We start from the raw sequence: 56,884 nt of genomic DNA on the forward strand, positions 1-56,884 counted from the left end.
GTTTATCAGGAATGGCGGGGTGGGGCTTGGGAGGCATCTGAGAGGTTTTCTGACAGGTGTTGCAGCTTGAAAAAGGGGGCTGATATATGAGTTCCCATTTATGTTTTATGGAAAAACACCTTCTCTGCTTGCGACAGGCCCGGTGATCGATTCGAATAGCCAGCTCGAAACACTCCCCTGTCAGGACGACCTGAATGCCCGGCAACACGCTTGAAAAGAGGCTCCATAACGAGCTCCGGCTGTTCGTCACACCGCTATGCGGAGGCCTCGTCTATGCCGCCGTGAAAGTGATGGTCTACGGCTTCAGCGATGCAGTGCTGTTCTCCGGCTTTCTTTTTGGCTGCATTCTCTCTGCCGTGTTGGGCATTCCCTTTCTGCTCCTGGGCGACCGCCGTTGCCCAGAGTCTCGGTTGCGGCATGTGCTGAGCGGGTTGATTCAAAGCCTGATGGTCAGCCTTTCCTACCGGGGACCGCTCTGGCAACTGCTGTTGATATCAGTTGTCGGCGGTGTCGCATTGGGCGGGTTGTATACCCTGGCCCTCGGCACCATAGAAAAAATCCCTGCCTCAAACCAGGACGGTGCAGCACGTGGCTGGGGGACGATTGTTGCCATCCCGTTGTCGGGAGGGCTGGCATTGGGCACTGTCGCCGTCATTGCGACTATCAGTCAGTCGAGTGGTCTGCTGAGTATCGTCTCGATGTTCTTCATGCTGTTCCTCATCGGCGGGCTTATCAGCATGCTGGTCAGTTGGCCGATGCTCTGGCTGGTGGAGCGCTTTCTCACCACCCGCCTGCGGTACCTGATCGGCGGCGTGATGAGCAGTTTTTTTGTCTGGCTGCTGTCTGTCGCACCGGTTCTTTTGGCAAAGCCGCAAGCCCTTCTGAAAGGCGCGGAACTGTCACCTCGCGGGTTCTGGCCGGGGCTGATCGTCTATCTCGTCATCGGTCTGGTTGCCGGTGCGGTGTATACGGTGATCATCGGTTTCCTGGATCGCCGCCGCAGGAGGAATGATTCACGCCGCAAGCCGGCATCCTACTGATCGCTGTCAATGTAGGAGCGGTGCGCGATACTACCGGTCCAATAAGTCAGCAACTGAAAGGGGACTAACTGATTTGGGACAGGTGTGTCCTATTGTCGATCCCCAATTATCGTAATTATGGAGGTGTTTCTGTATGGAGGATAATGTGTTCGCTCGTGGCTATGCGCAAGAATCTTACGAGCGATTGATTTTACAGAAACACACTATTTTTTTTGACGGGTTGTGGGAGTTTGAGGGGCGATATTATGTGTTGATTGGGGAGCGGAGTAAAGATATGCCAGATCAGGAGTTTGCTGGTTTGGTTTCTTGGTTTGATGAGTCGTGCAGGATTATCGGAACACCAGTGAAGATTGTAAAAAAACTTCCTGATGGTTCTGTATCTGTTCCGGAAAGGACAGTCTCTCAGCTTTCTCAACATCATGGAGTACCGTTCACCGCGCCTGAGTTTAATGGTCTTCTTAAGACTATATTGTCAAAGGGGTTTCCACGATTTGGAGTGTGTTGTGAAAATGGAGGAGTGAAATTTGTTGTTGAATCGGCCTTGACCTCGGACCAACTCGCAGAGGTTGATATCGCACTAGCAAATCTCGGATTAGACGTAGAAGCTGAAGTTGTTGTCGATGCGATAAGTTGTAACGAGGAAGCTGTCGATGTTGCCTTTGCAAAAGGGACAAAAAAAGCGCCTCCGGAAATAGTGCGCTTGGCTTTTGAAGAGGATGAGGATTTTTGGGTAGATAATAAATTCTCTCTTTTTGCTGAGGGGAATATAGATCGACATTATTTTTTGAGTTCTTCACCTTCTGCAGAAGAGAGCTGTTGTCTGGTGAATTGTACGGCTGTAGTTCCAGGAAATTTAAGAGGGTACTTAACACTTTATAAAATGGTATGGATTGTTATGCCATTGGCGGAGCTGTCTGAGGCTGCATTTAAAGGGTTTAATGCGAGTGAGAACGAGCTATTGGAGCTGGCCGCTAGAGGACGGATAGGTTTTGTATTGCCCGGGGGGCTTCCATTCTATCCGGTCGGATTTCTTGCTGAGCTTTTGGCTGTCGCGCCAAGGTCAATAATTTTTTCTAAACGATTAGCTGCAGCTTCTGTTGCAGAGTCAAGGCGACGTAATCCATTAATTTTTCCAAGTTTGAATAATGTCGAAAGGCGCACTGTTTTAGATCTGCTGTCTACTTCTGAATTTGGCGGAACAAACGAGTTGGCGCAAATGTTTGTTCAGCATTTTTCTGAAGTGTGGCCATCGCTGGAGTATAGCTTTAGTGAACTTGGTGCAATGGCTATGATGAGGAATGGATTAAGTAAAGTAGCTACAGGTGTCGCGGAGAAGTACCATGCAGTCAAACTTCCACCGGTCATGCAAATGTCGATGGCGTCAGTAGAGTGGGCGGCTGCATTGGGAGCCGTATACAGTCCAATTAAGTCTCCCGGTTTTGATGAGGGGCCGCTTGCTGAGTTTTGTGGAAGTATTATCACAGGTGTAAAACAAGATAGTATTGTCAAACCTGTAGGTGATATGGGGACCTTGGTAGAAGGACTCCTATGTTTGGATAATAATGCACCAATACTTGAAGTGTCAGATGTTTTTGACGGTTCCGATATGCCGGCCTTGCAAAGGTTGGTCCAGGAAAAGTTGGTCTCTGGAATGGACGTTTCAGAATATATTGCCGCGTTGAATGATAAGGTTAAAAGGTTTGAGCGGAATCAAGAAAAGGTTCGTAGATTAGATCTTGTGGGAATGGCAGGTGGATTTGCAGCTGTCGCTTCTGCTAGCGGTATAGCCAGCTATGTGCCTATAACTGCATGGATTCTTCAGAAAGTTTTCATGCAGTCTGATTCGTTTGTGCATGGGCCAGTATTGGATTGGATAAGAGCCAAAGCATATATGACAACTCAAGATGTGGTTTTAGTGAGTCGTTTGCGTAAAAAGAATTGAGTGAGTTTGAAATGTATTGTTAAAGGGGACAGGTTTTTTTGATTTTAGTCAAAGCCTTCGTCCCCGTTTTTCAGTTTAATTTGGCATTTTTTGTTTTTTGCCGTTGGTGAAAATATAAGTATCCGGCACCCATTCAAATTTCATTTTTGCAGTATCGGAAGCAGCCAGCTTCTTGTCGGCAGCCTGAAATTGGTTGTAGTCCATTGTGCCGCTATAGATGTATGTTTTACCTGGATCAATCTGGGTGTCGTTAGTGAGGCCAATTCTTTTTATCGGGTCGCCGAACATGTCGCTGAGTACAACTGTTCCCTTTACACCAGATAGGGCTTCGGTTGTATTGTTGTGTAGCGCGATTTCAATGGCGAAATATTCGCTGTATTGCTTGTTTTTATAGTCGACAGGATTCAATTTCAGTTTGAGAAGAGACGCTGTAAGCGTTCCGTTCATTTCTTTCAGTGCCACAAGTTGCTGCTGTTTTATTTGCTCTGCCAAGGCTTTTTGTTTTTCCGCTTCGGCAGCTTTGGCTTCTATCCAGGTCTGTTGCGTTTTCAGGGCATCACCCAATGTGGAGTCTGTGACAACTTTGTTGCCGCCGAATGTGCTGGCTACCACTTGTCGAGTTGCATAGCCGACAAACAATTTTTTATCGTTTTCATCCAGTTTGCCAACAGCGTCCATTAGTCCTTTATCTTCTGACCATTTGCTGATGTCGGCAGGTAGCTTGGCTTGCTTGGGGTCAGAGCAAGCTGCAAGTAGCGCGCATGCAAGAAGAATTGCGATGGTTTTTCCCTTCATATATCAGTCCTTAAGTTAACTATGTTGTGGTTCGATTGTGTGTTTCTGCTTGCGAGGCTAGTTGAAGAAATACTTGATGATGCAGTTGTCCTTAGCGTTTGTTTTATTCTTGGCTAGTGTTTTTATAGCGGTTTTCTATTTCTGTCCAGATATATGCGTACCTACTCATCAGCCACTTCACCAGAAAAGCATTGGTTTTCCCTTTGAGCCAGCTATTCTTTTTTTTCTCTAACATTTTTTCAATATCACCTTCCAGTTCCTCCCTGTTAAAGCAGAGCCAGATAGTGGGAAGCGTACTTTCAAGGTTTGAGTGGCAAACAGGAGCAACCTCTTCGAATAGGATGCGTTTTACTTCATCTCGATCAAATTCTCTTGTCCGCCGTGCAATCGCGGCATAGTCAACTTCGTTATCAACAAAAGCGTCGGACAAAGCCCAGCGCACATCCGCTCTTTGCTGCTTTGTCATAGAACTTCCCATTTGGAAAATTCCTCCAGTTCTTCATCAAAGGTGTCGGCTACTGCGCTACCAGCAATTCCTCCCACAATACTTCCCGCAAGAACGATAGCCACCGCGCAAGCAAGGGCACCAGGGCCGCAGAATGCGGAGACACCCAAGCCTGCCAGTCCACCGCCAGCGGCGCCGCCGCCGATGATGATGCCTTGTCGGGCCGTTTCCTTGACTTTGTTGTCTGCGTTCATGATTTCATATACGGCGAAAGTCGCAGTGACCAATAGGCCGACCTTTCCCATTATTCTTAATTTTTGAGTTCCCTTGCTTACTGGTGCGTTATCACGGCCCGCTGAGTCCAGAATCTCGTAATAGACTTTGCTCTTTTGTTCTGGCGTCAGTTTGTTGTATTCGACGTTTGCCGTTTTTAATGCGTATTTGTCCAGCGTATCTTGCAATGTCGGAGGAAGTCTTTTCTTCCGCTCAGCGAAAGCCACACCCTGTGCCGAGGTGAATTTTCGATGCTCGACCAGGATTCTATTTCGCATCTCTTGGCAAAATGCTGCTCCTTCTTGGGCACTCAGCCTTCCTGCAGCGACTTCGGCTTTTGTTTCCACTGACATGCGCTTGATGTTGCTCATGTAGTTACTGCGTACTTTTGCATCTGATATGGCATCTAAAGAAAATCTTGTGGCGGCTCCCTCCATACCCGCAATCGCCATATCCAAAGGCGAATTTTCAAGCTCGTGAGCTTTCTGGACAACGTAGCTTCCCGTTACGAGCAGTGGCTCAGTCATGAACAATCCTTATTTCAATGATGCATTGAATAGCGTGTCGAAAATTGAGCCAGTTGGTGGTTCTTCTTGAGAGCCGAACTCTAGCTTTTGGCAGACTTTTCCACGGATGTTGAGAAATTTCACAGTGTTGGTGATATCAAAATTTCCGGATTGGGTAGAACCATCTTCGAAGTGAGCAACGCAGCTCATGCCTAGGTAAGACTCAGAACCGGGGATGGTGAAGCTGATCCATCCAGGATGAATGATCATCGGCGTCGGCGGCGTAAACGGCGCAGGCGTATGTGAGTCACCAATAATCACCGTTCCCGATCCTCCGATCACGACGTCTCCATGTGAACCGACTGTGCCAACCAGCGCGGCATTCTTGCCGTTGATGAATACAGTGCTGGATACGGCGGAGGCCAGTGCGCTGCCGCAGGTGCAGATGTCGTCTTTTCGGGCGGCGGCGAGTCCGTCGAAGAATACGTCGGGGGATCCGGAGGCAATGGCTTTGGGGCCGTGTCCGGGAATGGGGCAACTGGTGGGATCGGTGATGCGTGCAGCGGGCTTTGCCATGTTTGACTCCCTGTCAACGGATTAGCACCGACTGTATCAGAGTTGCTTGGGTGGTTGCCTGACAGCGACGTGCCCGGTGTTGGTCGTTCATCTAAACAGCAAAATTTGAGTGTGTTTAAACGAAGCTCTCTGACACTACTTCGGCCCTACACAACCTTGCGCCACCCCCTACACCTAAGACAGAATCCGCCGGCTTGTGCCTCTAGCACGGGGGTTCTATCGTTCCTGGGTCACTGAAAAACAGTGATCGGGTTTGGTAGCCCGGATTCCGTCAGAAGCACAAGACTACTGTCTTGCGGAGGCTTTCAGAGCCTTCGTTTTATGGTGGTCATGCGCAGGGCATCTTCGGATGCGCCGGGGTTCCTGACGGCCGGTCTACCAACCTGCGTATGGCCTCCACCCTAGTTTGGTAGCGAAGGTGGCGGCTCCTAACCTCTTATCCGTCGGGAGTTACTCCATGTTCAAACCAACACCCAACCCACCAGAAACCGATCCAGTCTCCCCCTACAAATTCCCCGATTCACGAACCCTGAACGAAGCCGCCGAGCGCGCCCTCGATCACTACCTCACCCCGCAGCAGCGGATCATGGGCAGTCACACCAAACACGATCCGATGTACTTCGCCAACCCGGCCTACGACACCGAATCCCTGCTCGCCAACGCCAGCGAATCCTTGGGATCAGCCTCCGAAATGCTCAACAACTTCGCCGGCACCCTGGAACCCGCCCACCGCAAAACCGCCATCGGCATTGCGCAGTTGGTGATGTTGGGATCTTTGGCGGTGAATCAGGCGTTGGATAACATCGAGCCGAAGTAGTCGGTTACAACCCTCTGCGGCTCGGGCGCAGGGGGTTTTTAGTCTGCAACCTTGCGCCACTGCGCAGGCGTTTGACCCACATGACTTTTAAACAGCCGCACAAAGAAACTCACGTTCTCATACCCCACCTCATAGGCAATCGCCTTGACCGACAGGCCGCTGGTCAGCAGCAGTTTCTTCGCTTTGTCGATCCGCACTCTTTGTAGATAAACGTTGGGTGAAAGACCGGTCGCCAGTTGGAACCGGCGCTTGAGCGTGCGTTCGGTCAACCCGGCTTCGCGGCCCATGGCGGCTATGGTGATTGCTTCTGCGTGGTGCGTTTCGATCCAGTCCTGAACCTTGAATATCGCGGCGTCCTGATGATTGCGGTGCCCCGGCAGGATCGGGCTCAGGCGTTCGGGGGCTGCGACCAGCAGGTGAGTGGCGCAGAGTTGGGCGAAGTGGTCGCCGCGATCCTGGGCGAGCATTTCCAGCAAGGCATCGAAGCCGCCGCCGAGGGTGCCGGTGCTCCAGATGCCCTCTGAATGCAGGAAGGATTGATGGGCGATGAAATCGTGGTCGGGATAGCGTTGCTTCAACTGGCGGGTGAACGCCCAGTGCGTGGCGATGAGCCTGTGTTCAAGCAGCCCGGCTGCGGCGACGTAGCAAACGCCGGTGGTCATCGCCAGGACGCGTGCGCCTTGTCGTTTGCGTTCTGTCAGCCATTTCAGGGTCTCAGGGGCAGGCTCAAAGCCTTGCGCGAGGCGGATGCCTTCAATCGGTGGAATCACGATCAGGTCGCAGTTTTTCGCATCGGCCAGTACGCCGTCCGGTCGGATCAGATGCCCACTCGCTGCGCTGACATCGGCGCCATCCACGCTCAACACTTGAATGCTGTAGCTTTGGCCCACGCCAAGGTGTTGTTCGAGCAGGGCGACGATCCGGAAAAAGTCGGTCGCCGAAAACACGCCCATGCCCCAGCAACCGTCATACGCCAGAATCACAACGTTGATCATTCATCCTCCGTGGCCCGATCAGGCTATTGAATAGCCCTTTAGAACATCGAAAGGGAGCCACTGCAAGGATACGATCACCGGCACATCGCGCAGTCTTGTGAGGAGCTTGTCCATGCAGCACGTTTCCACCCGGCAACACTGGATCGATACACCCCAAGGGCGGCTGTTTGCCCAGAGCTGGGACGCCGAAGCAACGCACGCTGTGCCGATCATCCTGCTCCACGACTCGCTTGGTTGTGTGACGTTATGGCGCGATTTTCCCGAGCGTCTGGCGCAGGCAACCGGGCGACAGGTGATTGCCTATGATCGTTTGGGATTCGGGCGTTCGGCCGCTTATCCGGGGTTGTTACCGCCGAGTTTTGTCGAGGACGAGGCGAAGGGCAGCTTTCAAACTGTCTGCGAATATTTTGATGTGAACCGGTTTGTCGTGCTGGGCCACAGCGTCGGTGGGGGCATGGCAATTGGATGCGCGGCGGCGTTTGCGCAGCGCTGCCAAGGCGTTGTCACCATAGCGGCGCAAGCGTTCGTCGAGACGGCGACGCGGGACGGGATTCGTGAGGCCGAGCGTCAGTTTGCCTTGCCCGATCAAATGCAGCGGTTACAGAAATATCACGGCGACAAGGCCGATTGGGTACTGCGTGCGTGGGTCGATAACTGGTGTTCGGAGGCTTTCGGCGACTGGAATCTGGACGCTCAGTTGCGTCAGGTTCGCTGCCCGGTGCTGACGTTGCACGGCGAGCGGGACGAGTACGGATCAATCGGTCAACCGCAACGCATCGCGGCGCAGATCAGTACTGAAGTCAGTGTGCAGATTCTCCCGGATTGCGGCCATGTTCCGCATCGTGAATACCCCGATGCGGTGCTCGCGAGTATCGGCGATTTTCTGAAGCGTTTGTGAAGCTGAACCGGCGCTGTCGAACCCTGAAATTTCATCTTCCCACCACCCGCACCGGCCTACGATCCATCCACAAGATCCCGATCCCACGCGAGCGCCACACACCATGAACAATCCACTCAAAGCGCTGTTGATCGTCGCCACCATCTCGGTTCTAAGCGCCTGCTCCGGTTCCGGTGGCTTGACCACCACCAGTTGTTTCTCCAGCGACTGTCAGTCGCCGGAGGCGCGGAACATGAATACGTTGAAGTTCGGCGGGAGCAATATCGGTAACAGTTTCAACCAGTACAGCTCCGGCCTGATGCATGACGACTGAGGGTCACTGGGCCGCGGGTACGGCGATCCATTCGCTCAGGACTTTCTGGTATTTGCCGGTGACTTTGCTCAGGTGCAGCCACTGGTCGACGTAGAGTTTCCAGCTGATGTCGTCGCGCGGCAGCAGGTAGGCTTTTTCGCCGTATTGCATGAACTGGCTCGGGTTGACGGCGCACAGGCCGGGTTTGAGTTTCTGTTGGTAGAGGGCTTCGGACGCGTCGGTGATCATCACGTCGGCCTTGTTGTCGAGCAGTTGCTCGAAGATGGTCACGTTGTCGTGCAACGCCAGTTGCGCCTTGGGCAGGAAGGCGTGGACGAAGGCTTCGTTGGTGCCGCCGGCCGGTTCGACCAGGCGCACGTTCGGCTGGTTGATCTGGTCGATGGTCTGGTATTTGGACTGGTCGGCGCAGCGCACCAGCGGGATCTTGCCGTCGACGTCGAGGGTGTTGCTGAAGAAGGCTTTTTTCTGGCGTTCCAGGGTCACCGAAATACCGCCGACGCCGATGTCGCATTTGCCGGCCTGCATGTCCGGCATCAGGGTTTTCCAGGTGGTCTGTACCCATTCGACCTTGACGCCGAGGCTGTCGGCCAGGGATTGCGCCATGGCGATGTCGATGCCTTCGAACCCGCCGTCCGGGCGTTTGAAGGTGTAGGGCTTGTAGTCGCCGGTGGTGCAGACGCGCAACTGGCCCTGTTGCTGAATGGTGTCGAGGTGCGAGGCCGGTTCTTGTGCCTGTGCGGTGCCGGCCATGGCCAGCAGGCCGCAGAAGATCATCGTGCTTTTTCGAATTGTCATGGAGATCGGGCTTGTGCAGTGGAGGTGCTGGCCAGTGTAGTGAATGCGTTTGCCGGGTGTCATCCCGGCTCCGGGCTCAACGTGCCCAGCCACGCCACCAATCCCACGATCATCAGCGCAATAACCAGCTCCAATGCCACGCTGCGGCGCAAGGCGTTTGCTGCCACTTGATGCTGCCCGGCTCGCAACGATTGCTCGAGCAACGGCCCGAGGTGGAAGCGGTTCAACGCGGCCAGCACCAGCATGCCGCAGAACAACACAACCTTGATCGCCAGCAGAATCCCATAGGTGCCAAGCAGGATTTCGCCCAGTGCCGGGCCGACGATGAACAGGTAATTCGCGACGCCGGTCACCGACAGGATCAGCACAATCGCGGCGCCGACGCTTTCGAAGCGTTTGACGGAATCCGCCAGCGAACGAATGCGCGCCTCGCTGAGCAATGCATCGAGCCGCGCCATCAAGATCAACGCGAGCATGGCGCCCAGCCACGCCCCCGCCGCGAGCAGGTGCAGGATGTCGCTGAGCAGATGCCACGCGTTATCCATCGCGCCGTGTCCGCTCCAGGCCAGGGAGGCGAGGGCGATGGCGCCGGCCATCGACGCCAGCCACAATCCGGGCCAGATCATCACGGCGATCAGCGCAATCATCCGCAGCGTCCACGCCAGCCCGACGTCGGTTTCCAGCACCATCATTTGCAGGTGCGGCCACAGCGCCGCGAATTCCGTTTCGCCACTCATGGCGCGGGTCATCAGCACCAGTCCCGCTACTGAGAGCAGTGCCCCGATCAACGCCATCCCGCGCAGCATCGGTCGAAACCGCAGCACCGCGTCAACGCTGTACAGCCCGAACAACGCCAGCCCGAACAACATCAGCAAATCCACATACAACGCCAGACGCAGGAGGATGTTGATCAGTTCAGCCATCGCTCACTTCACTTTGAACGTGACGTTGCCGGTGATCGGGTGCGTGTCCGACGATACCGCGCGCCATTCGACCTTGTAGGTGCCGGCCGGCAAGGGCGAGAGCGGGGTGACGAGCATGGTTTTCGGGTCGCTGCCGGCGCTGACTTTGGCCTTCATCGGCATGGGCGAGTGGGCCATGCCGGGCATTTCGGCCATCACCAGTTTGGCGCCGGAGAACTGAGTCAGCAGATCCTCCGAAAAACGCAGTTCGATCTTGCCGGGTGCCGCGCCGTCGGCACCTTCGGCCGGGGTCGACGACAGCAGTTTCGGATGGGCCTGGGCCAGGGTGCTCAGGAGCAAACCGCTGGCGAGGACGAGGGAGATTTTCAATGTGCGCATGCAAGACCTCGGTATTGTTTTTTGATGGGATTCAGAACCACAGCCGCACGCCGAGGACGAGTCGCGCTTCGCTGCGATCCTCGCCTTCTTCCCGGGCGTAATCGGCGGTGTTGCCGTAAGAGCGATTCCAGGTCACGCCGATGTAGGGCGCGAACTCGCGGCGGATTTCGTAGCGCAACCGCAACCCGACTTCTGTGTTCGACAGGCCCGAGCCGATCCCGCGTTGCGGGTCGTTTTTGCCGTAGACGTTGAGTTCGACGGTGGGCTGCAGGATCAGGCGGTTGGTCAACAGGATGTCGTAGTCGCCTTCGAGCCGCATCGCGCTCTGGCCGTTTTCGCCGAGAAACGCCGTGGCTTCGGCTTCGAAGTTGTACAGCGCCATGCCCTGCAGACCGAACGCGGCCCAGGTTTGTGGGGCGCCGGGTTTGAAGTCCTGGCGCACGCCGCTGACCACGTCCCACCACGGCGAAATCGCGTGGCCCCACAGGGCCTGGATCTCTGCGTCTTCGGTCTTGCCGTTGCTGCGTTCGCCCTCGGAGCGCAGCCACAGCCGATCGATGTCGCCGCCGATCCAGCCGGACAAATCCCAGGCCAGGGTGCTGGCGTCGTCGGCGTCCTGCCATTCGAGTTTGTCGGCGAGGAAGTAAGTGTTGATGGCGCTGTCGTGAACCTGGTGTCCGGCGTGGCTGGTGAACACGGCGGCGCGGTCGGCGTCGGTCAGCGCCGGGATCGGCGTGCGGCTTTCGGTCGGCGCGGCGGGCTGCATCATGCCGTCGTCCATGCTTTGCATATCACCCATTTGACTGTGATCCATGCCTTGCATGTCAGCCATCCGGCTGTGATCCATGCCCTGCATGTCGCTGGCGGCGAAGGTCTGGGACATCGACAGGAGTGACAAGGAAAACGCGGCGAATCGAGTCATGGTCGGCGTCCTCATTCTTCCACCCGCACTTCGCGGAACATGCCCATTTCCATGTGGTACAGGAGATGGCAGTGATAGGCCCAACGGCCGAGCGCATCGGCGGTGACGCGGTAAGTGCGGCGGGTGCCGGGCGGCATGTCGATGGTGTGTTTGCGCACCTTGAAGTCGCCATTTTCGTCCTCCAGATCGCTCCACATACCGTGCAGGTGAATGGGGTGGGTCATCATGGTGTCGTTGACCAAAATCAGGCGGATGCGCTCGCCGTATTTCAGACGCAGCGGCTCGGCGTCGGAGAATTTGATGCCGTTGAACGACCAGGCGAATTTCTCCATGTGGCCGGTGAGGTGCAACTCGATGGTGCGGCCCGGGTCGCGGCCGTCCGGGTCTTCGAACGTGCTGCGCAGGTCGGCGTAGGTCAGTACGCGGCGGCCGTTGTTGCGCAGGCCGAGGCCGGGGTCGTCGAGTTTCGGGGCGGTGGTCATGGCTTGCATGTCCACCAGCGGATTGTCCTTTTCGCTGTCGGGGTGCGACTGCATCGGGCCCATGTTCATGCCGGCGTGGTCCATGCCACTCATATCGCTCATGTCCATCGAGCCATGGTCCATGCCGCCCATGCCCATGTCGTCCATGGTCACCAGCGGGCGTGGGTCCGGTGCCGGCACCGGGGCCGACAAGCCGGCGCGGGCGGCGAGGGTTCCTCGGGCGTAGCCGGTACGGTCCATGGCCTGGGCGAACAGGGTGTAGGCCTCGGCGGCGGGCTCGACGATCACGTCATAGGTTTCCGCCACGGCGATGCGCAGCTCATCGACGCTGACCGGCTTGACGTGCAGGCCGTCGGCGGCGACCACGGTCATTTTCAAGCCGGGGATGCGCACGTCGAAGTAGCTCATGGCCGAGCCGTTGATCAGCCGCAGACGCAGCTTTTCACCGGGCCGGAACAGTCCCGTCCAGTTGTCATCGGGTGCGTGGCCATTCATCAGAAAGGTGTACGTGGCGCCGCTGACATCGGCGATGTCGGTGGGATTCATCTTCATCTGGGCCCACATCGTGCGATCGGCGACGGTGGCGCCCCAGCCTTTTTCGCTGACGTCATGGATGAAATCGCCGACTGTGCGCTTGTGGAAGTTGTAGTAATCGGACTGCTTTTTCAGGGTCTTCATCAGGCTGGCCGGGTCTTCGTCGGTCCAGTCGCTGAGCATCACCACGTAGTCGCGGTCGTACTGGAACGGCTCCGGCTCGCGGGCATCGATCACCAGCGGGCCGTAGACGCCGGCCTGTTCCTGCAACCCGGAGTGGCTGTGATACCAGTAGGTGCCGTGCTGGCGGACCTTGAATTGGTAGACGTACACGCCGCCCGGCTCGATGCCCTTGAAACTCAGGCCCGGCACGCCGTCCATGTTGGCCGGCAGCAGAATGCCGTGCCAGTGGATCGAGGTGTCGACCTTGAGTCGGTTGCGCACTCGCAACGTCACGGTGTCGCCTTCGCGCCAGCGCATTAGCGGGCCGGGCAGACTGCCGTTGATGGTCATGGCGGTGCGGGGCTGGCCAGTGAAGTTGACCGGGGTTTCGCCGATGAACAGCTCGAAGTCGGTGCCGCTCAATTCGTTCACTTGGCCGGGGCTGTTCAAGGCCCAGACCGGCGTGCGCCACAGGCCGAGGCCGCCGAGCAGACCGCTGGCGGCAAGGCCTTTGACGAAGGTACGTCTTGACGTGGTGGAAGGCATGCGCTGGAAGTCCCCGTTTGACCAATGACGAGGAGGCTAACCAGTGGCAGCTTTCAGCTGGCTGAGGGGCGGATTACAGTTTTGTCAGGTTCGGCCTACAGACCGAGCCCTTCCTGGACTACCAACAGCAGGTTGTTTTCCGTCAACGCAATCGCATCCAGTTGTTGCCCGGTCTCGATGGTCTGCAACCACCAGTGGCTTTCGCCGTGTTCGTCGACGGTGCGCAGCAGCGATGTTTCTTTGCCCGGCAAGTTGATCTGTACGCGCCCCGAGCCGTCTTCGGTGAAGCGGGCGATGGGGTCGAATGTCAGGCTGTGATGGTTGGCTTCGATGACCAATTGGTCGATGGCGTAGTCGTGGGTCTCGCCATCCGGTGAACTTTCGCAAACATGGGTAGGATTTCGCCGAATCTTCAGTCCGACTTCGGTGACCGGTTGCAACCAGCCCTCGATGCGGTGATACAAGGCGTAGACCTGAGCCGGCCAGCAATCGATCTCAAGTTCAGCGCAGGTGATTTCGTCAGCATGGGTGTGCCGGGTTTGTTTGAGTTTCGCGGCGAGTTCGTCTGCTTTACTCATGTCGGTTCCCTGTGGTGAATGCAACAGCATGGTAGTCCTTTCAAAGTAATGCAGGTTTTGCCCTGCGTCATGCGCTTGCAACACGGGCATGACTCAATCAGCGTCTGGCCAAATGACGGTCAGACCACAGAAACCACGGACGCACGCGTCCCAAGGAACGGGAACATGAAAAAGCTTTTTACAATTATGGCGCTGATTGCGCTGACGGTCGGTAGCATCGGCCTGAGTTCGGCGCGCCAGTCACACGCCAACAAGGCACCGACGGAGTCGGTGGCGGGGGTGTTCGATTACTACCTGCTGACGCTGTCCTGGTCGCCGACCTTTTGCCTGACCCATAAGGACGACCCGCAATGCACCGGCAAGGGCTACGGTTTTGTCCTGCACGGCCTGTGGCCGCAATACGCCAAGGGCGGCTGGCCGGAATCCTGCCCGCCGCTGACCAACCTGTCGGCCGCCGAGACGGCCAAAGGCCTGACGCTGTTCCCGACCAAGAAACTGCTCGATCACGAATGGAGCAAGCACGGCACCTGCAGCGGCCTCGGCGCTATGGGCTATCTGGACGAAGCGGACAAAGCCGTGGCCGCGGTGAACATCCCGGAAGAGTTGCAACCGTTCAGTAGCTCTTATTACTTCGAAGCGCAGGAAATTGCCGACCTGTTCCGCAAGAGCAATCCGGGCATCCCGTCAGACGGTATCGCCGTGATCTGCAACGGCCCGGAACTCTCGGAAGTGCGCGTGTGCATGGGCAAGGACCTGCAATTCGGCGCCTGCGGCAAGGGCGTGAAAACCCAATGCCGGGCGGGGGATATTCGAGTACCGCCATCGCGTTGACCGATCATAAAAACAGGCGCCTGAAAAGGCGCCTGTTTTTTTGCGATCAACCTCAAGCAAATCCCCCCGCATCCACACCCAATTCCCCCCGCAAAAACTCCACCAGCCCCCGCTGCAATCCACTCAACACCCCCTCGCGGCTGACCAGTGCCAGCTCCGTCGGCGGCAGCGGCGGCAAGTCCGTGCATACCCGATGCTCCGGCAACACTGCCGACGCCGGTAGCACCGAAACCCCAAGCCCTGAGGCCACCGCCGCTTGAATACCGGTCAGGCTGTGGCTGCCGAAGGCCACACGCCAGGGGCGTTGCGCCACGTCGAGCAGGCGAATCGCCCGTTGTCGGTAAAGGCAGCCTTGAGGAAACAGCGCCAGAGGCAACACGCCGCTGGATGAGTCGAACGCCGCGCCCTTGACCCACACCAGTCGTTCCGGCCAGGTCGCCCAGGCGGGGCCGCTGTCGGGTTCACGTTTGATCAGGGCGATGTCGATTTCGCCGCTGTCGAGGCGTTGGCGCAGGTCGAGGCTCATGCCGCTGACGGTTTCCAGCCGCGCTTGCGGGTGGCTGCGGGTGAATCCGGCGAGGATCAGCGCCATGCGCCGGGCGTCGAAGTCTTCCGGCATGCCGATGCGCAGGATTTCCAGGTCCAGATCGCTGGCCAGGGCTTCGCTGGCCTCGGCGGACAAGGCCAGCAGGCGACGGGCATAGTAGATCAGCAGTTCGCCGTGCTCGGTGACGCTGACGTTCAGCCCGGTGCGATCACGCAACAGCAGGGCGTGGCCGACCAGTTCTTCGAGTTTGCGCACCTGTTGGCTGACCGTGGATTGAGTGCGATGCACGCGTTCGGCGGCGCGGGTGAAGCTGCCTTCATCGACCACGCAGACGAAAGTTTTCAGCAGTTCCAGATCCAGCATGGCGGCGCTCTCGATATTTGTTTGGCAACTGACGGTTGGCTATTTATTTAATTTCACACTATCACCCCGAGTTCATAAGCTGAAGCCCTCACTTGCAGAGGAATGCCCCCATGACATTGATCCACACGCCGCGCCCGCAATGGCTGACCTTCGATTGCTACGGCACCTTGATTCAATGGGACGAAGGCCTGCGCGCCGTGGCCGAGCGGATCCTGAGCGAAAAGGGTGAACACGGGGTCGACGCCGGGCGCCTGATCGAGGTCTACGACCGCCACGAACATCGCCTGGAACAGACGCCGCCGCACCGCTCGTTTCGTGAGCTGAGCACCCTCGGCCTGCAATTGGCCCTGGAGGAACTGGGCCTGGCGAGTGCCAGCGAAGACAGCCAACGCCTGGCCACCGCGATCCCGCAGATGCCGCCGTTTCCCGAAGTCGTCGAGACCCTCGCGCAGCTCAAGGCCAAGGGTTTCAAGCTGTGCATCGTCTCCAATACCGATGACGACATCATCGCCGGCAACGTCGCTCAACTGGGTGGCCACATCGACCGGGTGATCACCGCGCAACAGGCCGGCGCCTACAAACCGGCGCCCCGGCTGTTCGACTACGCTCATGAGCAACTGGGCGTCAGCCGCGATCAGGTGGTGCACATCTGCGCCAGCCCGATGCTCGATCACACGGCGGCTCGCGACATGCATTTTCGCTGCGTCTGGATCGACCGTGGCACCGGTCGTCAGTTGCTGCCGGACTATCGGCCCGACGCAATCCTCAACACGCTGGACGAAGTCCTTCCGTTGTTCTCATCCCTTGGCTGGTCATAAAGGAATTTCGCCATGGCCCATACCCTGACCGGCAGCGCCCGAGCTACGCGTTGCGCCCCGTTGAACCTCGACAGCGAAGCCATCATCACCGCTCGCCACGAACTGGCGGCGTGCTTTCAACTGGCGGCGCTGCATGGGTTGGAAGAGGGGATCTGCAATCACTTTTCGGCGATGTTGCCGGGGCACGCTGACCTGTTTCTGGTCAATCCTTACGGCTATGCATTTTCCGAAGTCACGGCGCACAACCTGCTGGTCTGCGACTTCGATGGCAACGTGGTGGACGGCGCGGGCCAACCGGAGGCCACTGCTTTCTATATTCATGCGCGGCTGCACCAGCGGCTGCCTCGGGTGAAGGTCGCGTTCCACACCCACATGCCGAACGCGACGGCGTTGTGCCTGCTGGAGGGGCCGCCGCTGTTGTGGCTGAGTCAAACCGCGCTGAAATTTTACGGGCGCACGGCGGTGGACGAGCATTACAACGGGCTGGCGCTGGACGCGCGTGAGGGCGACCGGATTGCCGGGGTCATGGGTGAGGCCGACATTCTGTTTCTCAAGAACCACGGGGTGATTGTCGCGGCGCCGACCATCGCCGAAGCCTGGGACGATCTGTATTACCTGGAGCGTGCCGCGCAGGTGCAACTGCTGGCGATGGCCACGCAACGGGAGCTCAAACCGGTGCCGCACGCGGTTGCGCAACGGGCGTACGAGCAGATGCGCGAGGGCGATCCGGAAAGTGCGCGGGCGCATCTGCACAGTGCGATGCGGCGGTTGTCGAGCCGGGAGTGAAGGCGAGGGAAACGGGCAGGCAAAAATAATTCGCGTCGCAGGTCATCCAATTGCCTTGCGCGCCGATAGCAACAGGGTCGGGATTGTCTCGGTGGCACTTGGTTGCCCCGCACAACCCGGTGGGCTACGCTCACAAAAAACAAGGGTTCGGGCCTTTGCCCCTGTCGTACCTGCCCAGGACACGCTTTTGCCTATCCCCATTCATGATCCGCACCAGGCCCCTGGCGGCACACTCAAGCGTTTGCCCCTGCGCAAGGCGGCGGTGTTGTTCATCGTTGCCGTGTGTCTGTGCCTGTTCGGTTTGCTGTACTTGCAGATCGAACAGTCGCGGCGCCAGGATCTGGCGAACGCGCAGATGTCTTCGGCCAACCTGACCCGGGCCATGGCGCAGCAGGCCGAGGACACCTTTCTGGCGGCGGATCTGGTGATGACCAGTCTGGTCGACTGGATTCAGGAAGACGGTTATGGCGCGGCGCAAAAGACTCGTTTGCAGAAAACCCTCGCGCGGCGGGTACAGCAACTCGAGCAGTTGCACGGCATGTTCCTGTTCGACCGCGAAGGGCAGTGGGTGATTACCTCGTTCCCGAATCTGCCGCGTGGCAATGGCGTGGCCGATCGCGAGTACTTCAAGTTTCACCAGCAGAACGTGTCGTCCGTTGCGCATATCGGCCCGGCGATCCGCAGCCGCGAGAACGGCGAGTGGATCATCCCGATTTCGAAACGGATCAACGACCGCGCCGGCAATTTCCAGGGCGTGCTGCTGGCCGGGATCAAGATGTCGTACTTCGACAAGTTCTTCAAAAGCTTCAGCCTGGACGATAACGGCACCATGTTCCTCGGCCTGACCGACGGCACCTTGCTCGCCCGCCGGCCGTTCGACGAGTCCCTGATCGGCACCTCGCTGGCCAAGGGCGAGATCTATCAGACGCTGCTGCCCAATGCCTCCGCCGGCACCGCGATGATCGACTCGGTGGTTGACGGCGTGACGCGCCTTTACGGTTACCGGCAGCTGGAAAGTTATCCGCTGGTGGTGGCCGCCTCTTCGTCGCGGGACACGATTCTTCAGGGCTGGCATGACCGGGCGTTCCAGTCCAGCGTGATCGTGGCGCTGGTGATGCTCGGCGTGGGGCTGTTCGGCTGGGTGTTCATTCATCAAGTGCGCGATGGCGAGCGGATCGAGAAAAATCTGCGCAAGGCCCAGCGGGCGCTGGAGCAGATCGCCACCCACGACAGTTTGACCGGGCTGGCCAACCGGCGCCTGTTCGAGCGTTCTCTGGATGTGGAGTTTGCCCGGGGCGCGCGGCAGTCGAGCCCGGTGAGCCTGATCATGCTCGATATCGATTTCTTCAAAAGCTACAACGATGCCTACGGCCACGTGGCCGGCGACCACTGCCTGACGCAGGTCGCGCAGGTGGTGAAAAACTGCTGCCAGCGCAAATCCGACCTGGCGGTACGCTATGGCGGCGAGGAGTTCGCGGTGTTGCTGCCGGACACCGACATCAACGGCGCACTGGCGATCGCCGGGCAGATCCGCCGCAGTGTCATGGACAAGCACATCACCCACAGCGGTTCGCCCACCGGTTATCTCACGGTGAGCCTGGGCTGCTATTCCTTCATTCCGCTGGGCAACGACAGCCCGGAACTGTTCATCCAGCGCGCGGATGCGGCGCTGTATCAGGCCAAGAACGCCGGCCGCAATCGCGCGGCCGTGTTGTCGATGGACGTCGGCGTCGGCGAGTTACTGCGCTCGGATCGCTGACAAAAAAACAATCGGGTTCAGCCACAGGCCATGGCACTTACCACGGCCTGCTCTTGTTCGTTCAGCTGCCGGTGCCACCGCCAGCTCCACCCGTACCGCCGCCGGCCGAACCGGTCCCGCCGCCAGCCCCTGAGCCTGAACCGCTGGCGCCGCCGTTGGTGCCGGTGCCTTGGCCCATGCCATCGGAAGTGCTGCCGCCCGAAGGCGCGCCCGGGGTGCTGTTCGGTGGCTGGGTCGAGCCGCTGGTGGCGCCGGATTTGGTGCCGGTGGCATCGGCGCCGTCGTTTGCAGCAAAGCTTGCGGTGGAGGCGGCCAGCGTGGCGGCCAGCAGGATTGAGGTCAATGTGCGCGTCATCATGGTGTGTCTCCAGTCAGGGGATCTACCTGATATTGGTCTGACGCGCACAAGGCTTGGTGCCGGCCGGATGACGAGCGGTCAGAAGTCCACGGTCGCCGAAACCTTCAGCGTCCGCGGCGTGCCCTGGGTCAGGTAACCGCCGTTGGCCGAAGCCCAATAGGCTTCATTGGCGACGTTCTCCAGATTGGCCCGCAGGGTGATCTGCTTTTCATCCAGTTTGAAGGCGTAGCGCGAGCCGAGGTCGAAGCGGTTCCACGCCGGAATGCTCTGGGTGTTGGCCGCGTTCAGGTACTGGCCGCCGGTGCGCAACATCCGCGCGCTGAGGGCCGCGCCTTCGAGCCCCGGAATGTCCCAGTCGGCACCGAGGTTGAACTGGAAGCGCGGCACCCCGACGGCGCGGTTGCCGTCATTCACGCCGTTGCTGCTGCCTTCCAGTTCAGTCTTCATCACGGTCGCGCCGCTGAGCAGGCGCAGGCCATCGAGCGGTTCGCCGTAGATGTTGAGTTCCACGCCTTTGTTGGTCTGCTGGCCGTCGACCCGGAAGATCCCGTCCTGGGTGTAGCTCGACGGTTGCTCGATGCGATAGACGCCGAGGTTGGCGCCGTAGCTGCCCATGTCCACGCGCACGCCGGCTTCGATCTGTTTGCTGCGCACCGGGGCGAAGGTTTCGTCGCGGTTGATTGCCGTGGTCGGCGGCGTCGGGCCCTTGGCCAGGCCTTCGATGCGGTTGGCGTAGAACGACACGTGTTCCCACGGCTTGATCACCAGGCCGTAGACCGGAGTGGTGATCGATTCTTCATAGCTGGAGGTGCGGGCGCCGGTGGCGGTGCTCCAGCCGTCGACTTTCAGTGCCTGGCGGCGCACGCCGAGGGTCAGCAGGATACGGTCATCGACGAAACCGAGGGTGTCGGAAATCGCCTCGCTGCGCAGGATGTTCTTGCCAGTGATGCGCGGGTCGTTGATGTAGCTGGCAAACGAGGTCGGCGTCGGGCGCGGTTTGTCGGTGACGTTGTACAGGTTGGTGCTGTAGCGCCCGGCCGCGCCGATGGTTTCGAACGCCGAGCGTTGCTCGCCCCAGATGCCCGCCCAGCCGAGGTTCAACTGGTGCGTGACGGGGCCGGTGTCGAAGCGGCCGTTGAGCCCGGCCATTGCGCTTTTATTGTCTTCATCGTGTGGCGAATAGAGCATGCCGCCACGGGCGTTGCCGTTGAGGTCGGTGACGGTCAGCGACGAGTACACGCCGTTTTCGCGGGTGTGCTTGGCGCCGCCGGACACGTAGGCGGTCCAATTGTCGTTGAGGTCGTATTCGGCGCGGGCCATGCCGAAGGTGTCTTCGAGTTGCGAGTAGCTCCAACTCTGGGCGTAGCTGGCGTTGGCGTGCGGCACCTTGGGGGCTTTGGTCAGGCTCGAATCGACATAGATCACCGAGCGCCCCTGATTGATCACCTGCTTCTGATAACCGAAATCGGTCGAGACCCGCAGGCGATCGCCGCGATAGTCCAGGCCGACGCTGAACAGCGACGAGCGCTGGTCTTCTTCATCGACGGCGGTGTCGCCTTCGCGCTGCATCAGGTTGACCCGCGCGCCAAAGCGGTTGTCTTCGCCGAAGCGCTGGCCCAGATCCAGATGCCCGCCGACCCGGCCGTCGGCGCTGTAGTCGAGGGTGACGCTGCGCGTTGGCGTGTCCATCGCGCGTTTAGGTTGCAGGTTGATCCCGCCACCGATGCCGCTGCCGCTCGGGGTCACGCCGTTGACGAAGGCGTTCGGGCCCTTGAATAGCTCCACTCGATCCAGCGCTTCGACGGCGATGATCTGCCGGGGCAGCACGCCATAGAGGCCGTTATAGGAAATGTCATCGGAGGCCAGCGGCAGGCCACGGATCATGAACATCTGCGAGAAGTTGCCGAAGCCGTTGGACTGGCGCACCGAGGCGTCGTTGAGCAACACATCGCCGACGGTTTGCGCCTGCTGATCGGCCATGGTCTTGGCGGTGTAACTGGTGACGCTGAAGGGCAGGTCGTTGACCTCCTGGTTGCCGAGCATGCCGATCTGCGCGCGGCGGGCGACCTGTTCGCCGCCGTAGGTGGCGCCGCTGTCGTCGCGCAGGGCGCTGACATTGGTGGCGCCCAGTTCCAGCGCGCCGTCCGCCGCGACTTTCGGGGCCACGGTGTAGCCGTTGTGGCCGGTGCTGATCAGCTCGAAACCGCTGCCTTCCAGCAACCGGGCAAAACCGCTCTGCGCGGTGTAGCTGCCTTGCAGGCCGGGGCTCTGGCGATTGCCCAGTTGCGCCGGATCGAACGACAGCGGCACGCCGACGCTGACCGCAAACTGCGCCAGCACATGGCTGAGCGGGCCGGGGCCGATGTTGACGGTACGGCTGGCGCTTTCGCTGACGCTGTCGGCGGCGTTGGCGGCAGTCGGCAACAGTGCGCTGAAGGCCAGAGCCAGGCTCAGGTTCAGGGCTTTGAGCGCAAACGTGGCGGGGCGGGGCAATGGCATTGCGGTCATTCGGTGTTCCTGTCGGGGGCGTGGAATTGAAAGGTCTATCCACTCACCGGACGAGACGCGAAAAGGTATCAGCGAATACTGAAAATATTTTCCGAGGGTTCAGACACGGGGCTCCACCGACAGCCAATAGCGGGTCAGGCTGTTGATGTTCAGCGGTAACGTGTCGCTGAGCAGGCGCAGGCTGGCGTCGGTGTCGCGCAGGGAAAACGCCCCGGACACGCGCATCGCCGCGACGTCCGGATGGCAGCGCAGCACGCCTCGGCGATAGCGGCTCAGTTCGCCGAGCAATTCGTCCAGCCGCATGTTGCTGGCCAGCAGCATGCCCTTGTCCCAGGCCAGGCTGGCGGTGTCGAAGGTTTCGGCGCTGTCGAAGCTGTTGAGCTTGAAGCGCTGGCGCTCGCCGGCCTTGAGAATCGCATTCTGCTTGAGCAATTGCGGGGTGATCTGAACCTGGCCTTCGAGCACCGACACCTGGCTGCGCGAACCTTCGGTACGCACGCAGAACCGCGTGCCGAGCGCACGGGCGAGGCCTTGTGGGGTTTCGACGATGAACGGGCGGGCGGCAGCATCGCTGGCGGTGTTGATCAGCACTTCGCCATTGAGCAGCAGCACCCGGCGCTCGGCCGGGCTGTAAGCGATGTTCACGGCGCTGTCGGTGTTGAGCAGCAATTGCGTGCCGTCCGGCAATTGCAGGTTCTTCTGCTCGCCGACGGCGGTGCGCTGGTCGGCGGTCCATTGCTCCCACGGCACATGCTGCGAGGCAATGCCCAGCGGCCCGGCCATCAACAGCAAGCCGAGGCGGGTGAGGGTCTGGCGACGGCTCAGACCCTCCTTGCGGGACGCGCGTTTCAAGGTCTGGATCGCGACGTTGGCCGGCACGCTGCGCAAATCCCCCAACAACGCTTCGGCCCGCTGCCAGGCAATGGCGTGCTCGGCGCTGCGGGTGCGCCATTGGGCGATGGCCTGATGGTCGGACGGGGTCGCGGTGCCGGAATGCAGTTGCACCAGCCAGTCGGCGGCTTCGCCGAGAATCTGCGGATTGATCATCGACGAATTCATCAGGCGACACTCAGGCAGGCAATGAACGCGGCACGCATGTGGCGTTTGACGGTGATCAGCGAAACACTCAGGCGCGTGGCGATCTGCGCGTAGGTCAGGCCTTCGATCTGCGACAGCAGGAAGGTCTCGCGAGTCTGCTCGGGCAGTTCGCGCAGCAGTGCTTCGATGCGCCACAGGGTTTCGAGAATCAGGTAGCGGGTTTCCGGCGACGGCACTTCAGCGGCGGGCAAGTGCGCGATGGTTTCCAGGTACGCGCGCTCCAGGTCCTGACGCCGCCAGCGGTCGATCACCAGCCCTTTGGCGATGTGCGTCAGCAGCGCCCGTGGCTCGCTGCCCAGCGGCTTGATCACCTGGCGAGTGAGCAGGCGCAAAAACGTGTCGTGCGCCAGGTCGGCCGCATCGCAGCGACTGCCCAACTTGCGCTGCAGCCAGCCCTGCAGCCACCCGTGGTGTTCGCTGTAGAGCGTCTGGACTTGCTGATTCAACGGCTGATCGAGTGACGACATGAAGGGCAGATACTCGTTTCGGGCGTCCGTTGCCAGAGATGCAATCGAGAGTGCGATTAGGGTGCAATTAAGAATTGATCGCATTCTAGTGGCGCAGAACGAGTGCTGGCAATTGCCCTTTCACACTTTCTTTTCCGACGCCAAACGAGTGGCCTACCCGACTTCCGGGAGATTGGCTATTTGCCTGGCCCAACCCCGGGACTACCGTAGCCACACATTCATTTGCCCCGGAGAGTCGCCATGAAACCTCGTATCGATTTCTACACCGCGTCCCCAGATGCCCTGAAAGCGATGATCGCCCTGGAAACCGCTGTCTCCAAACTACCGTTGGAAAAGACCCTGATCGAACTGGTCAAGCTGCGTGCTTCGCAGATCAACGGCTGCGCGTTCTGCATCGACATGCACACCGCCGACGCGATCAAGGGTGGCGAAACCCCGCGCCGGTTGTTCGCCGTGACCGCATGGCGTGAAGCGCCGTTCTTCAGCGAACGTGAACGCGCCGCGCTGCTGTGGACCGAAACCCTGACCCAGTTGAGCCTGACCCACGCCCCGGACGAAGACTATGAAGTGGTCGCCGCCCAGTTCTCGCCCAAAGAAATGGTCGATCTGAGCGTCGCGATCAGCACCATCAACAGCTGGAACCGTCTGGCCGTGGGCTTCCGTAAGACCCCGCAAGCCTGATCGATCAATGTGCATCGGCACTCGGCGCGGCCGGTGGCTGCACCTTGCGCATCAAGGGCACCATCGCCGTGGCGATGCCGAAGCACACCATGATCATCAGGAACGTGTCGCCGTAGGTTTGCGTCTGCGCTTCACGGTAAGTCAGCAGCCATAACTGACGCAGGCTGGCGGTGAGGCCGACGTCGCCGCTCTGACCCAGCGCGGCAAAGTTGCCGCCGACCTGGGCCAGCCACTGATTCACCGCTTCGTTGCTGCTGTTCAGATGCTCCGCCAACCGCGTGAAGTGCAGGTTGGTGCGGTCGTTGAGAATGGTCGCGCACGCGGCAATCCCGATTGCACCGCCCAGGTTGCGCATCAGGTTGAACAGGCCCGACGCATGCTTCAGCCGCGCCGGTGCCAGACCACCCAACGTCAACGTCACCGCCGGCGGCACCGCCAGTTGCTGGGCAATCCCGCGCAGGGCTTGCGGCAGCATCAATTCTGCGGCGCCCCAGTCGTGGGTGATCGGACTGAATTCCCACATCGACAAAGCGAACAACGCCAGGCCCGCCATCATGATCCAGCGCAGATCGACGCGATTGGCCAGAAAGGCGTACAGCGGAATCGCCATGATCTGGAACACCCCGGTGGAGAAAACCGCCAGACCAATGTCCAGCGCGCCGTAGCCGCGCACCCGGCCGAGAAACAGCGGCGTCAGGTAAATCGTCGCGAACAGGCCAATCCCGGTGACGAAGGAAAAAAAGCAGCCGAGGGCGAAATTGCGATCCTTGAGCGCGCGCAGATCGACGATCGGATTGGCCACATGCAACGTGCGGCCGATGAAGGCCAGCCCGGCCAGGCCACTGATCCACGCGGTAGTCAGAATCGTCTGGTCACTGAACCAGTTCCAGCGCGGGCCTTCTTCGAGGGTGTATTCCAGACAACCGAGAAACAGCGCCAGAAACGCCATGCTCAAATAGTCCGCGCCCTTGAGCAACGAGAGTTCCGGCCGGTCGATCTTCACCAGCATCGGCACGGCCACGGCGACGAAAATACCCGGCACCAGATTGATGTAGAACAGCCAGTGCCAGGACGAAACGTCGGTGATCCAGCCACCGATCACCGGGCCCAGCGTCGGTGCCAGCGAAGCCACGGCGCCGATGGTTGCGGCGGCAATCACTCGCTGTTTGCCGGTAAAGAAAAAGAACGCCGTTGTGAACACCAGCGGAATCATCGATCCGCCGAGAAACCCTTGCAACGCGCGGAAGGCGATCATGCTCTGGATGTTCCAGGCGATGCCGCAGAGCAGGCTGGCCAGGGTGAAACCGACCGCTGATGCGCAGAACAGCCAACGTGTGGAGAACACACGCGACAGCCAGCCCGACAGCGGAATCACGATGATTTCGGCGATCAGGTAACTGGTCTGCACCCACGCCGTTTCATCGGTGCCGGCAGACAACCCGCCGCCGATATCACGCAGCGAGGCCGAGACGATCTGGATGTCCAGCAGCGCGATGAACATGCCGATGCACATCGTGGCGAAGGCGAACACCTTGGTCGCCGTCGCCATTTCGGTGGCATTGAATGGCTGCGCGGAGGCGGTGAGGGCGGTGCTCATGGCGCGCTGGCCACGGCGGTGGTTTCAGGTTGGGGGCGGGTGTCGACTTCAGCCGTCACCGACAGGCCCGGACGCAGGTGGCCGAGCACGCCGTCCGCCGGGTCGAGCAGGATCCGCACCGGTACTCGCTGGACGATTTTGGTGAAGTTGCCGGTGGCGTTTTCCGGCGGCAACACGCTGAACTGCGAACCGGTGGCCGGGGCGAGGCTGTCGAGGCGGCCGTGGAATTGCTGGCCGGACAACACGTCGGCGCGGATGCTCACGCGCTGGCCGGGCTTCATCCGCGCCAATTGGTCTTCCTTGAAATTGGCATCGACCCAAAGACCGCTGGCCGGCACCACCGACAACTGTTGCGAACCGGCCTGGGCATAAGCGCCGACCCGTGCGCGACGGTTGCCGATCACGCCGTCGACCGGGGCGCGCAGTTCGGTGTAGCCGAGGTTGAGTTGCGCCAGATCACGCTCGGCCCGGGCTTGCTGGAGGGCGGCGCGGGCCTGTTGTTTCCGGGTTTCGATCACGGTGAGCTGGCGTTGCGCGGCCAGCAGTTCGGCCTGGGCTTTGGCGCTCAAGGCTTGCGCGGTCTTGAAGGTGGCGTCGGCCCGTTGTGCGCTTTCCACCGACACTGCATTGGTGGTCACCAGGCGTTTGTAGCGTGCGTTGTCATCCCGCGAACGGGCGGTTTCGGCGCTGGCGGCATCAATGCCGGCACGGGCCTGACCGATCACCGCTTGTTGCAATTGTTCGGTGGCGTCGAGGTTGGCCAGCAGCGCTTCCTCGGCGGCGACCGCGCCTTCGGCCTTCGCCAGATTGGCGCGGTAGTCGCGGGCGTCGAGGCGGATCAGCACGTCGCCGGCCTTTACTTTCTGGTTGTCGCTGACCAGCACTTCCTCGATGTAACCGGCGACTTTCGGCCCGATCACCGTGACGTCGCCGCCAATGTAGGCATCATCGGTCTCTTCGAGAAATCGCCCGGCGCCCCACCAATGCACGGCGTACAACCCGGCGAATACCAGCGCGGCCATGCCGGCAGTAGGCAGCAGCAAGCGTTTGAGCAGGGGCGGTTTGGGAGTGCTGACCGGAACGGCGAGGTCGGGTTCTACGGTGGGCATGCTGGTCATGGCGTAATACCTGGGAAAGCGGAGTGGTTATTACGTCCGTAATATGACGCGAGTAATATTTTGTGGCAATTGATTTTTATCGCCGGTCGTCAGATGGAGGCGTTTAAAAAAGCTGATCATTTGTTTAAGAAATGTAAGCGCTGTAGGAAGCGTCTTGCATTTGCGTAGGAAGGCTCTGACTATCACCGCTATTGATGGGGTGGCATTAAGCCAGTTGATTGCAAGGATGTTGAGTGACGTATTTGCTTTGCGCTGTTTCTCGTAGTCGTTCCATGCCTCGCCCGCTGTTTTCGGCCTTGTTGTTGAGCGTGTGTGCGCCCAGCGTTCTCGCCGCCGAAGCTCCAGTCCTTGGCCAGGAGGTGCTGCGCCAGCAGCAACAGCAACAGCGCGACTTGCAACAACTGCAACTCGAACAGCGCAAGCGGCAACTGGAGCGCGGCGCGTTCGGTCCGACGCCTGCCACCCCGGCCATTCCTGAATCGATCAACCCCGACGAACGCTGCTGGCCCCTGAGCGGTACGCGCATCGGCGGCGTCACGCTGATCGATAAAGACAAGCTCAACGCTCGCGTCAAACCGCTGCTGGCGCCGTGCATGGGCGTCGGCCAGATCAACCATTTGCTGGCGACCATCACCGCGCTGTACGTGGAGAAGGGCTATATCGCCAGCCGTCCGTACCTGAGCAGCGCGCCGGCGGCGGGGCAGTCGCTGGATATTCTGGTCGACGAAGGCTACATCGAGTCCATCGAGCTGGCCGACCAGAGCCTGCCGGTGTCCCTCGGCGGTGCATTCCCCGGCATGCTCGGCAAGCCGCTGAACCTGCGGGATCTCGAGCAGGGGCTGGATCAATTGAACCGTCTGCGCTCGCTCGATCTGACCGCCGACATCGCTCCCGGCAGCCAGCCCGGTGCGTCAAAAATCATCCTGCGTTCACGTACTTCCGGGCAGTCACGCTGGGCCCTTGGTGCCGGTTTCGACAACCTCGGCAGCGCCAGCACCGGCCGTGATCGCGACACGCTGAGCCTGACCCTCGACAGTCCGCTCGAACTCAACGACCTGTTGAGTCTTAGTGCCAGCGACACCCTCAATCAGGGCGACCGCTACAGCCGCAACGCCAGCCTCTATTACGCGATCCCCTACGGCTACTGGACGTTCAGCACCTTCGCCAGCCACGCCGAATATCGCGCGCCGTTCAAGCTCAGCACGCTGACTTTCCACAGCACTGGCATCACCGATCAGCTCAGCCTGCGCGCCGACCGCGTGTTGTGGCGCGACCAGAGCCATCAGCTCAGCGCCAACCTGCAACTGGCGCACAAGGACGTCGACAGTTATCTGGAAAACGTCCGCCTCGGCATTCAGAGCCCGACCCTGACCGTGGCCGAGGCCGGGCTCAATCTGTTCTGGCTCGATCGCGCGGTGTGGAACCTCGACGTCAATTACGCCCAGGGTTTAAGCGGGTTCGGTGCCGACGACGATGCCGATCGCCAGGTCAAAAACCTGCCCAAGGCACAGTTTCGCAAGTACCGCGCCGGCCTCAGCCAGTGGCGCAACGGCCAGCTCGGTGCGCAAGCCTGGCAATGGCAGAGCCAGCTCAATTTGCAGTACAGCCCGGATCCGTTGCCGGCGATCGAACAACTGCTCGGTACCGACGATTCCGCCGTGCGCGGTTACCGGGTCAGCAGCGCGTCCGGCGCCAGTGGCGCGATCTGGCGCAACACTCTGCGCCTGCCGCTACGCACCGATTTGCCGGTGCAGCTCACCCCGCGCGTCGGCCTCGACCACGGCTGGATCAAGGCCGATCACGGCGCGTCGGTTCAACGCCTGAGCGGTGCCAGCATCGGCCTCAACCTGGGCTGGAAAAACCTGCAAGTGGATGTCGATTACCAACGCAGTCTGACCACCCCGACCGGACTGCACCGCGAGCCTGAAACCTGGCTGATGCGGGTCGGATTGCAGATATGAACATCAGTGAACAACAGCCATCGGACCTGAGCGCGACAGCCGTGGCCTGTAACTCAACGCGCAACGTGATGCCGCACTACACGGAGAGTTTTTTATGCCAATGAACACCTTTGCGTTTCATCTTTCCCCACGGGGCAAACTGCGCTGGGCCATCGCCAGCCTGTTCCTGGTCGCTCATCTGCCGGGCGCCATGGCCGGCGGTGTGGTGGTCGCGCCCGGCCCCGGCGGCACCGCGCAATTGCAGACCCAGGGCGGCGTGCCGATCGTCAACATCGTCGCGCCGAACGGATCGGGCCTGTCGCACAACCAGTTCCTCGACTACAACGTCGACCGCCAGGGCCTCGTCCTGAACAACGCCTTGCAGGCCGGGCAATCGCAGCTCGCCGGGCAACTGGCGGCCAACCCGCAATTGCAGGGTCAGGCCGCGAGCGTGATCCTCAACGAAGTGATCAGCCGCAACCCGTCGGCCATCAACGGCGCCCAGGAAATCTTCGGTCGCGCTGCCGACTACGTGCTCGCCAACCCGAACGGCATTTCGGTGAACGGCGGCAGCTTCATCAACACGCCGAACGCCAATCTGGTGGTCGGCCGTCCCGAGCTGAACGACGGCAAACTGCAAGCGCTGAGCACCCGCGCCGCCACCGGCCAGTTGCAGATTCAGAGCGGCGGCCTGCGCAATGGCGAAGGCTCGATCAACCTGATCGCACCGCGCATCGACAGCCAGGGTGCGATTGCTGCGCGTGACCAACTGAACCTCACGGTCGGGCGCAATCAGATCGACTACGCCAGCGGCCAGGTGAAAGCCGTGGACCCGGCGGGCAACACTACCGATCAACGCATCGACGCCAGCCTGTTCGGCGCGATGCAGGCCGGGCGCATCAACATCGTCAGCACCGCCGAAGGCGCTGGCGTGAAGGTCGGCGCTGTGCAAGTCGCCGGGCGTGACGGTGTGCAGATTCGTTCGGCGGGCGACTTGAGCGTCAGCGGTCAGGCGACCCCGGACAGCCTCGACGCGACCCGTGCCGGCATTCGCAGCGGCCAGGGCGACGTCGGCCTGCACAGCGGCAAGGACCTGAGCCTGGCCGCCACTGATGTCAGCGGTCGCGACGTGAAGGTCGAGGCCAAACGCAACCTGACCTTGACCACTGTCGAAAGCCGCAAGCTCCAGGAACAGCGCGAAAACTGGAACAACAGCACCATCGGCATCACCTGGGAAACCTACGAGCGCAGCAAATCCGACAGCGATTCGCGCCAGCACGGCAGCCAGATCATCGCCAGCCGCGATGCGCAACTGTCGTCCGGCAAAGACACCGAACTGAAAGCCGCCAAGGTCGACGCGAAGAACAACCTCAGCGTGCAAAGCGGCGGTGACCTGCGCCTGACCGCCGCCACTGAAAGCCACATCTGGACCGATCAGGGCAAGCACCGCAAACACCTGTGGAAAGCCGATTGGGACAGCAGCAGCGAAGAGCAGCGCAGCGTCACCAGCCAATTGAAGGCCGGCAACATCGCCCTGCAAACCGCCGCACTGTTGCGCTCCGAAGGCGCCGAAGTCGACAGCGCCGGTGATCTGCAACTGGCCGGCAAACAGGTGGAAATCACCACCGCGACCCACACCCATCGCAGCAGCGACAATCGCTATTCCGGTGACCTGGTCGGCGGCGGTTTCTTCGGCAAGACCGGCGACGCCGACAAGGGCGAGACCCGGCATCAGGGCAGCAAGATCAACGCCGCCGGCAAACTGCTGGTCAAGGCTGACGATGTGCGCATCAGCGGCAGCCAGGTGCGTGGCGCCATGGACGCCAGCGTGATCAGCGACAACGGTTCGCTGACCATCGACGGCGTGCAGGACACCTCGCACAGCAACAACCACGACAAGGACAGCAAGTTCTTCGGCATCACCAAGAACGAGTCCCGTCAGAACAGCAAGGACAGCACCACGGTGCGCAGCGAGCTGGCGTCTGACAGCAATCTCAAGCTGAAAAGCGCCAGGGACATCGAAGTCGCCGGTTCCACGGTGAAGGCCGGCGGTTCGCTGACAGCGGATGCGGCCGGTGACGTGAATGTGCATTCGACGCAGAACACCCGTGACAGCAGCAACAGCACGCAAACCCGTGGCTTTGACGCCTACGCCAGGGAGCAGACGGCGGAGCAATATCGCGCCGGCGTGCATTACGAAGACAAGGCGCAAACCGTCACCACCAACGACGTCACCCAGCAAGGTTCCAGCCTCAGCGGCGGCAGCGTGCAAGTGACGGCGGGTGGTGACGTGACGCTCAAGGGCGCCGAGGTCAAATCCACCGGCGGCGACACTACCCTGAGCGGCAAGAACGTCTCGTTGCTGGCCGAGCAGGACAGCCACGGCACCTCGACCGAAACCCGCAGCATCGGCGGCGGTTTCTATTACACCGGCGGCCTCGACCGCGCGGGCAGCGGTGTGGATTTCTCGCACAGCACCTCGCAAGACACCACCGGCAAAACCACCGCGCAAACCACCGGCGTGCAGAGCAGCGGCAGCCTGAACATCATCGCTGACAAACTCGTCACCGAAGGTGCGCAACTGAAGGCCGGCAACGGTCTGAACGTCGCCGCCAACGAAGTCGACAACCGCGCCGCCCACAACACCGAGAGCAGCACCCACAAAGAGAGCAACTGGTCGGCGGACATCGGCGCCAACGTCGAGTACAAAGACATCGCCCGGCCGATTGCCGGCGCCGTGAAAGAAGTGCTCGACGGCAAGGTGCCGGACAAGGATGCATTGGCCAATCTCGGTCAGCCGAACGTCGGTATCGACCTGGCAATCGGTCACGCCAGCGCCGATAAAACCGGGCAGAGCAGCAACGCCGTGGTCAGCCGGTTCGACGGCCAGACCGTGGATGTGAAGGTCGGCGGCACGCTGCACGACCAGGGCTCGCAGTACAACGCCAGCGCCGGCAAAGTAAACATCAGCGCCGATAAACTGGTGGCCGACGCGGCCAGCAACACCCGCAGCAGCACCGACAACGAGGTGGATGCCAAGGTCGATGTGCGCGTCTACACCAAGACCGGTGAAGACGTGAACGTGGCCGGCAGCGGTGCGGGTGGCAGCAGCCAGTCGAGCAAGAACAGCACCACCGCAGTAGTCGGCGGTTACGCTGGCAATCAGGGTGTGCACATCAATGTCGGCGGCGATGCACAGTTCGAAGGCAGTCGTTTCGATGGCGGGCAGGGTGGTGTCAGCGTCAAGACCGGCGGTGATCTGGCCCTGAATCAGGCCAACGACCGTCAGAGCAGCGACAGCGCCAGCCTGCGTGGCAATGGCTCGCTGACCGTCGGCACCTTGCCGGGCACCGACGGCACCAACGTCGATCTCGGCGCCGGGTTCCAGCTCGATCACCAAGGCAACCAGACCACCGACAGCCAGGCGCACGTCGCCAGCCTCAGCGGCAACGGCCCGGTGCAATTGAGCAGCGGCGGCAATCAGGTTCAGCAAGGCACGAAAGTCGACAGCGCTGGCGCTATCGACCTTAAGGCCGGCGGCAAGCTCGACCTGCAAGCGGCCACCGACACCCACGTCGCCAACGGCAGCAATCTTGGCGGTGGGCTGAAGGCGGGCGGCAGCAAGAGCAGCAGCGAGAAGAGCCACGATCAGGGCGGCAACCTCAGCGGCAACTTCAACATCGGTCGGGTCAATGAGAACACGCAAACCCTCACCGGTGGCCAGCTCAACAGCCAGAACGGCATCGCGCTGAGCGGTGATTCGGTGCATCTGCAAGGCACTCAGGTCAGCGCCCTAAACGTCAGCATCGACGCGCAGAAGGGCGGCTTCGTTCAGGAATCCGCGCAGTCCACCGACCACCGCAACAACTGGAATGTGGCGTTGAGCGCCGGCGGCAATCTGAGCCAAAGCACACCAACCGCCGCCGATGAAAAAGTCAGCAGCGACCACGGCTTCAACGCCGGAGCCAAAGTTGGCGTGGATTACCTGCAAGGCACCACCCAGCAGAACAGTCAGATCAAGGCTGACACGGTGGTGTTGAACAGCGCGGGCGACACGAGCCTGAGCGGTGCGCGGATCGATGCGCGCAACGTCAGTGGCAAAGTGGCCGGTGATCTGTCGGTCGAAAGCCGTCAGGACTCCAGCAATCACGCCGAGGTTGATGTGGATCTGGGCCTGAGCGCCAAAAAGACTCCAGCCGACGACAAGGGAAAACTCGCGGGCACCGACTACAAGCCAATGCTGAAAGTCGAAGGCGAATACGCGCACAAGGACAGCATCAAACAGGCTTCCGGTATTAGCGGTAGCCAGGGTGTGAACCTCTCTGTCGGTGGCGCTACGCAGCTGACCGGCGCGCGGATTACTGCCACCGAAGGCAAGGTCGATCTGGGCGGTTCGAAGGTCAGCAGCACCGACCTGAGCAATCTCGACTACGGTGTGAAAGCCGGCCTGGACCTGCCACACAAAACCGAAGAAAACGCACCGAAGGTTTCCCTTGAAAACGGCAACCTGAAAGTCGGCCCGGTGACGCTTGGCGGTCATCTGGACAGTCAGCCACTCCAGGCAGGTATTGACGAAAAAGGCTGAGCCACCCTGCGTTCAGGGCTGCTCAGCCGGGGGGCTTGACAGCCCTGCAATAATGGAATGTGCACCGCGATCTGCGCGGTGCACTTGATCACGATGCAGAGGAAGGTTTCCATGGACAATCAAGCACTCAAGGCCTTGTTCGACCAGCAGTCAGCTGTATACGACAAACAGTGGAGCGGCATGGCGCCCTTGCGTGATGCCCTGTATTTACTGCTGGATTCCGTGTTCGCGGGCTTGCCGGCGAATGCCCGGATACTCTGCGTCGGCGTGGGCACCGGTGTGGAAATGGCGCATCTGGCGCAGCAGTTTCCCGGCTGGGAATTCACCGCAGTCGACCCTTCGGGCGCCATGCTCGACGTATGCCGTCAGCGAGCGAAAGAGGGCGGTTTTCTCGCCCGTTGCCGGTTTCATGAAGGCTATCTCGATACGCTGACGGATGAATCCGGTTACGACGGTGCGACCTGTTTTCTGGTATCGCAGTTTTTGCTCGATCCCCAGGCCCGTATCGACTTTTTCCATGAGATTGCCCGTCGTCTGCTGCCGGGCGGGGTTCTGGCGAATGCTGATCTTGCCTCTGACACCGCATCGCCGGCCTATGAAGCATTGCTGCGTCACTGGATGACGCTGATGGAATCGGCCCAGGTGCCGGCGCAAATGCTCGAGCGAGCGCGTCTGGCCTATGCCCGGGATGTGGCGATCCTGCCGGCGCCGCAAGTCGCCGGTCTGATCGAGTCGGCCGGGTTCGAGGCGCCGGTCCAGTTCTTTCAGGCGGGTTTGATGCACGGGTGGTTCTGCTCGCGCAAGGCAGAGATTAACGCGGGTTAGAGCGCTGGAGGGGTAGGGAAAACAGCTTCGTCGGCATTCCCGAGGAATACGTTGCTTCGGCTTAATAGGAAGCATTACTATTCACGCCCCTTTCCTCAGCGCGCCGCAATGATCCCCATGCTGCCCCGCAGACCCGGCTTTCTCGAGCATTACGAAGAGTTGATCGGCACCTGGACCCGTCGCCTGCGCAATCGCTCGCAGGCCGAGGATCTGGCGCACGACACCTTTGTGCGGGTGCTCGAATCCGATTCGTCGGCGGTGCAGCAACCCCGGGCATATTTGCATCAGACCGCGCGCAACATCGCGGTGGACGGCTATCGGCGGGAGGACCGGCGGGGTGCCATGGAGTCGGAGGCGATCGATCTCAGTGAGTCGCCGACCGGCGATCCGGAGCATTACATGCATGCGATCCAGCTGGCCGATTCCATCGAACGCGCGCTCACGGAGCTGCCGGTCAACTGCCGACGAATCTTCGTCTGGCAGAAGATCGAGGGCCTGACCCAGGCGGAAATCGCCGAACGCCTGGGCCTGTCCAGGAACATGGTGGAAAAGTATATGATCCGCACCCTGCGGCATCTGCGTGATCGCCTGGACGGGGCGCAATCATGAGCCGTGGCGTCTTTTCATCCCCAGCCAAACAGGACATTCCATGACGGATACTCGTGATTGCGCGTGCGGGCAAACAACGGTGCGTGATGACGCGGCACGCTGGTTTGTGCGTTTGCAGGAGCCGGCCATCAGTGTCGACGAACAGCAGCGCTTCGACGCGTGGCTGAACCAGCATCCGCAGCACCGTGACGAATTCCAGTTGCTGCAAGGCTTGTGGACGGCGGCGGATCTGCTGCCGGCGCCACGGCTTAAAGCTTTGTGCGAAACCCCGCCAGCGCGGCGCGAACGCCGTCCGTTGTTGCGTTATGCCGTGGCGGCCAGCGTGGTCGCGGTGGCGCTCGGGCTCGGTCTGTTCAGCGGTTTGAATCATCCGTCGGGTTACAGCGCTGAATTTGCCACCGGGCTCGGCGAGCGCAAGCATGTGGCGTTGCCGGACGGTTCAGTGATCGACCTCAACAGCCGCAGCCGCCTGCAGGTGCGTTTCGAGAAGGATCGCCGGCTCATCGAGCTGACCGAAGGCGAAGCGATGTTCAGCGTCGAGCACGACATTTCCCGCCCGTTCGTGGTCGAGGCCGGCAGCGGCAAGGTCACGGTCACCGGCACCCGCTTCGACGTGCGGCGTGACCTGACCCAGACCCGAGTCGCGGTGGAACAGGGCACGGTCAAGGTGCAGGGTCGTGATGCGGCGGATGCCGATTTCATCAGCCTGACCGCCGGCCTCGGCACGCGGATCGATGCCCGGGGCAAAGTGGCGCCAGCTTACGCGGTCAACCCGGCGGAACTGACGGCCTGGCGCAGCGGCAAACTTGTGTTCAACAACGCCAGCCTCAGCGAAGTCGCCGAGGAAGTGTCGCGTTATCGTGACAAGCCGCTGAAAGTCTCCAACCCCGCCGTGGCCAGTCTGCGCCTGACCAGCGTGTTCAAATCCGACAACACCGATGCCTTGCTCAAGGCCTTGCCGAGCATCCTTCCGGTGGCCGTGCGCACCCTTGCCGACGGCAGCCAGGAAATAATTTCAAAATAAAATTCAGGTTTTTTTCGAGTTCGTCGTCTTCCTGTTTAACTGCAACTGGTTTGCATTAACAGCCGCACACTTTTGCGATCCACAGGACTCCGTTCGACGTGAAAAACTCCACCACTAAAAACAAAAAATCCTCCTGGTTGCCGCTGGCGCTCGCGCTGGCGGTCAACGCCGCCGTGCCGATGGCTTTCGCCGCCGAAGCCATTCACATCCGTGCACAGCCGCTGGGTCAGGCCTTGAGCGAACTCGGTCAGCAAACTTCGTTGCAGGTTTTTTTCAGCCCGGACCTGGTCGCCGGCAAACAGGCGCCGGCGGTGGACGGCAATCTTTCTCCGGAGCAGGCCCTGCGCCAATTGCTGCAAGGCAGCGGTCTGGATTACCAGATCAATGAAGGCTCGGTGACCTTGTCGCCAGCCCCGACTTCCGCTGACAGCGGCCCGCTGGAGTTGGGCGTGACCGACATCAAAGTGGTCGGCGACTGGCTCGGCGACGCCGACGCCGCCGTGGTGCAGAACCACCCCGGCGCGCGTACGGTGATCCGTCGTGAAGCGATGGTCGAGCAGGGCGCGATGAACGTCGGCGACGTGCTGCGCCGTGTACCGGGCGTGCAGGTGCAGGAAGCCAACGGCACTGGCGGCAGCGATATTTCGCTGAACGTCGGCGTGCGGGGTTTGACGTCGCGTCTGTCGCCACGCTCCACCGTATTGATCGACGGCGTGCCGGCTGCGTTTGCCCCGTATGGCCAGCCACAACTCTCGATGGCGCCGATTTCTTCCGGCAACCTCGACAGCATCGACGTGGTCCGAGGTGCCGGCTCGGTGCGTTACGGGCCGCAGAACGTCGGCGGCGTGATCAACTTCGTGACCCGCGCGATCCCGGAAAAAACCACCGGTGAAATCGGCACCACCCTGGAAACCTCGCAGCACGGTGGCTGGAAACACATCGACACTGCGTTCCTTGGCGGCACCGCCGACAACGGCATCGGCATGGCGCTGTTGTACTCGGGCGTCAACGGCAACGGTTACCGCGAGCGCAACAACGGCAACGACATCGACGACGTGATCCTCAAGACCCACTGGGCACCGACCGAGCAGGACGATTTCAGCCTCAACTTCCACTACTACGACGCCAGCGCCGACATGCCCGGCGGCCTGACGCAGAAGCAGTACGACGACAAACCGTTCCAGTCCGACCGCGACTACGATGGGTTCAGCGGCCGCCGCAAGGACGTGTCGTTCAAGTGGATCCGGCAGATCGACGAGCGCACCCAGGCGGAGGTGCTGACTTACTATTCCGACAGTTTTCGCGGCAGCACCATCGCCGCCCGCGATCAGAAAACCCTCAGCTCGTTCCCGCGTTCCTACTACACGCTGGGGATCGAGCCGCGTGTGTCCCGTGTGTTTGATGTCGGCCCGACCACCCAGGAAGTCAGCGTCGGTTACCGTTATTTGAAAGAGGCGATGCACGAGCAATCGAGCCGTCTGGCGCTGGTCAACAATGTGCCGGTGGTCACCAAAACTTCCGATGGTCACGTATTCCAGGACCGCACCGGCGGCACCGAGGCCAACTCGGTCTACATCGACAACAAGATCGACGTCGGCAACTGGACCGTGACCCCGGGCATTCGCTTCGAGCACATCAGCACCGACTGGCATGATCGCGCCGTGCTCGACACCGCCGGCAAACGCGTGCCGGAGAAAAATCGCAGCATCGAAAGCAACGAGCCGTTGCCGGCGCTGAGCGTGATGTATCACCTGTCTGATGCGTGGAAGTTGTTCGCCAACTACGAGACGTCGTTCGGCAGCCTGCAATATTTCCAGCTCGGCCAGGGCGGCTCGGGTGACCAGACCGCCAACGGCCTGGAACCGGAAAAAGCCAAGACCTACGAAATCGGCACGCGTTACAACGATGACGTGTGGGGCGGGGAAGTGACGCTGTTCTACATCGACTTCGATGACGAACTGCAATACATCAGCAACGACGTGGGCTGGACAAACCTCGGCGCGACCAAGCACCAGGGTATCGAAGCTTCGGTGCACTACGACATGGCGGCGCTCGATCCGCGCCTCGACGGCCTGACCGCCAACGCCGGCTTCACCTACACCCGCGCCACGTACGAAGGCGAGATTCCAGGCTTCAAGGGCCGCGACCTGCCGTTCTATTCGCGTCAGGTGGCCACCGTCGGCCTGCGCTACGACATCAACCGCTGGACCTACAACATCGACGGTTTTGCCCAGTCCAAACAGCGTTCGCCCGGCACCGGCGTGAATGCTGATGGCAGCTTCAATGGCAATTACATCACCGAAGGCACGGCGGACGGGCAGTACGGCGACGTTCCGGGTTACGTGACCTGGAACGTGCGTGGCGGGTATGACTTTGGTGCGCAGTTGTCGAACCTGAAGCTTGGCGCCGGGGTGAAGAACATCTTCGACAAGCAGTACTTCACCCGTTCCAGCGACAACAACTCGGGGATCTATGTGGGCACGCCGCGGACGTTCTTCGTGCAGGCCAGCGTAGGCTTCTGATCTGCATCGATTGTTCCCACGTCGAACCGTCTGCGTGGGAACGATCTGAACAGATCAGATCAGGCTCAGACCTTCAGCGCTTTCCCGCCAATCGCCACCGCCACCAGCAACGTCGCCATCAACCCGAAGGCAAAACTCAGGCTGCTGGCGTGGGCGACAAACCCGATCACCGCCGGCCCTGCCAGAATCCCTGCATAACCCAGTGTGGTGATTGCCGGCACGGCGATGCTTTCCGGCATCACCGTCTGTTTGCCCACCGCCGTGTACAGCACCGGCACGATGTTCGAACAGCCGGCACCGACCAGCGCATAACCGAGCAGCGCGGCTTGCCAGCCCGGGGCGAACGTCGCCAGAAACAATCCCGCCGCCGCCAGCAGACCGCCAAACAGAATGATCCGCGTCGCACCCAATGCCCGGACGATCCGGTCACCGGTCAAGCGGCCGGCCGTCATGGTCAGCGCAAACGCTGCATAACCCAGCCCTGCATAGGCAGTATCGATCCCGCGTTCCTGGGCCAGAAACACTGCGCTCCAGTCCAGCGCCGCGCCTTCGGTGAGGAACACGATGAAACACATGCCGCCGATGAACAGCACGATTCCGTGGGGCACCGCGAACGCCGGCCCCGAGCTTTCACTGCCGTAAGGCAACATGTGCGGGACGGCTTTGAACAGCGCCGCGATCAGCACCAGGACCACCACCAGCATCGCCGCCAGTGGCGACAGCCCCAGACCGAGCAGGGCGCTCACGCCCGCTGCACCGACGATCCCGCCGAGGCTGAACAGGCCGTGGAACCCCGACATCATGTTCTTGCCGCTGGCCCGCTCTACGATTACTGCTTGCAGGTTTACCGTCGAATCCACCGTGCCGAGCCCGGCACCGAACATGAACAACGTGGCGATCAGCGCAGGAATCGACGACACCGTCGCCAGCAACGGCAACGCCGCACAGATCAGCAGCGTGCCGCCGGTGGCCACTTTTTTGCAGCCAAACCGCGTGGCCAGAATCCCCGCCAGCGGCATCGCCAGAATCGAACCGACGCCCAGGCACAGCAGCAACAACCCCAGCGTGCCCTCATCGAGCCCGGCCCGCGCCTTGGCATACGGCACCAGCGGCGCCCACGCGGCGATGCCGAGTCCGGCAATGAAAAAGGCGATGCGTGTGGAGATCTGTTCGAGGCGTCCGGGAACGAACGTGTCTTGAGGGGTGAGGCTGGTCATAACGATCCTTGGCAAAAAACGTTTCAGCAGCGGACATCCTTGCACAGCTCTTCTGTGGGAGCGAGCTTGCTCGCGATAGTGTCGTGTCAGTCGACGCTCATTGACGGATACACCGCCATCGCGAGCAAGCTCGCTCCCACAGGGAATTGCGTTTTACAGTGACGCCTTTGACAACTTGAAACCGAGGGGCGGTTCATGACGCAGTTCTACGATGCACGGGGCAATATCTACGGGGTGATTTCACCGCAGGCGCTGCGCGACTCGGGTATCGATCTGCCCGCCAGTGCCACGCAGTGTGCCTTGTCACGACAGGCGTGGAGCCACGCCGCGATTACCTTGTGTTGCGATTGGCCCGAAGGTCGTCGTCCAGCGGGTAGCAAGTCCCATCGCAGCGATGGCTTGCTGATCGGCCCGTTTCAATCTTCGCCACCCTTCGACCTGCTGATCGTCAACACCGACGGCACGCTGGCCGAGCGCAGCGGCAACGGCCTGACGATTTTTTCTCAGGCACTGCTTGAGCAGGGGCAGATGCCGCAGGAGGGCGCGACGATGCGGGTGCATCACGACAAACAGGATGCGCAGTCGCCCGTGTCGACCTCGGTGAAACCGGCGCAAGTGGCGGGCGTGCAAGGCTTCTGGCTTGATCTCGGGCAGCCCGATTTCGGCCCGGCGGCGGTTGGTGCGCTCGGCGTTGAACCGGTTCCGTTCAACGGTGCGCAGGTCAGCCGTGTTCGACCGTTGGCGCAACTCGATCCTGCCTGGGCACACAGCCAGTTCGTACGCATCGGCAATCCGCATTGCGTGACGCTGGTGCAGGACGAAGCCGCATTGCCGAGCAACGCACAGATGCTTGAATCGCCGCTGACGGACAGCCTGACCGCCATCGCCTACGCCATGCCCACCGGCGCCGGCCAGCCGTGCCCGGCCGGGGTCAACCTGCAATGGGCGATGCGCGCCGGGGATCAACGCATTGTGGCGCGGGTGTTCGAACGGGGCGAAGGCCCGACCGCTTCCTCAGGCACCAGCGCCAGTGCGGTGGCGAGCGCGGCGTGGCGGGTGGGCTGGGTGTCGGCGGGAGAAGTTCAGGTGGTGATGCCGGGCGGTACGGCGCCAATCCTGCTGGAGGAGCGCGACGGAGAACTGACCGGCGTGCGTCTGTTCGGCACCGCAGTGCGCGACGAAAAATAGCTGCAACCTCAAGATCAGAAGCGCCCGACGGTGTCGTTCACGGCACCGCTGGTGAATGCGTTATTCGCGCCGGCCTGCCAATACACCGCCGCCTGAGTCTGGCCACGCACGATGCACTTCCACTCGAGTTTTTGCTGACCCGGCACCTCAACCCTGGCGCTCCAGCGGTTATTGGCCAATGTCAGTGCTAGCGCATGCTGCGGGTCCCATGCCCCGAACTCCAGCGATGAACCCGCTGCATAGACGCTTTCGCCCGGTTGCGGATTGGCGTTGTCGCAATGCACGTTGACTGCCACCGTCGCAGGTTCGACAGGGCCGGTCCAGATCCGGATATCGCCGTTATCCCAGCTCAATGTCGGCGTGCCCAGGCCCTGTGGCAGCTGCTGCAGATCGGATTTCAGGGCGATCACCAATGTGCCGCGCACGCCCTGTGTGGTGGCGACCAGCCCCTTATAGGCGGTGTTGAAGCGAACCGGCGAATCCGCGCGGACACCGGCGGCCTTGCGCAGTTTGATCAATTCCCGGATCAGTTGATCGCGCTGCCAGTCGTACATGTGCGGCCAGTACACGGTCGGTGTGCCGGGACTGCTGAGGATGTAGGCGTAAGCAAGATTGACCTGAGGATCGGGCAACGCCCAATGATGCTGGCCGCCGTAGGCGCCAGGTGAGTAACCGGTATCGTGGTTGTCGACGAAGGTTACTGCGATTGCGCGCCAGGCGGGATCCGGATTGCCATTCAAACCGTGGCGCCAATCGGCGAGTGAGCCGTTCTGCATGCGCTCCTTCAGGGCAAAATCGAACACTGTGCAATGCGAGCGATCCGACCAGTCCTTGAGCACATCCTGCCAGCTTGCACTGCGTCGCCAATCGCCCTGCAGGTATTCGTCGGGGCCTTTCCAGTTTTCGCCGACGCAGAACTGCTGGTTGCCGAAGGCGTTCATCCAGCGATCCACCGTTTCCGGTGCATAACCACGGACGAAGTCAAAGCGCAGGCCTTCAGCACCATAGTTATCGCGCAAGTTGCTGAATTCTTTTTTGAAGGCGTCGAAGACTGTTGGGTGAGCGGTGTTCAGATCCGCGGCGCCATCCATGAACGCGTCGCCTTCGTCACATTGCGCGCAGTCATGCCGCCACTCATTGCTCCCACGGGGGAACATGGAATAGACCGCTTGGTCGCTCATGTGATTGGGCACCACGTCGTAGACGACTTTTACTCCGGCATTCTTCAGAGCTGACGCCGCCGCCTTGAGTTGCTGATCGCTGCCATATTCGCTGTTCTTGTCGAAGTTGCTCCAGAAATAGCCTTCGCCACCACCGGAAGTCTGAGCCTGGCTGTTGGACCAGCTTGATTTATCCATCCAGGGTGGCGGGAACCAGACAAGGGTGAATCCATCTTTGCCAATGGTCGTCGCCTGTTGCGCAAGTACCGAATACCAAGGTGTTTGATTGCGGCTTGAGTTCCAGTGAAAGCCCTGCAACAGGATTTCTTCACCGCTGCCGTTGCGAACGCCAGCCATCGCCGCTGCCGTTGTGGCGATCATCAGGCAGACAGCGAAGCTCAGGCGAAATGGTGAAGTCCCTTTCATGGTCGTCCCCCCGGGAACGATGGATCCCTTGGGGCTTACTGTGAGCCGGCTCGCAGCAGTTGTCGCCTGTCAGATCTGACAGGCTGGCGCTAACCTTTCGCGATAAAACCGCTGCGAACCATAACCGCTGCTCAACCCTCCATGAACTCCACCACCGGCATCTGCCGTTTCATCAGCACCTTGCCGTTGCGGATCGAATACAGCGGCAGGCCCTGACTGCGGATCACTTCGTAGTCACTGTCCGCCGAGAGGATCAGCAGGTTGGCCGGGCGGCCCTGTTCCAGACCGTAGCGTTCACCGAGGTGCATGGCTTTGGCGCTGTTGTCGGTGACCAGATCCAGCGCGCTTTGCAGGTTGCGGTAGCCGAGCATGTGGCAGATGTGCAGGCCGGCTTCGAGCACCCGCAGGATGTTGCCGTTGCCCAGCGGATACCACGGATCGACAATCGAGTCCTGACCGAAGCAGACATTCATCCCGGCTTCGAGCAATTCGTTCACGCGGGTCACGCCACGGCGTTTCGGGAAGTTGTCGAAGCGCCCTTGCAGGTGAATGCTTTCGGTCGGGCAGGAGACAAAACTGATCCCCGAATGCCCGAGCAGGCGGAACAGTTTGGCGCAGTAGGCATTGTCGTAGGAGCCCATCGCGGTGGTGTGGCTGGCGGTCACGAGCGCGCCCATGTCGCGGCTGCGAGCCTCTTCGGCCAGCACCTCGAGGAAGCGCGAATGCGGGTCGTCGGTTTCGTCGCAGTGCACGTCCACCAGACAGCCGGTGCGCTCGGCCAGGTCCATCAGGAACTTCACCGAGCTGACGCCCTGATCGCGGGTGTACTCGAAATGGGGAATCCCGCCGACCACGTCCGCGCCCATGCGGATCGCTTCTTCCATCAGTTCGCGACCATTGCTGAACGACTCGATGCCTTCCTGTGGGAACGCGACGATTTGCAGGTCGATCAGATGACGGCTTTCCTCGCGCACTTCGAGCATCGCCTTGAGCGCGGTGAGTTGCGGGTCGGTGACGTCGACGTGGGTGCGCACGTGCTGGATGCCGTGGGCGGCCAACGTCTGAATGGTTTTCCTGGCCCGGGTTTTGGTGTCTTCCTGGGTGATGGTGACCTTGCGTTCGCCCCAGCATTCGATGCCTTCGAACAGCGTGCCGCTCATGTTCCAGCGCGGCTCGCCGGCGGTCAGGGTGGCGTCGAGGTGGATGTGCGGCTCGACGAAGGGCGGCACCACCAGATTGCCGCCGGCGTCGAGGTCGTCGGGGCCCAGGGTCGGCGCTTCGGTCTGGCGCGCGATGCTGCGGATCAGGCCGTCTTCAAGGTGCAATTCGTGCAGACCTTCCTGGTTGCGCAGTCGGGCGTTGATGATGTGCATCGGGCGAATCCTTTTATAGATCTTGTAGAGGGGCGGCCGCGTTGCGGGCGCCGAGCAGGCCGGTCACTGCGATATACGTTAACGCGGCAACGGCGATCCCGACCAGCGGCGCGACCCACGGCGAGCCGAACGCCGCGACGGTTCCGGCCGCGTAAGCCGCGAGCCCCGGCCAGTTGAACGCCGGTAACCGTGCGTCGGCCAGACGCGGATAACGTCCGCGCCAGCGGAAGAAAAAGTCGGCCATGATCACGCCGCCAATCGGCGGGATCACCGTGCCGAGCAGGATCAGATAAGGCACCAGCATGTCGTACATGCCCAGCAGCGCGAGCGCCGTGCCAATCACCGCGCCGGCCAGGGTCACGGTCTTGCGGCGACCGGTGCGCAGCAGGTTGCAACCGGCGACGGCGAAGTTGTAGATGGTGTTGTCCTGAGTACTCCAGATGTTCAGCAACAGCATTGCCATCGCCGCCATGGCGAAGCCCTGCAACAGCAGCACTTCGACCACGTCGGGTTGTTGATAGACGATTGCGCCATAGGCACCGATCAGCACCATCAGGCCGTTACCGATGAAAAAACCGATCAGGCTGGCCAGCACCGCGACCCGCGCCGAACGGGAAAAACGCGTCCAGTTGGTGGCCTGGGTCGCACCGCTGACGAAGGTGCCGAACACCAGCGTGATGGCGGTCGACCAGTCCAGCGAACCGCTGGGTACGACGCTGAGCAATCCGTCGAGGCCACCTACTTTCACCGTGGCGACCCACATCGACAGCATCAGCAGCAACATCATCGCCGGCACCGCGATGTACGACAGGATCTCCAGCCCGCGATAACCGACATACGCCGTGGCGCAGAACACCAGACCGAACAGCACCATCAGCCCCAGCACCGTGCCTTCGTTCAGATCGAAATATTTGCCGAGCACCACGGCGGCTGTCGCGGTGCCCCAGGCGTACCAGCCGATCTGGGTGAACCCGAGGATCAGGTCGCTGAGCTTGCTGCCGACTTCGCCAAAGCAGAAGCGTCCCATCAGCACCGAATTCAGGCCGCTCTTGAAGGCGATGTATCCGAGGCCTGCGGCGTACACGCCGAGCAGCAGGTTGCCGATGACGATGACGGCGAGCATCTCGCCGAAGTTGAACGCCACGCCGAGCTTGCCGCCGGCAAACATGGTCGCGGTGAAAAAGGTGAAGCCGAGCAGCACCATCGCCGTGGAGGCCAGGCCTTTGCGCGCGTGCATCGGCACTTCGCTGAGGGGGTAATCGTTGCCGGGATCGTTTTGCGTCATGGGGCGTTCCTTGCTGGAAAGGGGAGGACGCGAAGAGGTTGCAGCGGTCGTGCCAAACGCGATGTTGCGGGTATTTATAGACGAGACACGGATGATCGGCGCGAAAGCAGTGCATGGGGCGTCCTGCCGAACCATGTGGGAGCAGGGCCGTTCCCACAGGCGCGCGCAATGGGGTCAGAGGAACCGCTGCAGGGCGGCAACAATGGCTTCCGGCGCATCCTCCTGCACCAGATGCCCGGCATTCGGGATCGGGTGAAACTGCGATCCGGGAATCAGCTTGTGCAACTCGCGCCCGCGTTCGATGGGAATCCACTGATCCTCCTCACCCCAGAGAATCTGCACCGGGCAGCGGATCGTCGGGTACAGCGGCTGCGCTTCCAGCGTGTAGCGCTGATCCATCTGCGCGATCTGCCGGTAGAACGCTGCTTGCCCCGGATCGCCCAGCCACGGCTGTACGTAGGGCGCCAGTTCATCATCCGGAATGTCCCGGTGAATCGCCCCGCGAATATAGGTCGGGACAATGGCGCGCTGGATGTAATCCGGCAGGCCGCTGAACGCCGCTTCATGCTGGCGCACGTGCTGTACGAACGGCGAACCCCACGGCGTCAGCGCCACCGGGTCGATCAGGGTCAGGCTGCGGTAATCCTTGCCGTTGAGCAGATGCGCGCGCAACACGGTGGCGCCGCCGAAGTCGTGGGCGACCACGTCCGGGCGTTGCAGATTCCAGTGGTCCAGTAACCGCACGAGCAATTCGTTCTGCACGCCGAGGGAGACATCGGCGTCCGGTTGCTCGGATTGCCCGTAGCCCAGCAGGTCGAAGTAGTGCACGCGGTGCGTGGCGAAAAAGTGCGGCGCGATGCGGTGCCAGACGTAAGAAGAGAATGGCGTGCCGTGCACGAACACCAGCGGCGGGCCGTCGCCGCGCACCCCGTGGCGAATCTGTCGCCCGTTGAAGTCAAAGACCTGATCCAGCAGCCAGTCCGTCATGGGCCTGTCCTCTTGGCGGTTTCGAGCCAAAAAGCATAGGCGTAAAAAAACAGCCTCGGGGGCTGTTATTCAAACACTGAGGCGCCTTCTATCCCTGTGGGAGCGAGCTTGCTCGCGAAGGCGTCGTGTCAGGCAACACTTGCTTCACTGGCAAACCGCTATCGCGAGCAAGCTCGCTCCCACAGGGCTTTTCGGCGACTTCAGGATCGGTTACTCGCCGCGATAGATGCAGCCGCTGGTGCAGGTCTCGTGGATGCGGATCGCACTGAGTTCCGGCAGCAGGGGCTTCAATTCATTCCAGATGAATTTGGCCAGCACTTCGCTGGTCGGGTTCTCGAGACCCGGAATGTCGTTCAGGTAGTTGTGATCCAGTCGCTCGTACAGCGGCTTGAAAATCGCCTTGATCTCGGAGAAATCACGGATCCAGCCGGTGTGCGGGTCGATGTCGCCGCTCAGGTGAATCGCCACTTTGAACGAGTGACCGTGCAGGCGTCCGCACTTGTGGCCGTCCGGTACGTGGGGCAGGCGGTGGGCGGATTCGAAAGTGAACTCTTTGAAAATTTCCACAGTGATTTCAGCTCTGTTCAGATGGCGTTCGCCGCAGCGAATTCGGGCAGGCGGCGAGTTTACCAGCTTGTCCAGGGCTGTGCTGACTAAAGGGTCAGCAAGCGCTCGGCGAGGCGACCATTGGCAGTCAGTTCAAGGAATTCGTCGCCCAGCCGGCGGCTCTCGTCCATCGCCGCGCGCCAGTATTTCTGCCGGCTCGGCGCGTCGCCCATGAAGCGCTTGAAGTCATTACGGTCGGGAAGTTTGCCGTAGGGCAGGCGCGCCAGGTATTCCTTGGAGGGCGCGAGCAACAGCACGTCCTGCAAGCGCTCCACCGAGGCTTTGCGCCACGGCAGGGTCTTGTCGAACCAGCCCGGAATCACCCGGTCGGTGAAGTGCGGATAGAGCACGATGCCGTCGCCGCTGTAGGGCAGGTCAAGGTGATAGTCCAGCAAGCCGCCGTCGCGGAAGGTGCCGGCACCGGCGCCCGGCAGGTCGCGCACGCCCTCCATGACCATCGGGATCGAACCCGACGCCAGCAGCGCCTGACGCAGGTTTGTGGCATCGAGGGCGACGAAACGCGACGGGAAGTCATTCAGCGCATGCACCGGCGGCGCCAGACGCGGGTCGTGGATGATCAGCCGTTCGAAGTGCCGCGACAATCGCGCGCGGCCCCGCAGGTTGTCGGCGATCACCGAGCCCAGCGCCAGCCCGAGCCGGCCGCGATGGTCGTCCGCCAGCCCGCCGTGGCTTTTGACCACCATGATGTTCAAGCGGTAATGGGCGTTGGTCAGAAGGCTGGCGTCGCGCCCGTCGAGCAGGTCATCGAGCATGCGCTGCGAACTGCGGCTGACGTCGCTGATGGTCACGCCTTTGTTGAAGTTCTGCTCGGTGTACAACTGACCGAGGCGACGGATGCCTTCGGCGGCGTCCGGCAGACAGGCGCTGGCGAACCGCCAGGAACCGACCGATGCACCGATCAGCGAACGCTCACGCGGCGCGGCCGGCAACCACTCGCCGAACAACGCCAGATCCAGCCCCTGAATTCCCAGCGCCTTGGGCCCGCCGGCAGCGCCGGGCAGGGTGCCGACGTCGGCGGCGTTCAGGCCTTGGGCACGAATGCGCGCCATGGCCCGGGGGCCGGCCTTGAGGGTGAGGGACGGGAACTTGATGTGAATGGCGGTCATACCGGTCTCGATCGTTAGCAAGCGAAAGATTATAAGCACATGTTGCCAGCTCTGCAGGAGCAGGCCCGATGATGGCCATTCAGTTTCAGTTAAGTTCCCGGCGCTAAGGTGGCCACAAAGGAAGCACCACCTCACAGACGGAGATCTCCATGAAAATTCTCGCGAGCCTGTTCATCGCGTTCCTGCTGTTTGGTCTCACCGCCAACCGTGCTCATACCCGCGACCTGCTCGCAGATGAAGCCCGGAAACTGATCGACGCTGGTACCATTGTGCCGATTGAAACCGTCATGGCCACGGCCAGGGCTCGCCATCCGGGTTCGACCCTGATCGATATCGAACTGGAAAAGCGCTATGGCATTTACCTGTATCAGATCGAGCTGAAAGACTCGCAAGGTGTGGAATGGGAGCTGGAACTGGACGCAAGCGACGGGCTGCTGCGCAAGGACCATCAGGACACTTAATGAAATCGTTTTTACCTGATTCATCGACGCGCGCCACGGGCCTTCTGGCCCTGGCGCTCGTTGCATTCTGCTCGGTGACGCTGGCGCGCGACCTCAATCAGGACGAAGCCCTGCGCCTGCGTCAGCAGGGCGTGATTTTGCCGCTGGAGCAAGTGCTGCATAAGGCAATGGAGCGCTACCCCGAGGCGAAACTGCTGGAAGCCGAGCTTGAAGAGAAGCACGACGTCTACATTTATGAAGTCGAGCTGCTGACCGTCGAAGGTGTGGCTCGCGAGCTGCATTTCGAGGCCGCCACCGGCAACCTGATCAAAGACAAGGAAGATTGACCGATGCGCTTGCTTCTGGTGGAAGACCACGTACCGCTGGCTGACGAACTGCTCGCCGGCCTGCAACGTCAAGGCTATGCGGTGGACTGGCTGGCGGACGGGCGCGATGCGGTCTATCAGGGCAGCAGCGAGCCCTACGACCTGATCGTCCTCGACCTCGGTCTGCCCGGCGTGCCGGGGCTCGAGGTGCTGACGCAATGGCGCGCCGGCGGTCTGACGATTCCGGTGCTTATTCTCACCGCCCGCGATTCCTGGGCCGAGCGTATTGAAGGCCTGAAGGCCGGTGCCGACGATTACCTGACCAAACCCTTCCACCCCGAAGAACTGTATCTGCGCATCCAGTCGCTGCTGCGTCGCTCCAAGGGGCAGGCCAACCAGCCGACGCTCCAGGCCGCCGGTCTGCACCTGGACGAGGGCCGCCAGTGTGTCGTGCGCGACGGTGCCGACATTCAGCTGACCGCTGCCGAATTCCGTCTGCTGCGCTACTTCATGCTGCATCCCGAGCAAATTCTTTCCAAAAGCCACCTCGCCGAACACCTCTACGACGGTGAGACCGAGCGCGATTCCAACGTGCTTGAAGTCCACGTCAATCACCTGCGGCGCAAACTCGGCAAAAGCGTGATCGAAACCCGTCGTGGTCAGGGTTATCTGTTTGGCGGACAGGCTTCGTGAGATCGATCCAGCGCCGTTTGAGCCTGGGGCTGATCAGCGTGATGGTGATCGTCGGCCTGGTGCTGGTGCAAACCAGCCTGTGGCTGTTCGAAGTGGGCTTGCAGCGTTACCTCGAAGCGGGTCTGCGCAACGACAGTGAAAACCTGCTGGTGGCGCTGGTGCGTGGCCCGCAGGGGCTGCAACTGGATGAGCGGCACTTGTCGCCGGCGTATCAGCGGCCGTTTTCCGGGCACTACTTCCGTATCGATTTCGCCGACAGCCACTGGCGTTCCCGCTCGCTGTGGGATCAGGAACTGCCGATGCTTGAACACCCTGGTCTGCACAGCAACCTGCAATTGGGGCCGGACGGTCAGCAATTATTGGTGCTGCGTTCGGACTATCGACGGCTCGGTCAGTCGATTTCCATCAGCGTGGCCCAGGATTACACGCCGGTGCGCGAGAGCTTCCAGCGCATGCGGCAGATCGGTCTCGGCCTCGGGCTGGCCGGGTTGTTGCTGATTCTGCTGTTGCAACGCCTGACCGTGCGCCGCGCATTGCGGCCGCTGGAGAAGGCTCGTGAACAGATCGCCCAGTTGCAGCAGGGCCAACGTTCACAACTCGATGAGCAAGTGCCGGCGGAACTGGAGCCCCTGGTGGCGCAGATCAACCATTTGCTGGCGCACACTGAAGACAGCCTCAAGCGTTCGCGCAATGCCTTGGGCAATCTTGGGCATGCGCTGAAAACTCCGCTGGCGGTGCTGCTCAGTCTGGCGTCGAGTGAACAGCTCGATGCACATCCGCAATTGCGCAAGATCCTCAAGGAACAACTGGAACAGGTTCAGCAACGGCTGAATCGCGAGCTCAACCGCGCGCGCCTGGCCGGCGATGCGCTGCCGGGGGCGTTGTTCGATTGCGACGCCGAGCTGCCGGGGCTGCTGTCGACGTTGAACATGATTCATGGCGAACATCTGGATCTGAGTTACGTGGCTCCTTCGGGCCTGCAATTGCCGTGGGATCGCGAAGATTTGCTGGAACTGCTGGGCAACCTGCTGGACAACGCCTGCAAATGGGCGGATGCCGAGGTGCGGTTGAGTGTGGTCGAGACGGCTGAAGGTTTTGTGTTGAGCGTGGAAGATGACGGGCCGGGGATTCCCGAGGCGCAGCGGGCCCAGGTGTTCAGCCGGGGGACGCGGCTGGATGAGCAGACCCATGGGCATGGCTTGGGGCTGGGGATTGTGCGGGATATTGTCGAAACGTGGGGCGGGGTGCTGGTGCTGGGCGAAAGCGAGTGGGGCGGGTTGAAGGTGCAGATTCAGTTGCCTCGGCGGTGAGCCCGCCCCCACAAGGTTTGTGGTGAGCGGGCCTGAGCGTCACACGCGAAACTGATCCATCAAACTCTGCTGCTGATTCGCCAGACTATTGAGCGACTGACTCACCCGCGCCGATTCATTCGCCTGCCCCGACAGCGACTCCGTCACATCACGAATCGTCGCCACGTTGTTGTTGATCTCTTCGGCCACCGCGCTCTGCTCTTCGGCAGCGCTGGCGATCTGCAGGTTCATGTCGCTGATTACTGTCACCGCATCGCCGATCTGGCGCAGTGCGGTGACGGCCTGGCCGACCTGTTCGACGCTGCCCTGGGCCTGACGATGGCTGTTGCCCATCGAACCGACCACGTCCTGGGTACCATTCTGCAATTGCTCGATGACCTGGCGGGTTTCTTCCACCGATTCCTGGGTGCGGCGGGCGAGGTTGCGCACTTCGTCGGCGACCACCGCAAAACCGCGGCCGGCTTCACCGGCGCGGGCGGCTTCGATGGCGGCGTTCAGGGCCAGCAGGTTGGTCTGCTCGGCAATGGCGCGGATGGTTTCCAGTACCGTGCCGATCTTCTCGCTGTTGGCGGCCAGGCCTTCGACCTGCACCATGGCGGCGCTCATGTCGGCGGCGAGGGTGTCGATGCTGGCGGTGGTGCGGTCGATCACGGTCAGGCCCTGACGCGTGGCGCGGTCGGCATCCTTGGCGGCTTCGGCGGCTTGTGCCGCACTGCGGGCCACGTCCTGGGCGGTGGCGCTCATTTCGTGGGACGCGGTGGCGACCTGATCGACCTGACGGTATTGCTGCTCCATGCCGGCGCTGGTCTGGGTCGCAATCGCCGAAGACTGGTCGGCGGTGTTGCGCGCATCCTGCACCGAGCGTTTCACCTCGGCGATGATCGGTTGCAGCTTGTCGAGGAAGCGGTTGAACCAACCGGCCAACTGGCCGAGTTCGTCTTTCTTGTCGTAGGCCAGACGCCGGGTCAGGTCGCCTTCACCGCTGGCGATGTCTTCGAGCATGTGCGCTACGCCAAGGATCGGCCTGGTCACGCTGCGTGCCATCAGCCACACCAGCAACAGGCCGATCAGCGCGGCGAGTACGCCCAGGCTCAGTTCGATCAGGGTGCCCGAGGTGTTGCTGGCATCCAGCTGTTGCTTGAGCGCTTCGGCGCGTTCTACCAAGACTTTTTCCGGCACATCGAGCAGCACGCCCCACGACGGGCCGCCAGGAATCGGCTGGAACGGCGACAGCACTTTCAACTGCGCGTTGCTGTGCAGGCTGCTGACGGTTTGGCTCGACGCAAGCAGACGCAGCAGTTCGGCGCCGCTGGCGGTGTCCACGGCATCGAGACGCTGGCTGAGTTTGTTGGCGTCCGGGCTGTAACCGGCAAGCAGGCCGGCGGGGCTGATGATGCTCACGGCAGTCTGGCCGTCGTAGAGCTTTTTGCTGGCGCTCTGGCTGATTGCTTGCAGGCTGTTGAGGTTGATGTCCACCGACAGCGAGGCGATGACTTTGCCGTTGACCATCAGCGGGAACACGATGCTGGTCATCAGCACCTTTTGCCCGTCGATCACATAAAAGTAGGGTTCGATCACGCACGGCTTGAGCGTGGTGCGCGGGCAGGTGAACCAGGCGTTGGCCGCCTGGCCGCTGGGGCCGGTGCTGGTGTCGGCCATGTCGCTTTCCGGCAGGGCCATGGAGGTTACTTTGCCCGGTGTCGGTTGCGACCAGTACAGGGCGAAGCGGCCCTTGTCGTTGCTGCCTAATTCAGCTTGCCCGGCAAATAGCTCGTCTTTGCCGTCCAGCGCGTTGGCTTCGAACACCAGCGACAGGCCGAGCAGATCCGGGTTGGCCTGCAGCGCCGATTTCACCTGACGGGTCATGTCCTCACGCAGGTCGAAAGCGTCCAGAAAGCGCTTCTCGGCCTGTTCGCGCAGGAACAGCACCTGACGCGAAAAACCATGACCATATTGATAGGCGTCCATGAACTGCTGGCGAATGCCCGCCGCCTGGACTTCGCCTTGGGATTCAATGCGGGCCTGGGCCGACTCGGTGAGCATTTCCATGCTCGAAGCCTTTACCAGTTCGGAACTGTGCTCCATGCGATACAGCGAAAGACCCACCAACAGGGTCACGATACCGGCCAGGCAGAGCCCGGCGAGCAGGGTGATTTTCCATTGGATGGAAAGTTGTCTGAGCGACATGGAGACGTCCTTATTCGATAAATATCTGAGACTTTGCACTGTAACGGCCGCGTTTCGAGTTTCTTTATGGCGTAAATGCAATGCGGCGAATTGACGCATGTTGTGGCCGATATGCCGTCTTCAGCAACCTGATCATGGAAAGTTACACAGTGCCGCGACCGCTCGCTTTGACACTGCGCCCGCTCTGCGGCACAGTGCGCGCCCTTCTAATAAGACCCTCTATGCAAATCCGCTGGCGAGCCGCGTGGCTTGCCGGCCGGACTCATCCTGTCTGGCGGTGGATGGCTTCACCGTCGTGTTTTTGAGGTAGTGAAATGAATGCAGTGATTGCTGCGGTCGGCGTCATGCTGATCCTCAGCCTGTCCCGGGTGCATGTAGTGATCGCGTTGATCGTCGGTGCGCTGGTCGGTGGCCTGACCGGTGGTCTGGGCATCGACGCCACGCTCAAGGCGTTCAACAGTGGCCTGGGTGGCGGGGCGACGGTGGCGTTGTCCTACGCGTTGCTCGGCGCTTTCGCCGTGGCGATTGCCAAGTCCGGCCTGGCCCATGCGCTGGCCGACAAGGCCCTGGCGATGGTCGACCGCCAGCATGCGAGCGGTGGTGGCAGCGTCAAATGGCTGCTGATCGGCCTGCTGTGGGTGGTGGCGATCGCTTCGCAGAACATCCTGCCGATTCACATCGCGTTCATTCCGCTGCTGGTGCCGCCGCTTCTCTATGTCCTGACCAAGTTGCAACTGGATCGCCGGCTGATCGCCTGCGTCATGACTTTCGGCCTGATCACGCCGTACATGTTCTTGCCAGTGGGCTTCGGCAACATTTTTCTCAACGAGATCCTGTTGGCCAACGTTGCCCGCAGCGGCGTGGACATCAGCGGCATCAACGTCACGCATGCCATGGGCATTCCGGCACTGGGCATGCTGGCCGGCCTTGGCATGGCATTCATCAGCTATCGCAAGAAGCGCGTCTACGACCTGGGGAAAATCGAGCAGGTCGAGCAGGTGGCGGTGCAATACAACCCGCGAAGCCTGTTGATCGCCGGTGTCGCCATTGCGGCGGCCTTCATTATTCAGCTGCTGCTGGACTCGATGATTATCGGGGCGCTGTCCGGTTTCCTGATCTTTTCGGCATCGGGCATCGTCAAATGGCGCGAGACGGATGATCTGTTCACCGAAGGCATGAAGATGATGGCGATGATCGGCTTCATCATGATCGCCGCATCCGGATTCGCCGAAGTGATGAAGGCCACTGGCGAGGTGCAGACGCTGGTCGAGTCTTCGGCGTCGTGGATCAATCACAGCAAGGGCATCGGTGCCTTGCTGATGCTGCTGGTCGGGCTGCTGGTGACCATGGGCATCGGCTCGTCGTTTTCGACGGTGCCGATCCTGGCGGCGATTTTCGTGCCGCTGTGCGTGCAACTGGGCTTCAGTCCGATCGCCATCGTTTGCATCGTCGGCACGGCCGGTGCCTTGGGCGATGCCGGTTCGCCCGCGTCCGACTCGACCCTTGGCCCGACCTCCGGTCTGAACATCGACGGCCAGCACCATCACATCTGGGACACCGTGGTCCCGACCTTCCTGCACTACAACTTGCCGCTGCTGGCGTTCGGCTGGGTGGCCGCAATGGTCCTCTGACTTGATTGTTGATCGTTCCCACGTCGAGGCGTCGAACCGTCCGCGTGGGAATGCAGCCCGGGACGCTCCGCGTTCCAAAGCGTGACGCAGAGCGTCACAAGAGGCATTCCCACGCAGAGCGTGGGAATGATCTGCGTCGAGCGTCCGCGTGGGAACGATCTCAAGCCCCAGCTCAACTTTTGGTTTCGCGTGCCGTTATAGCCTGTAACCACGCCAACAAAACCAAAAAAGTGAGTTCCCTATGCGCCTGAGTCTCAAGGCTAAAGTCCTGTCCCTTGCCGTCCTTCCGGTCTTGCTCTTTGCGCTGGTGATCAGCCTGACCACGCTGTTCATCCTTCAGGAACAGGCGCGCAAGGAAGTCGAACAGACTCGCGAACGCCTGCTTGGCGACGCCAAGGCCACCCTGGCCAGCTATGTCGCGGTGGCCATGACCACCATCAAACCGTTGTACGACGCTGCCGCTCCCGGTGACGCCGAGGCGCGGGCGCAGGTCATCAAACTGTTGTCGAGCATCAAGTACGGCAAGGACGGCTACTTTTTCGGCTACGACTCCGAGACCGTGCGCCTGTTCAAGGCCAACGATCCCGAAGGCGTGGGCAAAAGCTTCAAGGACAACCGCGACCCGAACGGCGTCTACGTCAATCGCGACCTGGTGAAAGTCGCGAAGGACGGCACCCACTACCTGCAATACAGCTCGCCGCTGCCGGGCAACGCGCAAGTGCTGGTGCCGAAACTCGGCTACACCGAATACCTGGCGAAGTGGGACATGGCGGTCGGTACGTCGGTCAACCTCGATGGCATCGAAGCGCAAGTGGCGGTGGTCGAGGCCAAGGTGCAGGAACGCATGCAGGGCGTGGTGCTGAGCATCGTCGGCGTGGCGGTGGTGGTGCTGCTGGTGATCGCGGCGGCGGGAATGCTGCTGGCCAATACCATCCTGCGACCGCTGACCCTGATGAAAGCCAACCTCGATGACATCGCGGCGGGCGAGGGCGACCTGACGCGGCGCCTGACCATCACCAGCCAGGACGAACTCGGCGAACTGGCCGGCTCGTTCAACCGCTTTGTCGACAAAATCCACGGCCTGGTGCGGCAAATCACCGAGATGACCTCGCAACTGACCGGACTGGTGACGCAAGTCTCGGATCAGGCCCAGCGCTCCGATCAGGCCATGGAGCGTCAACGCCACGAAACCGATCAGGTGGCCACGGCGATCAACGAAATGTCCGCCGCCGCCCAGGAAGTCGCCAAGAGCGCGCAGAACGCTGCCGTCGCCGCGCAGCAGACCGACGAAGAAGGTCAGACCGCCAAACGCGTGGTGGCCGGCAGCATCAAACAGATTCATGCGCTGGTGGACGACATCCGCAGCAGCGGCGTGTCCCTCGACAGCCTGCAACAGGACGTGTCGTCGATTGTCGGCGTACTCGGGGTGATCCGCTCGATTGCCGAACAGACCAACCTGCTGGCGCTCAACGCCGCGATCGAAGCGGCCCGGGCCGGTGAGGCCGGACGCGGGTTTGCGGTGGTGGCGGACGAGGTGCGGGCGCTGGCGTCGCGCACACAGATCAGCACTCAGGAAATCCAGGGGATGATCGATCGCTTGCAAGCGGGGACGCAGTCGGCGGTTGAAGCGATGCGCCGTTCCAGCGAGGCGGGTGACGGTACGTCGGCCCAGGCCAATCAGGCGGGGGCGTCGCTGGATGCGATGGCGGATCTGATTGCGACGATCAACTCGATGAATGCTCAGATTGCCAGCGCCGCTGAAGAGCAGACGGCGGTGGCGGAAGAGATCAACCGCAGCGTGCATCAGATTGCGGTGGCGGTGGATAACGTGGCGGATGAGACACAGTTGGGGGCGCAGACTTCGCGCAGTCTGGCGGAGTTGGGGCAGCGGCTTGGGAAGTTGGTGGGGCAGTTCCGTATCTGATGGCGTTGTCGGGACAGATCATCAGGGTCTGTCCCAATACGGCACCTCGCCAAAACACTCAACAAAGAAATCAATCACCGTCCGCACCTTCACCGACAACCGCCGGCTCCCCGGCCACAGCACCGCAATCTGCTGCGGCTCCACGCTGTTCGACACCTGATACTCCCCCAGCAACGGCACCAGCGTGCCCTCACGCACCGCTTCACCGATCAGCCATGACGGAAACATCACCAGCCCCAGTCCTTGCACAGCGGCCTGGGTCAGCGTGTCCGCGTGGTTACCGGTGATCGGGCCCTTGACTGCATACGGCGTCCACTCGCCCTGATCCTGACGGAAGAACCAGCGTTGCTGGCCGGTCGCGCCCTTGTAGGCCAGACACTGGTGGCGGGCGAGGTCGTCGGGATGCCGGGGCGCGCCGAAACGCTTGAGATACGCCGGGCTGGCCGCGACCTGAAAACGGTGCGGCGCCAAAATCCGCGCCTGCATGCTCGAGTCGTGCAGCGGGCCGATGCGGAACAGCAGGTCGGCGCCTTCCTGCAGCGGATCGATGTAGTGGTCGGTCTGCTGGATGTCCATTTGCAGCTTCGGATAGCGCTCGCACAATCGCCCGAGCCATGGCGTGAGGTGACGCTGGCCGAACACCACCGG

The 56,884-nt window shown here is 61.1% G+C and carries 49 protein-coding genes and 3 pseudogenes (1 of these 52 cut by a window edge); 24 read left to right on the forward strand and 28 right to left on the reverse strand.

All coding sequences use genetic code 11. The features are described 5' to 3' along the window. Window positions 1-194: 194 nt before the first annotated feature. Window positions 195-1,040, forward strand: coding sequence for a hypothetical protein (locus CAF73_RS28000; RefSeq protein ID WP_085705135.1), 846 nt, complete (start codon window positions 195-197; stop codon window positions 1,038-1,040). Window positions 1,041-1,173: 133 nt separating this feature from the next. Beyond that, the gene (locus CAF73_RS30055) at window positions 1,174-2,982 is read left to right on the forward strand and encodes a hypothetical protein (RefSeq protein WP_139834882.1); all 1,809 of its coding nucleotides are present in this window, start codon (window positions 1,174-1,176) and stop codon (window positions 2,980-2,982) included. 75 nt (window positions 2,983-3,057) lie between these two features. Here the strand turns inward: CAF73_RS30055 and CAF73_RS28015 are convergent, their stop codons facing one another. The 4 genes from CAF73_RS28015 to CAF73_RS28030 all read right to left on the reverse strand — a co-directional run bounded on the left by CAF73_RS28015 (window position 3,058) and on the right by CAF73_RS28030 (window position 5,577). Further along, window positions 3,058-3,777, reverse strand: a complete 720-nt coding sequence (locus tag CAF73_RS28015; RefSeq protein WP_085705141.1) for a hypothetical protein — start codon at window positions 3,775-3,777, stop codon at window positions 3,058-3,060. Window positions 3,778-3,880: 103 nt separating this feature from the next. Next, complete coding sequence (locus CAF73_RS28020; protein WP_085705143.1) at window positions 3,881-4,243, reverse strand: hypothetical protein; 363 nt, start codon at window positions 4,241-4,243, stop codon at window positions 3,881-3,883. Next, on the reverse strand, window positions 4,240-5,022 hold the full coding sequence (locus CAF73_RS28025) for a hypothetical protein (protein WP_085705145.1): 783 nt from the start codon (window positions 5,020-5,022) through the stop codon (window positions 4,240-4,242). Before CAF73_RS28025 ends, CAF73_RS28020 begins: the two co-directional genes overlap by 4 nt. Before the next feature lie 9 nt (window positions 5,023-5,031). Beyond that, a complete protein-coding gene (locus tag CAF73_RS28030) occupies window positions 5,032-5,577 on the reverse strand; it encodes a PAAR domain-containing protein (protein ID WP_085705147.1) in 546 nt (181 codons plus the stop codon). A gap of 457 nt (window positions 5,578-6,034) precedes the next feature. Between CAF73_RS28030 and CAF73_RS28035 the strand changes: the two genes are divergently transcribed. Then, entirely contained in the window at window positions 6,035-6,394 is a 360-nt protein-coding gene (locus CAF73_RS28035) for a DUF6124 family protein (protein WP_085705149.1), read from the forward strand. 38 nt (window positions 6,395-6,432) lie between these two features. On the opposite strand, the gene CAF73_RS28040 is transcribed toward CAF73_RS28035, so the two are convergent. Further along, entirely contained in the window at window positions 6,433-7,389 is a 957-nt protein-coding gene (locus CAF73_RS28040) for a GlxA family transcriptional regulator (RefSeq protein ID WP_085705151.1), read from the reverse strand. Window positions 7,390-7,501: 112 nt separating this feature from the next. Between CAF73_RS28040 and CAF73_RS28045 the strand changes: the two genes are divergently transcribed. Both CAF73_RS28045 and CAF73_RS28050 read left to right on the forward strand, forming a co-directional pair. Beyond that, a complete protein-coding gene (locus CAF73_RS28045; protein ID WP_085705153.1) occupies window positions 7,502-8,287 on the forward strand; it encodes an alpha/beta fold hydrolase in 786 nt (261 codons plus the stop codon). 103 nt (window positions 8,288-8,390) lie between these two features. Further along, a complete protein-coding gene (locus CAF73_RS28050; RefSeq protein ID WP_085705155.1) occupies window positions 8,391-8,600 on the forward strand; it encodes a hypothetical protein in 210 nt (69 codons plus the stop codon). 3 nt (window positions 8,601-8,603) lie between these two features. Here CAF73_RS28050 and CAF73_RS28055 read toward each other — a convergent pair whose 3' ends face one another. From CAF73_RS28055 to CAF73_RS28080, 6 genes are all read right to left on the reverse strand, one after another. Next, a complete protein-coding gene (locus CAF73_RS28055) occupies window positions 8,604-9,395 on the reverse strand; it encodes a transporter substrate-binding domain-containing protein (RefSeq protein WP_176247778.1) in 792 nt (263 codons plus the stop codon). A 59-nt stretch (window positions 9,396-9,454) separates the two neighbouring features. After that, window positions 9,455-10,318, reverse strand: a complete 864-nt coding sequence (copD, locus tag CAF73_RS28060) for a copper homeostasis membrane protein CopD (RefSeq protein ID WP_085705159.1) — start codon at window positions 10,316-10,318, stop codon at window positions 9,455-9,457. A gap of 3 nt (window positions 10,319-10,321) precedes the next feature. Further along, window positions 10,322-10,696 (reverse strand): copper homeostasis periplasmic binding protein CopC, encoded by a 375-nt coding sequence (gene copC / locus CAF73_RS28065; RefSeq protein ID WP_085705161.1) that lies wholly within the window; start codon window positions 10,694-10,696, stop codon window positions 10,322-10,324. Between the two features lie 31 nt (window positions 10,697-10,727). After that, window positions 10,728-11,618 carry a copper resistance protein B gene (locus CAF73_RS28070; RefSeq protein ID WP_085705163.1) on the reverse strand — a complete coding sequence of 297 codons (891 nt, stop codon included), beginning with the start codon at window positions 11,616-11,618 and terminating at the stop codon, window positions 10,728-10,730. Between the two features lie 11 nt (window positions 11,619-11,629). Further along, on the reverse strand, window positions 11,630-13,342 hold the full coding sequence (locus tag CAF73_RS28075) for a copper resistance system multicopper oxidase (RefSeq protein ID WP_085705165.1): 1,713 nt from the start codon (window positions 13,340-13,342) through the stop codon (window positions 11,630-11,632). 95 nt (window positions 13,343-13,437) lie between these two features. After that, window positions 13,438-13,920, reverse strand: a complete 483-nt coding sequence (locus CAF73_RS28080) for a hypothetical protein (RefSeq protein WP_085700459.1) — start codon at window positions 13,918-13,920, stop codon at window positions 13,438-13,440. A 165-nt stretch (window positions 13,921-14,085) separates the two neighbouring features. On the opposite strand from CAF73_RS28080, the gene CAF73_RS28085 reads away from it, so the two are divergent. Then, on the forward strand, window positions 14,086-14,751 hold the full coding sequence (locus tag CAF73_RS28085) for a ribonuclease T2 (RefSeq protein WP_085700458.1): 666 nt from the start codon (window positions 14,086-14,088) through the stop codon (window positions 14,749-14,751). Between the two features lie 52 nt (window positions 14,752-14,803). On the opposite strand, the gene CAF73_RS28090 is transcribed toward CAF73_RS28085, so the two are convergent. Then, window positions 14,804-15,661 (reverse strand): LysR substrate-binding domain-containing protein, encoded by an 858-nt coding sequence (locus CAF73_RS28090; RefSeq protein WP_085705167.1) that lies wholly within the window; start codon window positions 15,659-15,661, stop codon window positions 14,804-14,806. Window positions 15,662-15,771: 110 nt separating this feature from the next. Here CAF73_RS28090 and CAF73_RS28095 point away from each other — a divergent pair, with 110 nt between their 5' ends. The 3 genes from CAF73_RS28095 to CAF73_RS28105 all read left to right on the forward strand — a co-directional run bounded on the left by CAF73_RS28095 (window position 15,772) and on the right by CAF73_RS28105 (window position 19,024). Next, window positions 15,772-16,479 carry a haloacid dehalogenase type II gene (locus CAF73_RS28095; RefSeq protein ID WP_085705169.1) on the forward strand — a complete coding sequence of 236 codons (708 nt, stop codon included), beginning with the start codon at window positions 15,772-15,774 and terminating at the stop codon, window positions 16,477-16,479. 12 nt (window positions 16,480-16,491) lie between these two features. Continuing rightward, complete coding sequence (locus CAF73_RS28100) at window positions 16,492-17,265, forward strand: aldolase (protein WP_085700456.1); 774 nt, start codon at window positions 16,492-16,494, stop codon at window positions 17,263-17,265. A gap of 187 nt (window positions 17,266-17,452) precedes the next feature. Next, window positions 17,453-19,024 carry a GGDEF domain-containing protein gene (locus CAF73_RS28105; RefSeq protein ID WP_085705171.1) on the forward strand — a complete coding sequence of 524 codons (1,572 nt, stop codon included), beginning with the start codon at window positions 17,453-17,455 and terminating at the stop codon, window positions 19,022-19,024. 61 nt (window positions 19,025-19,085) lie between these two features. Here the strand turns inward: CAF73_RS28105 and CAF73_RS28110 are convergent, their stop codons facing one another. The 4 genes from CAF73_RS28110 to CAF73_RS28125 form a co-directional block, all read right to left on the reverse strand. Further along, window positions 19,086-19,382, reverse strand: coding sequence for a hypothetical protein (locus tag CAF73_RS28110; RefSeq protein WP_085705173.1), 297 nt, complete (start codon window positions 19,380-19,382; stop codon window positions 19,086-19,088). 78 nt (window positions 19,383-19,460) lie between these two features. After that, entirely contained in the window at window positions 19,461-21,890 is a 2,430-nt protein-coding gene (locus tag CAF73_RS28115; protein WP_085705175.1) for a TonB-dependent receptor, read from the reverse strand. A 99-nt stretch (window positions 21,891-21,989) separates the two neighbouring features. After that, complete coding sequence (locus CAF73_RS28120) at window positions 21,990-22,949, reverse strand: FecR domain-containing protein (protein WP_085705176.1); 960 nt, start codon at window positions 22,947-22,949, stop codon at window positions 21,990-21,992. After that, window positions 22,949-23,455 (reverse strand): sigma-70 family RNA polymerase sigma factor, encoded by a 507-nt coding sequence (locus CAF73_RS28125; protein WP_085705177.1) that lies wholly within the window; start codon window positions 23,453-23,455, stop codon window positions 22,949-22,951. Before CAF73_RS28125 ends, CAF73_RS28120 begins: the two co-directional genes overlap by 1 nt. Before the next feature lie 240 nt (window positions 23,456-23,695). Between CAF73_RS28125 and CAF73_RS28130 the strand changes: the two genes are divergently transcribed. Beyond that, window positions 23,696-24,136 (forward strand): carboxymuconolactone decarboxylase family protein, encoded by a 441-nt coding sequence (locus CAF73_RS28130; protein ID WP_085705179.1) that lies wholly within the window; start codon window positions 23,696-23,698, stop codon window positions 24,134-24,136. Between the two features lie 4 nt (window positions 24,137-24,140). Here the strand turns inward: CAF73_RS28130 and CAF73_RS28135 are convergent, their stop codons facing one another. Next, window positions 24,141-25,733 carry a DHA2 family efflux MFS transporter permease subunit gene (locus tag CAF73_RS28135; protein WP_085705181.1) on the reverse strand — a complete coding sequence of 531 codons (1,593 nt, stop codon included), beginning with the start codon at window positions 25,731-25,733 and terminating at the stop codon, window positions 24,141-24,143. Then, on the reverse strand, window positions 25,730-26,851 hold the full coding sequence (locus CAF73_RS28140) for an HlyD family secretion protein (RefSeq protein WP_085705183.1): 1,122 nt from the start codon (window positions 26,849-26,851) through the stop codon (window positions 25,730-25,732). Before CAF73_RS28140 ends, CAF73_RS28135 begins: the two co-directional genes overlap by 4 nt. Window positions 26,852-27,123: 272 nt before the next feature. Between CAF73_RS28140 and CAF73_RS28145 the strand changes: the two genes are divergently transcribed. From CAF73_RS28145 to CAF73_RS28170, 6 genes are all read left to right on the forward strand, one after another. Then, a complete protein-coding gene (locus CAF73_RS28145) occupies window positions 27,124-28,812 on the forward strand; it encodes a ShlB/FhaC/HecB family hemolysin secretion/activation protein (RefSeq protein WP_176247779.1) in 1,689 nt (562 codons plus the stop codon). A gap of 94 nt (window positions 28,813-28,906) precedes the next feature. Next, window positions 28,907-33,376: a hemagglutinin repeat-containing protein gene (locus tag CAF73_RS28150; protein ID WP_085705187.1), complete on the forward strand. Its 4,470-nt coding sequence runs from the start codon at window positions 28,907-28,909 to the stop codon at window positions 33,374-33,376. 111 nt (window positions 33,377-33,487) lie between these two features. Continuing rightward, a complete protein-coding gene (locus CAF73_RS28155) occupies window positions 33,488-34,201 on the forward strand; it encodes a class I SAM-dependent methyltransferase (protein WP_085705189.1) in 714 nt (237 codons plus the stop codon). Between the two features lie 108 nt (window positions 34,202-34,309). Beyond that, entirely contained in the window at window positions 34,310-34,810 is a 501-nt protein-coding gene (locus CAF73_RS28160; protein WP_011335117.1) for a sigma-70 family RNA polymerase sigma factor, read from the forward strand. A gap of 40 nt (window positions 34,811-34,850) precedes the next feature. Further along, on the forward strand, window positions 34,851-35,834 hold the full coding sequence (locus CAF73_RS28165) for a FecR family protein (RefSeq protein ID WP_085705191.1): 984 nt from the start codon (window positions 34,851-34,853) through the stop codon (window positions 35,832-35,834). 98 nt (window positions 35,835-35,932) lie between these two features. Further along, window positions 35,933-38,356, forward strand: coding sequence for a TonB-dependent receptor (locus tag CAF73_RS28170; RefSeq protein WP_085705193.1), 2,424 nt, complete (start codon window positions 35,933-35,935; stop codon window positions 38,354-38,356). Between the two features lie 65 nt (window positions 38,357-38,421). Here the strand turns inward: CAF73_RS28170 and CAF73_RS28175 are convergent, their stop codons facing one another. Further along, a complete protein-coding gene (locus tag CAF73_RS28175) occupies window positions 38,422-39,573 on the reverse strand; it encodes an MFS transporter (protein ID WP_085705195.1) in 1,152 nt (383 codons plus the stop codon). 195 nt (window positions 39,574-39,768) lie between these two features. Between CAF73_RS28175 and CAF73_RS28180 the strand changes: the two genes are divergently transcribed. Continuing rightward, window positions 39,769-40,761: a diaminopimelate epimerase gene (locus CAF73_RS28180; RefSeq protein WP_085705197.1), complete on the forward strand. Its 993-nt coding sequence runs from the start codon at window positions 39,769-39,771 to the stop codon at window positions 40,759-40,761. A gap of 14 nt (window positions 40,762-40,775) precedes the next feature. Here CAF73_RS28180 and CAF73_RS28185 read toward each other — a convergent pair whose 3' ends face one another. The 6 genes from CAF73_RS28185 to CAF73_RS28210 all read right to left on the reverse strand — a co-directional run bounded on the left by CAF73_RS28185 (window position 40,776) and on the right by CAF73_RS28210 (window position 47,725). Beyond that, window positions 40,776-42,347, reverse strand: coding sequence for a glucan 1,4-alpha-maltotetraohydrolase domain-containing protein (locus tag CAF73_RS28185; protein ID WP_085700441.1), 1,572 nt, complete (start codon window positions 42,345-42,347; stop codon window positions 40,776-40,778). A gap of 131 nt (window positions 42,348-42,478) precedes the next feature. After that, window positions 42,479-43,720 (reverse strand): cytosine deaminase, encoded by a 1,242-nt coding sequence (gene codA / locus CAF73_RS28190; protein ID WP_085705199.1) that lies wholly within the window; start codon window positions 43,718-43,720, stop codon window positions 42,479-42,481. A gap of 13 nt (window positions 43,721-43,733) precedes the next feature. Continuing rightward, the gene (codB, locus tag CAF73_RS28195) at window positions 43,734-45,005 is read right to left on the reverse strand and encodes a cytosine permease (RefSeq protein ID WP_085705201.1); all 1,272 of its coding nucleotides are present in this window, start codon (window positions 45,003-45,005) and stop codon (window positions 43,734-43,736) included. A 174-nt stretch (window positions 45,006-45,179) separates the two neighbouring features. After that, complete coding sequence (locus tag CAF73_RS28200) at window positions 45,180-45,992, reverse strand: alpha/beta fold hydrolase (protein WP_085705203.1); 813 nt, start codon at window positions 45,990-45,992, stop codon at window positions 45,180-45,182. Window positions 45,993-46,202: 210 nt separating this feature from the next. Further along, a complete protein-coding gene (queD, locus tag CAF73_RS28205) occupies window positions 46,203-46,559 on the reverse strand; it encodes a 6-carboxytetrahydropterin synthase QueD (RefSeq protein ID WP_085577504.1) in 357 nt (118 codons plus the stop codon). Between the two features lie 86 nt (window positions 46,560-46,645). Continuing rightward, entirely contained in the window at window positions 46,646-47,725 is a 1,080-nt protein-coding gene (locus tag CAF73_RS28210; RefSeq protein ID WP_085705205.1) for a hypothetical protein, read from the reverse strand. A 149-nt stretch (window positions 47,726-47,874) separates the two neighbouring features. Between CAF73_RS28210 and CAF73_RS28215 the strand changes: the two genes are divergently transcribed. The 4 genes from CAF73_RS28215 to CAF73_RS28230 are packed head-to-tail and all read left to right on the forward strand — an operon-like array spanning window position 47,875 to window position 50,494. Next, on the forward strand, window positions 47,875-48,186 hold the full coding sequence (locus CAF73_RS28215; RefSeq protein WP_085700436.1) for a PepSY domain-containing protein: 312 nt from the start codon (window positions 47,875-47,877) through the stop codon (window positions 48,184-48,186). Beyond that, window positions 48,186-48,512 (forward strand): PepSY domain-containing protein, encoded by a 327-nt coding sequence (locus CAF73_RS28220; RefSeq protein WP_085700435.1) that lies wholly within the window; start codon window positions 48,186-48,188, stop codon window positions 48,510-48,512. The genes CAF73_RS28215 and CAF73_RS28220 overlap by 1 nt, the downstream gene beginning before the upstream one ends. A gap of 3 nt (window positions 48,513-48,515) precedes the next feature. Further along, on the forward strand, window positions 48,516-49,184 hold the full coding sequence (locus CAF73_RS28225; protein ID WP_085705207.1) for a response regulator transcription factor: 669 nt from the start codon (window positions 48,516-48,518) through the stop codon (window positions 49,182-49,184). Then, a complete protein-coding gene (locus tag CAF73_RS28230) occupies window positions 49,181-50,494 on the forward strand; it encodes an ATP-binding protein (RefSeq protein WP_085700433.1) in 1,314 nt (437 codons plus the stop codon). The genes CAF73_RS28225 and CAF73_RS28230 overlap by 4 nt, the downstream gene beginning before the upstream one ends. Window positions 50,495-50,533: 39 nt before the next feature. Here CAF73_RS28230 and CAF73_RS30885 read toward each other — a convergent pair whose 3' ends face one another. Both CAF73_RS30885 and CAF73_RS30890 read right to left on the reverse strand, forming a co-directional pair. Further along, on the reverse strand, window positions 50,534-51,289 hold the full coding sequence (locus CAF73_RS30885; RefSeq protein WP_371807414.1) for a methyl-accepting chemotaxis protein: 756 nt from the start codon (window positions 51,287-51,289) through the stop codon (window positions 50,534-50,536). A gap of 102 nt (window positions 51,290-51,391) precedes the next feature. Continuing rightward, window positions 51,392-52,780: pseudogene (locus CAF73_RS30890) on the reverse strand (HAMP domain-containing protein); the annotation flags it as partial. Window positions 52,781-52,995: 215 nt separating this feature from the next. Between CAF73_RS30890 and CAF73_RS28240 the strand changes: the two are divergent. The 3 genes and pseudogenes from CAF73_RS28240 to CAF73_RS30900 form a co-directional block, all read left to right on the forward strand. Next, the gene (locus tag CAF73_RS28240; RefSeq protein WP_085700431.1) at window positions 52,996-54,312 is read left to right on the forward strand and encodes a Na+/H+ antiporter family protein; all 1,317 of its coding nucleotides are present in this window, start codon (window positions 52,996-52,998) and stop codon (window positions 54,310-54,312) included. A gap of 241 nt (window positions 54,313-54,553) precedes the next feature. Beyond that, window positions 54,554-55,330 (forward strand): annotated as a pseudogene (locus tag CAF73_RS30895) (cache domain-containing protein); the annotation flags it as partial. A 312-nt stretch (window positions 55,331-55,642) separates the two neighbouring features. Continuing rightward, window positions 55,643-56,236: pseudogene (locus tag CAF73_RS30900) on the forward strand (methyl-accepting chemotaxis protein); the annotation flags it as partial. Window positions 56,237-56,257: 21 nt separating this feature from the next. Here the strand turns inward: CAF73_RS30900 and CAF73_RS28250 are convergent. Beyond that, a protein-coding gene (locus CAF73_RS28250; protein ID WP_085705211.1) for a LysR family transcriptional regulator crosses the window boundary here: on the reverse strand, window positions 56,258-56,884 show its 3' portion. It continues 309 nt past the right edge of the window; only the last 627 of its 936 coding nucleotides appear in the window; its start codon lies beyond the right edge, outside the window; the stop codon is at window positions 56,258-56,260.

It is taken from the genome of Pseudomonas sp. B15(2017), assembly GCF_002113215.1.
Lineage (GTDB): Bacteria > Pseudomonadota > Gammaproteobacteria > Pseudomonadales > Pseudomonadaceae > Aquipseudomonas.

What these genes read in the sequence shown, in the direction of transcription:
- CAF73_RS28035 (WP_085705149.1), top strand. Translation starts at nt 6,035, where the DNA reads ATGTTCAAACCAACACCCAACCCACCAGAAACCGATCCAGTCTCCCCC.
- CAF73_RS28145 (WP_176247779.1), top strand. Translation starts at nt 27,124, where the DNA reads ATGCCTCGCCCGCTGTTTTCGGCCTTGTTGTTGAGCGTGTGTGCGCCC.
- CAF73_RS28050 (WP_085705155.1), top strand. Translation starts at nt 8,391, where the DNA reads ATGAACAATCCACTCAAAGCGCTGTTGATCGTCGCCACCATCTCGGTT.
- codB (WP_085705201.1), bottom strand. Translation starts at nt 45,005, where the DNA reads ATGACGCAAAACGATCCCGGCAACGATTACCCCCTCAGCGAAGTGCCG.
- CAF73_RS28115 (WP_085705175.1), bottom strand. Translation starts at nt 21,890, where the DNA reads ATGACCGCAATGCCATTGCCCCGCCCCGCCACGTTTGCGCTCAAAGCC.
- CAF73_RS28220 (WP_085700435.1), top strand. Translation starts at nt 48,186, where the DNA reads ATGAAATCGTTTTTACCTGATTCATCGACGCGCGCCACGGGCCTTCTG.
- CAF73_RS30885 (WP_371807414.1), bottom strand. Translation starts at nt 51,289, where the DNA reads ATGGAGCAGCAATACCGTCAGGTCGATCAGGTCGCCACCGCGTCCCAC.
- CAF73_RS28210 (WP_085705205.1), bottom strand. Translation starts at nt 47,725, where the DNA reads ATGACCGCCATTCACATCAAGTTCCCGTCCCTCACCCTCAAGGCCGGC.
- CAF73_RS28085 (WP_085700458.1), top strand. Translation starts at nt 14,086, where the DNA reads ATGAAAAAGCTTTTTACAATTATGGCGCTGATTGCGCTGACGGTCGGT.
- copC (WP_085705161.1), bottom strand. Translation starts at nt 10,696, where the DNA reads ATGCGCACATTGAAAATCTCCCTCGTCCTCGCCAGCGGTTTGCTCCTG.
- CAF73_RS28100 (WP_085700456.1), top strand. Translation starts at nt 16,492, where the DNA reads ATGGCCCATACCCTGACCGGCAGCGCCCGAGCTACGCGTTGCGCCCCG.
- CAF73_RS28000 (WP_085705135.1), top strand. Translation starts at nt 195, where the DNA reads ATGCCCGGCAACACGCTTGAAAAGAGGCTCCATAACGAGCTCCGGCTG.
- CAF73_RS28165 (WP_085705191.1), top strand. Translation starts at nt 34,851, where the DNA reads ATGACGGATACTCGTGATTGCGCGTGCGGGCAAACAACGGTGCGTGAT.
- CAF73_RS28200 (WP_085705203.1), bottom strand. Translation starts at nt 45,992, where the DNA reads ATGACGGACTGGCTGCTGGATCAGGTCTTTGACTTCAACGGGCGACAG.
- CAF73_RS28055 (WP_176247778.1), bottom strand. Translation starts at nt 9,395, where the DNA reads ATGACAATTCGAAAAAGCACGATGATCTTCTGCGGCCTGCTGGCCATG.
- CAF73_RS28185 (WP_085700441.1), bottom strand. Translation starts at nt 42,347, where the DNA reads ATGAAAGGGACTTCACCATTTCGCCTGAGCTTCGCTGTCTGCCTGATG.
- CAF73_RS28025 (WP_085705145.1), bottom strand. Translation starts at nt 5,022, where the DNA reads ATGACTGAGCCACTGCTCGTAACGGGAAGCTACGTTGTCCAGAAAGCT.
- CAF73_RS28135 (WP_085705181.1), bottom strand. Translation starts at nt 25,733, where the DNA reads ATGAGCACCGCCCTCACCGCCTCCGCGCAGCCATTCAATGCCACCGAA.
- CAF73_RS28120 (WP_085705176.1), bottom strand. Translation starts at nt 22,949, where the DNA reads ATGAATTCGTCGATGATCAATCCGCAGATTCTCGGCGAAGCCGCCGAC.
- copD (WP_085705159.1), bottom strand. Translation starts at nt 10,318, where the DNA reads ATGGCTGAACTGATCAACATCCTCCTGCGTCTGGCGTTGTATGTGGAT.
- CAF73_RS28130 (WP_085705179.1), top strand. Translation starts at nt 23,696, where the DNA reads ATGAAACCTCGTATCGATTTCTACACCGCGTCCCCAGATGCCCTGAAA.
- CAF73_RS28240 (WP_085700431.1), top strand. Translation starts at nt 52,996, where the DNA reads ATGAATGCAGTGATTGCTGCGGTCGGCGTCATGCTGATCCTCAGCCTG.
- CAF73_RS28015 (WP_085705141.1), bottom strand. Translation starts at nt 3,777, where the DNA reads ATGAAGGGAAAAACCATCGCAATTCTTCTTGCATGCGCGCTACTTGCA.
- CAF73_RS28020 (WP_085705143.1), bottom strand. Translation starts at nt 4,243, where the DNA reads ATGACAAAGCAGCAAAGAGCGGATGTGCGCTGGGCTTTGTCCGACGCT.
- CAF73_RS28045 (WP_085705153.1), top strand. Translation starts at nt 7,502, where the DNA reads ATGCAGCACGTTTCCACCCGGCAACACTGGATCGATACACCCCAAGGG.
- CAF73_RS28140 (WP_085705183.1), bottom strand. Translation starts at nt 26,851, where the DNA reads ATGACCAGCATGCCCACCGTAGAACCCGACCTCGCCGTTCCGGTCAGC.
- CAF73_RS28090 (WP_085705167.1), bottom strand. Translation starts at nt 15,661, where the DNA reads ATGCTGGATCTGGAACTGCTGAAAACTTTCGTCTGCGTGGTCGATGAA.
- CAF73_RS28150 (WP_085705187.1), top strand. Translation starts at nt 28,907, where the DNA reads ATGCCAATGAACACCTTTGCGTTTCATCTTTCCCCACGGGGCAAACTG.
- CAF73_RS28030 (WP_085705147.1), bottom strand. Translation starts at nt 5,577, where the DNA reads ATGGCAAAGCCCGCTGCACGCATCACCGATCCCACCAGTTGCCCCATT.
- CAF73_RS28125 (WP_085705177.1), bottom strand. Translation starts at nt 23,455, where the DNA reads ATGTCGTCACTCGATCAGCCGTTGAATCAGCAAGTCCAGACGCTCTAC.
- CAF73_RS28075 (WP_085705165.1), bottom strand. Translation starts at nt 13,342, where the DNA reads ATGCCTTCCACCACGTCAAGACGTACCTTCGTCAAAGGCCTTGCCGCC.
- CAF73_RS28175 (WP_085705195.1), bottom strand. Translation starts at nt 39,573, where the DNA reads ATGACCAGCCTCACCCCTCAAGACACGTTCGTTCCCGGACGCCTCGAA.
- CAF73_RS28160 (WP_011335117.1), top strand. Translation starts at nt 34,310, where the DNA reads ATGATCCCCATGCTGCCCCGCAGACCCGGCTTTCTCGAGCATTACGAA.
- CAF73_RS28070 (WP_085705163.1), bottom strand. Translation starts at nt 11,618, where the DNA reads ATGACTCGATTCGCCGCGTTTTCCTTGTCACTCCTGTCGATGTCCCAG.
- CAF73_RS28215 (WP_085700436.1), top strand. Translation starts at nt 47,875, where the DNA reads ATGAAAATTCTCGCGAGCCTGTTCATCGCGTTCCTGCTGTTTGGTCTC.
- CAF73_RS28110 (WP_085705173.1), bottom strand. Translation starts at nt 19,382, where the DNA reads ATGATGACGCGCACATTGACCTCAATCCTGCTGGCCGCCACGCTGGCC.
- CAF73_RS28095 (WP_085705169.1), top strand. Translation starts at nt 15,772, where the DNA reads ATGACATTGATCCACACGCCGCGCCCGCAATGGCTGACCTTCGATTGC.
- CAF73_RS30055 (WP_139834882.1), top strand. Translation starts at nt 1,174, where the DNA reads ATGGAGGATAATGTGTTCGCTCGTGGCTATGCGCAAGAATCTTACGAG.
- CAF73_RS28080 (WP_085700459.1), bottom strand. Translation starts at nt 13,920, where the DNA reads ATGAGTAAAGCAGACGAACTCGCCGCGAAACTCAAACAAACCCGGCAC.
- CAF73_RS28180 (WP_085705197.1), top strand. Translation starts at nt 39,769, where the DNA reads ATGACGCAGTTCTACGATGCACGGGGCAATATCTACGGGGTGATTTCA.
- CAF73_RS28225 (WP_085705207.1), top strand. Translation starts at nt 48,516, where the DNA reads ATGCGCTTGCTTCTGGTGGAAGACCACGTACCGCTGGCTGACGAACTG.
- CAF73_RS28155 (WP_085705189.1), top strand. Translation starts at nt 33,488, where the DNA reads ATGGACAATCAAGCACTCAAGGCCTTGTTCGACCAGCAGTCAGCTGTA.
- codA (WP_085705199.1), bottom strand. Translation starts at nt 43,720, where the DNA reads ATGCACATCATCAACGCCCGACTGCGCAACCAGGAAGGTCTGCACGAA.
- CAF73_RS28040 (WP_085705151.1), bottom strand. Translation starts at nt 7,389, where the DNA reads ATGATCAACGTTGTGATTCTGGCGTATGACGGTTGCTGGGGCATGGGC.